Origin of the sequence: Roseicyclus sediminis, from assembly GCF_025515305.1 — a bacterium.
Lineage (GTDB): Bacteria > Pseudomonadota > Alphaproteobacteria > Rhodobacterales > Rhodobacteraceae > Roseibacterium > Roseibacterium sediminis.
In genome coordinates this window covers 1-53,786 of record NZ_JAOPHT010000016.1, presented here as the reverse complement: position 1 = coordinate 53,786, position 53,786 = coordinate 1, and the positions used below count along the sequence as shown (strand labels likewise).

The window sequence follows — 53,786 nt, the reverse complement described above, 5'->3', positions numbered from 1 at the left end:
ATATGACCGAAGGCCGCCGCCCGCTCGATCCGCGCGGATGGTTCGCCAAGGCCACGAAAGCGCTTGTCACCGCGCTGTCTGCGCCGACCGCGGCGGGCAAGCTCTACGACGTGGACATGCGGCTCAGACCCTCGGGGCGGCAGGGGCCGGTCGCGACCGCGCTCTCGTCCTTCGACCGGTATCAGCGCGAGGAGGCATGGACCTGGGAGCACATGGCGCTGACGCGCGCGCGGGTGCTGGCGGGGGCGTCCGATCTGGCGCAGGATATCGAGACGATCCGCCGCGAGGTGATCGAGGCGGTGCCCGAGCGCGACCGGATCGTGGCCGACGCCGCCGAGATGCGCGCGCGGCTGGCCGCTGCGGGGCGCGGCGGGGCGACATGGGCGGTGAAGGAGGGACCGGGGGGCATGCAGGATATCGAGCTTCTGTCGCAAGCCGGCGCGCTGATCGCCGGGGCTCCCGAGCGGCGTCCCGCCGCGCAGATCGAGGCGGCGCTTGCCTGTGGCTGGCTCGATGCCGAAGCGGCCGGGCGGCTCGCCGCGGCGCATGCGCTGTTTTCCGCGGTGAACCAGTCGGGGCGGCTTCTGGCCGACGGCGCGCTCGATGCCGACGAGGTCGGCGTGGGCGGGCGCGCCTTTCTGGCCGAACGCGCCGGCGCGCGCGATGCCGACGATCTTGCCGCGCAACTCGACGCCGCCCGGGCGGCCTCGGCCGAGATCATCGATTCCATGCTGCCGCCACCGGCGGCGAACCCGGAGCACAGAGATGCCTGACCCCCGCGACCCGAACGATCCAAAGGGCCTGATCCGCGAATCCTTCCGCATCGAGGGCATCACGCCCGAGGAATGCCGCTCGATCTTCGTCGACTGGGCCCTGAGCGTGGAGGCCGCCGATCACAGGCCGCTGATCGAGGCGCTGCTTCGGCGCCATGCCGATGCCCCGCCGGACCATCCCATGCGCGCCGTGCTGGCCGAGGGCCTCACCGCCTCCACGGGGCCGCGCCGCCGTGGCGGGCGCAACGCGCGCCTTCGCGATACCTGACCCCGTTCCCCGAAAGGAGCCGAAACCGATGCGTTCCATCCTGTTCTGCCTTGCCCTGATCCTTGCATCGCTCCTGCCGGGGGCGTCCCTCGCGCAGGAGGCCGAGGTGCCCCTGTTCGACAGCTACGAGGACATGCGCGCGACCCTCGACCAGCTGGTCAGCGAGCGGCGTGTCGGCGAACTTCTCAGCGCCTTCGGAGGCGGCGACGAGATGAGCCTTCAGGACATGTCGAGCCTCGAGATGCAGGTCCGGAACATCTATCCCGAGGATTTCGCCAACACCGCCGTGATGCTGCGCGCCGAAATGGCGGAGGGCTTCGGACAGGAACTGATCGCCTACTGGTCGGGCACGTCCTACATCTACGTTCGCGTGCTGTGGCACGAGTTGCCCGAGGGCGGCGTGCTCGCGCTGAACATGACGTTCAACAGCAATCCAGACGTGTTGATCGCGTTGTTCTGAGCGGGGCGCCCCGCGCTCAGTCCTTCACGCGCGCCGCATGGCTGCCGCGCTCGCGGTAGGGCGTCGTGTCGTAATGGGCGCGGTAGCATTTGGAGAAATGCGAGGGCGAGGCGAAGCCGCAGGCCAGCGCCACGTTGATCACGCTCATGTCGGTCTGCATCAGCAGGTTCCGCGCCTTCGCCAGCCGCAACTCCATGTAGTAGCGCTTGGGGCTGCGGTTGAGGTAGCGCCGGAACAGCCGCTCGAGCTGGCGCGTCGACATCGACACTTCCTTGGCCAGCTGCGCCGGGCTGATCGGGTCCTCGATGTTCTGTTCCATCATGCGGATGACCTGGCCCAGCTTCGGGTGGCGCACGCCGATCCGTGTCGGAATCGACAGCCGCTGCGTGTCCTGGTCGGTGCGGATGGAGGTATAGATAAGCTGATCGGCCACGAGGTTGGCGAGATCCTCGCCATGCTCGTCGGCGATGATCTTGAGCATCAGGTCGATCGAGGCCGTGCCGCCTGCCGTGGTGATCCTGTTGCCGTCGATCACGAAGACCGACTTGGTCAGCGTGACGTCCTCGAACTCCTCGGAAAAGCTGTCCTGGTTTTCCCAGTGGATCGTCGCGCGCTTGCCGTCGAGAAGACCGGCCTTGGCCAGCGTGTAGCCCGCGGTGCAAAGCCCGCCCATGATCGCGCCCTTGCGCGCCTCGCGCCGGAGCCAGCTGATGACCCGCCTCGTCGTGGCCGAGGCGACGTCGAGCCCGCCGCAGACCAGCACGGTGTCGTCCCGGCTCACTTCCTCGAGGTCGCCGTCGAGCTTGAACCCGATCCCCGCCGAGCACCAGGCCACTTCGCCGCCTTCGCCGATCAGTTGCCAGGAATAGAGCTGCTGGCCCGACATGCGGTTGGCGATCCGGAGCGCCTCCACCGCGCTTGCGAAACAGAGCATCGTGAACTGGTCGAGCAGGACGAAGACGAAACGTCTGGGGGGCTTTTCGCCGTCGGTTCGCCGCATGGGGTCGGCCATCGTGCCTCGTCCGTCTCTCTTCGTCCGCGCTTGCCGCAGGCGGCGGTGCTTGTTTCACTGGGGTTCAACCGAAAACATCATTTTCCCGCGAGGGCAATCCCCGAGGCGGCGCAATTGCGGGATTGGCCCCGCGAAGCGCCTCGCGTATAGACCGGCCCCGAGACGCATGAGGAGGCCGTCATGACCGCCGCGACCGTAAAAGGCTGGAGCAAGACCGACTGGCGCGCGAAGCCGCGCATCCAGATGCCGGATTATCCCGACGCCGAGGCGCTGGCCTCCGCAGAGACACAGCTGTCGAAGTATCCGCCGCTCGTCTTCGCGGGCGAGGCGCGGCGGCTGAAGTCCGAGCTGGCCGCCGCCAGCCGGGGCGAGGCGTTCCTGCTGCAGGGCGGGGACTGTGCCGAGAGCTTTGCCGAGTTTTCCGCGGATACGATCCGCGACACCTTCAAGGTGATGCTGCAGATGGCGATGGTGCTCACTTACGGCGCAAAGGTGCCGGTGGTGAAGGTGGGGCGCATGGCAGGCCAGTTCGCCAAGCCCCGCTCGGCCTCGACCGAAGTGATCGGCGGCATCGAGATGCCGTCCTACAAGGGCGACATCATCAACGACATCGCCGCGACGCCCGAGGCGCGCATCCCCGATCCGGCGCGGATGCTGCAGGCCTACACCCAGGCCGCGGCGTCGCTGAACCTGCTGCGCGCCTTCTCGACCGGCGGTTTCGCCGATATCCACCGGGTCCATTCCTGGACGCTCGGCTTCACCGATCATGACGATGCCGAGCGCTACCGCGGCATCGCCAACCGCATCCAGGACGCGCTCGACTTCATGACCGCCGCCGGCCTGACGAGCGAGACCAACCACGAGTTGTCGACCGTCGACTTCTACACCTCGCACGAGGCGCTGCTGCTGGAATACGAGGAGGCGCTCTGCCGGCTCGACTCGACCTCGGGCAAGTGGCTGGCCGGATCGGGGCACATGATCTGGATCGGCGACCGCACCCGCCAGCCCGACGGCGCGCACGTGGAGTTCTGCCGCGGTGTGCTGAACCCGATCGGGCTCAAGTGCGGTCCGAGCACGACCGAGGAGGACCTCAAGGTCCTGATGGCCAAGCTCAACCCCGAGAACGAGGCAGGACGCCTGACTCTCATCGCGCGCTTCGGCGCCGGCAAGGTCGGTGACAACCTGCCGCGCCTCATCCGCACGGTCGAGGCCGAAGGAGCCAAGGTGCTCTGGTCCTGTGACCCGATGCACGGCAACGTCATCAAGTCCTCCACCGGCTACAAGACCCGGCCCTTCGACGCGATCCTGCGCGAGGTGCAGGAGTTCTTCGCGATCCACCGCGCCGAAGGCACGGTGCCGGGCGGCGTGCATTTCGAGATGACCGGCAAGGACGTGACGGAATGCACCGGCGGCATGCGGGCCTTGACGGACGAGGACCTGTCCTCGCGCTATCACACGGCATGCGATCCGCGCCTCAACGCCTCGCAGTCGCTGGAACTGGCGTTCCTCGTCGCCGAGGAGCTGCAGAAAAGCCGCGAGGCGCTTCGGGCGGCGGGCTGAGCGCTCAGGCGCGCCCGCCCTCGATCACGCGGAACCGCGCGCGGGCCAGAGGTCCGTGTGCCTCGCTGGTTGCCTCGTCGGCCGCCTGGGCCGCCGCGGCGATCGGCGGACGCGAAATGGCCTCGGCGGTCAATACGGGCCTCCCGATGCCGAGTGGAACCGCCTCGATGCCGGTGATCGACCAGCGTTGCGGCGGCGTTCCCGTGCGAAGGGCGTCCACGCTTCCCATCACGTAGAGTGCGCGGTTCACCGTAAAATCGGCGTCGCTCATGGGCAGGATGGCGAGCCGAGCCGAGGTGGTCGCCTCCATCGGGTGACCGTAGCGCGGCGCGGGCGTCGCAACCTCGAACAGCAGAAGCGCGGGCTCGTCCATCGCGCGCTCGACCTCGGCGGTGATCCTGCCCCGGTCGGCCAGGTCGAAGAGCGCGCGCAACGGCAGGCCGCGCACCTCCATTCCCATCAGCGCGCTGATCCGCGCGCCGCCCAACCTGATCCGCAGGGTGCCGGGCCTCGGGCGCTCGAGGATCGCGCAGTTTTGCAGCACGGGCCGCATTTCGGCGGGGTCGAGCGCCATGCGCGGCGGAACCAGCCGCGTCCCGCGCAGGGCCTCCCAATAGGCGATCGCGTGGCGGAGCGTCGGGTCGGTCAGGCGCCGGTCGAGCGGGGCGCGCGCGCCCGAAGGCGTGTCATTTCTTTGCATGGCGGGGTCTCCGGTCTCTGGCGGGGGGATCGGTCCGTCGGGTCGGCTATCGGGCGCCTGGGTTGACCCGCTGCACCTTTTGCTTTCCCAATCCTTAATAGCCTCGTTTCAATTCGACGGGCAGAGGGAGAGTTTTCAATTGGTTAACGGAACCGCGGAACAGGGACGCATCGCGTCGATGACGGGGTTTGCCACGCTGGAAGGGGCGGCGCCGGGTTTGCGGTGGAGCTGGGAGATCCGTGGCGTGAACGGGCGCGGGCTGGATCTGCGCCTGCGCCTGCCCGATGGGCTCGGCGCCCTCGAGGCGCCGCTGCGCAAGCTGCTGTCGGACAAGATCGCCCGCGGATCGGTCACGCTGGGCCTTCGCCTGACCCGTTCCGAGGAGGCCGGGGCAGGCGGCGTCGACGCCGCGGCGCTGGAGACGGCGTTGAACGCGCTGGCCCAGGTGCGCGCGGCGGCCGAGGCGCGCGGCATGGAACTGTCCCGGCCGAGTGCGGCCGAGATCCTGGCGCTGCGCGGGATGGCCGAGACTGCCGGTGCCCCCGAGCCGCCGGAGGCCGCGCGTCTCCTGTCGGAGGCCGGGCGCCTGATCGAGGCCTTCCTCGCCATGCGCCTTTCGGAGGGACGGGCCGTGGCCGAGGTCCTCGGTGCGCAGATCGACCGGATCGCGGCCCTGACCGAAGCGGCGGAGACCGCCGCGGCGGCGCGCGCGGTCTCGCAGGCCGAGACGTTCCGGGCGAACGTCCGGAAGCTTCTCGACACGGCCGACCTCGACGAGGCGCGACTGGCGCAGGAACTGGCGCTTCTGGCGGTGAAGTCCGACGTGACCGAGGAAATCGACCGGCTGCGCGCGCACGTCGCCGCGGCGCGCGAGCTGCTTGCGACGGGCGGGCCGGTGGGGCGCAAGCTCGACTTCCTGATGCAGGAGTTCAATCGCGAGGCCAACACGCTGTGCTCGAAGTCCGGCGATGCGGCGCTCACGGCCATCGGTCTTGACCTCAAACTCGCCATCGACCAGACCCGCGAGCAGGTTCAGAACGTGGAATGACGATGCCGACGGACGCGAAAGTCAGCACTTCGGGAGGGCGGCGCGGCCTTCTCATCATCCTGTCCTCGCCCTCCGGGGCCGGGAAATCGACGCTTGCGCGACGCCTGATGGACTGGGACCCGACGCTGCGCTTCTCGGTTTCGGCCACGACCCGCGCGCCGAGGCCCGGCGAGGTCGACGGCCAAGATTACCGTTTCCTCACCGAGCCCGCCTTCAAGAAACTGGTCGCCGACGGCGCGATGCTGGAACACGCCCATGTCTTCGGCAACTTCTACGGCTCGCCCATGGCGCCGGTGCAGGAGGCGATCGAGGCCGGGCGCGACGTGTTGTTCGACATCGACTGGCAGGGCGCACAGCAGATCCGGAACTCGGTTCTGGGCCGGCACACGCTGTCGGTCTTCATCCTGCCGCCGTCGATCCCCGAGTTGCGCCGCAGGCTCGTCAGCCGGGGCCAGGACGGTCCCGAAGTCATCGCCAAGCGCATGCAGAAAAGCTGGGACGAGATCAGCCATTGGGATGGCTATGACTATGTTCTCGTGAACGACGACCTCGATGCGACGTTCGAGCGGCTGCGCACCATCGTCACCGCCGAGCGCCTCCGCCGTCCGCAGCAGCCGGGGCTGGCGGCCCATGTCCGCCGATTGCACGAGGAATTCGAGGAAGGGACGACGGCATGATCTACGCGCTCGACGGGATCGCCCCCGAGATCCACGCCGATACCTGGGTCGCTCCGGACGCGAACCTCATCGGCCGCGTGGTGCTGGAGGCGGGCGCTTCCGTCTGGTTCGGCGCGACGCTGCGCGGCGACAACGAGGAGATCCGTATCGGCGCGGGCTCGAACGTGCAGGAGAACTGCGTGTTCCATACCGACATGGGCTATCCGCTGACGGTCGGCGCGAACTGCACCATCGGGCACAAGGCGATGCTGCACGGCTGCACCATCGGCGACGGCTCTCTCGTCGGCATGGGCGCGACGGTGCTGAACGGTGCGCGGATCGGCAAAGGGTGCCTGATCGGCGCGGGCGCGCTCATCGCCGAGGGCAAGGAGATCCCCGATGGATCGCTCGTGATGGGGATGCCGGGCAAGGTGGTCCGAGACCTCGACGCGACGGCGAAGGCGGGCATCCTCGCCTCGGCGGCGCATTACCAGGAACGGATGCGGCGGTTTCGCGAAGGTCTCCGCGCGGTCTGAGACCCGCTCAGGCGGTCGAGAGCCGCAGCCATCCCTCCTCCCGCACGTAATTCACGCCGACGCCCATGCGGTCCGCCATGTCCTGCAGCGCCATGAACTGTGCCTCGGCGGGCCTGAGCGGACGCCCCGCCGCGCCGGCGCCGAAACGCAGGACGGACCACAGCGCTTCGTCAAGGGCGATGCGGTCGGCCTGCGCGTCCAGCGTCCAGTGGCCCGGCGCCTCCATCGACAGGGCCACGCTTCCGCCCATCGGCAACGCGGTTTCCGCGCAGAGCATCATCAGGAAGGCGAGCTTCACCTGCCGGCGGGGCAGGTCGTTTCGCGGCAGCCAGCGGGGCGAGAGGCGCGATTGCCTGTAAAGCCCCTCGAGCGCGGCGGCGGCCTCGCGCGCGCTTGTCATGTGATCGGGCCCGGCATGGCCGAATGCCAGGCGGAGAAAGCGCACCCGCGCCAGGGCGTCAGCCACCGCGTCGCGGATCAGGGCCAGTTCCGGCCCGTCTCCCGCGCCGGTCATCTGCAAAAGTTCCACCCCGTTGCCGATGGCGCCCAGCGGGTTACTTAGGTCGTGGCAAAGGCGCGATCCGATCAGGTCCGCAAGGGTCTGGGTCTCGGGCATCGTCAGGTCGTCCATCGCGAGTTCCGCCAAGGCAGGGGGCCCATGACCGAAGACGTCAACTCGATCCTCGAACCGGGGATGTTCGTGCGCCACCCGGACCAGCCGGACTGGGGCCTGGGGCAGGTGCAGTCGAATATAGGTGGCCGGATCACCGTCAATTTCGAGAACCAGGGCAAGGTCGTCATTGACGGAAGGCGCATCACGCTCCTCATGGAATTCCTGCCATGACGCGGGCGCCTGGCGGGTGCACCTTGTCACGAAGGCGGTTAACGCAGGTTTAACGCGCGCGCGGACTTCCGGGCAAGTCCGGGTCCCGCGCCTTGCATATGGCGCGGCGCCCCGATAACCCCGCGTGCAATCTCACCCGCGTCCGGTCTGCGGACGCAGCAGCGGCCGGCCGGATGCAGATCGACGATTCCCATTTCGAGCTTCGCCTGGCAGCGGACGAGGACGAGATCCGCGAGGCGCAGCGACTGCGCTATGCCGTCTTCGTCGAGGAACTGGGCGGTGACGGTCCGCTTGTCGACCACGCCGCAAGGATCGAGGCCGACCGCTTCGATCCCCATTTCGACCATCTCCTGTTGCGCGACATGCGCCGGGACGCGGGCGATCGCGTGGTCGGTGTCTACCGGCTCATGCGGGCCGAGCAGGCCAGGGCCGCGGGGCAGTTCTATTCCGAGGACGAGTACGACCTCGGGCCGCTCAAGGCTTCGGGGCGGCGGCTTCTCGAACTGGGACGGTCGTGCCTGCATCCCGAGTATCGCGGCGGCACGGCCATGGTGCATCTCTGGAACGGGCTGGCCGACTACATCGCCCGCCACGGGATCGAGGTCATGTTCGGGGTGGCGAGTTTCCACGGCACCGAGGCCGGTGCGATCGCGGGGCCTCTGTCGCTGCTGCATCACCGGCACCTCGCTCCGGCCGACGTGCGGCCTGTCGCCCGCGCCGGGGGCTTCCAGCGCATGGACCTGATCGCCGAGGCCGATCTCGACCGGCCGGCCGCGATCCGGGAGACGCCCGCGCTGATCAAGGCCTACCTCAGGCTCGGCGGTTTCGTGGGCGAGGGGGCCTACATCGACCGGCCGTTCAACTGTATCGACGTCTGCCTCGTCATGGACATCGCGCGCATGAGCGAGAAACACCGCGCCATCTACAGCCGCGACCGCGCGCTGGCGGGGACGGCCAACCCATGAGCCTGACATGGGAGGGCGCACCCCCGCCGCCGCCGCCCCGGCCCGGGCTCCTGGGCTGGCTCAGGGCGGTGCGGCGGGGCGCGCCGCTTCTGCTGATGCTTGCGGTGTGTTTCCCGCTCCTGTTGATCCTCCGGCCGCCGGAAAAGGCGATCTGGGGCTATGCCCGCCCCGTCACGCCCTGGATCACGCAGTTCGTCTGCATCTGGGCCTGCAGGTTTCTCGGACTGTCGCGCCAGGTGGAGGGGCGGCCCATGCGAGGCGTGGGTGCCTATGTTGCCAATCACGCCAGCTGGCTCGATATCTTCGTGCTGAACGCGTCCAAGCGGCTCTACTTCGTCTCGAAGGAGGAGGTCGCGGGCTGGGGCGGGATCGGCTGGCTCGCGCGGGGTACGGGAACCGTCTTCATCCGCCGCGACCGGGCCGAGGCCGCGCGGCAGGCGAAGCTGATGGAGGAACGCCTGCACGCGGGTCACAGGCTCCTGTTCTTCCCGGAGGGCACGTCGACCGACGGCCTGCGCGTCCTGCCGTTTCGCACGACGCTGTTCGCCGCCTTCTTCACGCCGCTGTTGCGAGAGGAATTGCAAATCCAGCCGGTCAGCGTGATCTACACCGCCCCCGAGGGCGAGCCTCCGTCCTTCTACGGCTGGTGGGGCAGCATGGAGTTCGGCGCGAGCCTTCTGTCGATCCTGTCGGTCCGGCGGCAGGGATCGGTGCGCGTGATCTACCACGACCCCCTGCGCGTCGCGGATTTTCCCGACCGCAAGGCACTGGCCGCCGCCGCCGAGGCAGCCGTGCGCGCCGGCTTCAACGGAGCGGCGCGGTAAGCGCGAGCAGGGCCGCGAGCGGATCCTCCGCGCGCCAGATCTCGGGGCCAATGGCGAAGAAATCCGTGACCGGCGCGAAAGCCTCGACGAGGGCAAGGTCGAGCCCGCCCTCGGCCACGACCGGAACCTCGATCATCTCGCTCCACCAGGCGAAGAGGTCGTGTTCGGCCAGCGCCGTCTCGCCAAGGCCGGTATCGCCGAGGGGGCCGAAGCTCACGTAGTCCGCGCCGCTTTCGCCCGCGGTCAACCCGTCATGCCGCGAGGTGCCGCAGGCCGCGCCGACGATGGCGTCCGCCCCGAGCGCCTTGCGCGTCGCCCGGACCGAGCGCGCGGCGTCCGTCAGGTGCACCCCGTCGAGGCCGAGACGCTCCACCAGGCCCGCATGCCGCTCGATCACCAGGGGCACGTCGCGGGCATGGGCGATCTCGCGGCAGGCATCGGCCGCGCGGGCCACCGCGTCGCCGTCGGGATCGGCCAGCGCGAGGCGCAGGCAGGCGATGTCCGTGGCGTCGAGGATGCGCGCCAGCACAGGCGCGAAGGCCTCCGTCTCGAAGGCGGTCGGCGTCACGAGGTAGATGCTCGGCGTGTCGGTCTCGGCCATCGGCCCGTCCCCTGCTAGGTTTTCGCGCGTGCCTACGCGCTCGCTTGCCGCCCTGCAAGGGTCTGACCCCTGGCAGGGCCTTGCCGTGCGGGCCGACAGGCGCTATCGCCCGCCGCCATGGACACAATACCCGAAAGACCCGGCCAGCCGGCCTTCGTTCTCGTGCGCCCGCAGATGGGCGAGAACATCGGCGCCGCCGCGCGCGCGATGTGGAACTTCGGCCTCGACCGGATGCGCGTGGTCGAGCCGCGCGACGGCTGGCCGAACGAACGCGCCGTGGCGCTGGCCAGCGGGGCGGGGCGGCTTCTCGACCACGCGGGGCTGTTCGGCGACGTGCCGTCCGCGATCGACGATTGCACCTATGTCTATGCCACGACGGCGCGGGAGAGGGGCCTGACCAAACCCGTCGTCACGCCCGAGCGCGCGATGATCGAGGCGCGCGAGATGATCGCCGCGGGCGGTCGGGTCGCCGTCCTGTTCGGGCCCGAGCGCGCGGGGCTGGAAAACCCCGACATCGCGCGGGCGAATGCCATCGTCTCGGTGCCGGTGAACCCGGATTTCCCCTCCCTGAACCTCGCGCAATGCGTGCTTCTGTGCGCCTACGAATGGCGGCGCACGACGGTCGAGATGCCCCAGGCCGTGATGGAGATGGCGCGCACCGATTTCGCGACCGGGGCCGAGATCAACGCTCTCGGCGACCATTTCGAAGACCGGCTGGAGGAGGCCGGTTTCTTCTTTCCGCCGGAAAAGGCCGCGGGGATGAAGACGAACCTGCGCAACCTCTGGGGCCGCCTGCCGCTTACCCGGGCGGATGTGCAATCGCTTCACGGGATGATGCGCCAGATGGTCCGCTGGGCGGAGCGGCGCGACCGGGACTGAACCCGCCTCAGCCGCCCTTCCGCACGCGGTAGGCCGGCACCGGGCCGTCCTCGGCCCCGAGATAGGCATGGCCCGCCTCGGCGCAGAAATGGGGCACGTCGATCGCCGCCATCGGATCGCTCGCCAGGAGCCTCACGACCCGGCCCGGAGCCACGCCTTCCAGCCGCTTGCGCAGCCGCAGGACGGGGAGGGGACACTTCAGCCCCGTCGCGTCGATCTCGATCTCGTCTTCCATGCCTGTGGCCTACCGCCCGGCCCGGCCTGCGTCCACGCGAATGTGACGCAAGGGCCGCGTGACGAGCCGGAAAAAAGTGTTTACCTCTGCGCCCATGTTCGGGATCGACCTCTTCGACGCATCGCTTCTGCCCGCGATGCTGGTGGCGCTGACGGCGGGCGCGCTGAGTTTTCTCAGCCCCTGCGTCCTGCCCATCGTGCCGCCCTACCTCGCCTACATGGGCGGCATCACCATCGAGGAGATGGACGCAAGCCCGAAGGCCGCGCGCAGGAAGGCGCTGCTGGCCGCGCTGTTCTTCGTGCTGGGCCTGTCCACCGTCTTCATTTTCCTGGGCTTCACCGCCTCGATCTTCGGGCAGTTCTTTTTGCAGAACCAGATCCTTCTGGGCCGGATCGCGGGCCTGGTCATCGTGATCTTCGGGCTGCATTTCCTTGGAATCATCAACATCCCGATCCTCAATCGCGAGGCGCGGCTCGACGCGGGCGACCGGGGCGGCTCGGCTCTGGGCGCCTACATCCTCGGGCTTGCCTTCGCCTTCGGCTGGACGCCCTGCATCGGCCCGCAACTCGGCGCGATCCTGTCGCTTGCCGCCACCGAGGCCAGCGTCGGGCGCGGCACGATGCTTCTGGGTGTCTACGCCATCGGTCTCGGCATCCCGTTCCTGCTCGCGGCGGCCTTCATCGACCGGGCGATGGCGGTGATGGCGCGGCTCAAGCGGCACATGAAGACGATCGAGCGCGCGATGGGCGTCCTCCTTGTCGGTGTGGGCGTGGCGCTGATGACCGGGGCCTTCTCGGCCTTCGCCTTCTGGCTTCTGGAAACATTCCCGGCGCTCGCGCTCCTGGGCTGATTTCCGCCCTGACGCCGCGCGCTTCCCCCTGTAGTCTCGCCCCATGAGCGGTGCGGAGACAGATGCGCGACCCGTCCGCCGGCGCGTCGTGCTCTACGTGCCGGGCTACGACCCCGTGCCGCCCCGAAAGTATCGCGAACGCTACCGGCGCCAGGCCGCGCGGCAGGCGGCGCTTTCGGGCCACGAGATCGCGCTTGGGGCGGCCGAGGGCGACGCGCGCTTCGGCTGGCATGTCTCGGCCCGGATCGAAGGGGAGGCGGTCGAGACCGAGGTCGAGGTGCTCTACTGGGCCGACATCGTGCGCGCCTCGATGGGACAGAGCATCGCCGCGACCTACGGGCAGCTTCTGCGGACGGCATGGGTCTATCTCCGCTCGGGTGCCCTGTTTCGCCTGATGCGGCTGAGGAAGGGACCGGTGATCGCGGCGCTCTTCCCGGTGGCGGTGCTGCTTGGGCAGCTTGCGCTGGCCCTGGGCCTCGCGGCTGTGGTCGCGGCGGTCGGGCAGGCGGTCCTGCCGGGGGCGGGCATCGTCGCGGGTCTGGGCATCGGCCTTCTTGCCGCCGGGACGCTCCTGCGCTGGTTCCGGCGGCGCGACCACCTGCTGGCCTGGTACCTGATGCACGACTACGCCTTTTCGGCCCAGTTCGAAGGAGCCTATCCCCCGGAACAGGAGGCGCGCATGGCCGAGTTTGCCGACCGGATCGCCGGGGCGCTCGGGGGCGGGGCGGACGAGATCCTCGTCGTCGGCCATTCCTCGGGCGCCTATCTCGCCGTCTCGATCCTGGCCGATCTCCTGCGCGGCGGGCGTGTGCCGGAGGCGGGGCCGGTCCTGTCGCTGCTGACGCTCGGGCAGGTTATCCCGATGGTAAGCTTCCTGCCGCGCGCGACCCGTCTTCGCGACGACCTCGCGCGTCTGGGCGAAAGCGACCGGTTGGCCTGGGTCGACGTGACCGCGCCCGGCGACGGCTGCGCCTTCGCGCTCTGCGATCCGGTGGCGGTCTCGGGCATGGCGGGGCCTGACAAACGCTGGCCGCTCGTGCTGTCGGCGGCCTTCAGCAAGACCCTGTCGCCAGAGGCATGGTCGGCACTCCGCTGGCGGTTCTTCGAGCGGCATTTCCAGTATCTCAACGCCTTCGACAACCTGCCGGGCGACCCGGGGGATTACGACTACTTCGCGGTCACGGCAGGCCCGCGCACGCTCGCGGCGCGGTTCGCAGGCCGCAAGCCCTCGTCCAGCCGGATCGAGCGGCCGGTCTGCGCCTACGGGGACCGCGCCGCGTGAGCCGCGACCTGCCGCCCAAGCCGCCATCCCGCGCCGACCGCGTGTCGCTCTGGCGCTACATGCGCCTGTTCCGGCAGGACATCCTCTCGGCCCAGCCCGAGCGGCTCTATCGCGCATGGATGGCGGAGTTCCGGACGCCCTTCTTCCGGTCCTGCCTCGTGAACCAGCCTGATCTTGTAGAAGAAGTTCTGAAGGTTCGCCCGATGGACTTTCCGAAGTCCGACCGCGTGGGCGAGGGGCTTCGTCCGCTGCTGGGCGCTTCGGTTTTCCTGACCAACGGCGCGACCTGGGCGCGACAACGGCGGATCATCGACCCGGCCTTCGAGGGCGGGCGCCTGCGCGAAACCTTCCCCGCGATGCTCGACGCCGGGCAGGCGGCGGTCGCGCGTCTGGACGAAGGGGTGCGGGACATCGAGGAGGCGATGAGCCACGCGGCGGCGGACGTGATCTTCCGCACGCTCTTCTCCCTGCCGATCGAGGACGCGGTGGCCGCCCGCGTCTACCGCGCCTTTCGCGCCTACCAGCGGACACAACCGATCCTGAACCTGCGCGCCTTCCTGCCCCTGCCGGCATGGATGCCGCGCGGGCACCGGGCCGAGACGCTGAGGGCCGCACGCGAAATCCGGGAGCTCATCACCGCGCTGACCGAGGCGCGGGCGGCGGAGGTCGCCGCCGGAACGGCGCCCGACGACCTCGCCACGAAGATCCTGACGGCCCGGGACCCCGAGACCGGCGAAGGTTTCACCGCCGGGGAGATGGTCGACCAGGTCGCGATCTTCTTTCTCGCGGGCCACGAGACGAGCGCCAGCGCGCTGAGCTGGACGCTCTATCTTCTCGCCCGCTACCCCGAATGGCAGGCGCGGGTCGCCGAGGAAGCCGCCGCCCTGGCGCCCGAGCCGGGTTTCGGCGATATCTCCCGGCTTCGCATCGCGCGGGACGTCTTCCGCGAGGCGCTCCGGCTCTATCCCCCGGTGCCGATGATGGTGCGCGAGACCACGAAGGCGGAGCGATTCCGCGACCGCGACATCCCCAAAGGCGCGCAGATCGTCATTTCGCCCTGGCATCTGCACCGGCAGGTCCGGCTCTGGGACGACCCCGACGGTTTCGATCCCGGGCGCTGGGGCACCGAGAACGGCAAGGCCTGCCTGCGCGAGGCTTTCATTCCCTTCTCGGCCGGGGCGCGCGTCTGTCCGGGGGCCGGCTTCGCGATGGTGGAAGGGCCGCTGCTTCTGGCTCTGCTTCTGCGCGCGTTCCGGTTCGAATGCGTGCCGGGCGACGCGCCGGTGCCGGTTGCCTACCTGACGGTGCGGGCCAGGGACGGGATCCGCCTGCGCGTGTCGCGGCGTTGAGCGGAGCTGTCGGCCTGTCCCGGGCGGTTTCGCCGTCGAACACGGGCGAGGCCGATATACCGATCGATATCCCGAAGCGAACGTCGGAGGATCCTGCCGTCGCGCATCGGCCTCGGGCGGACCGCGTGGGCCAGGAATGCCTCGGGCGGGATATGCGGCGGTCGCCCCTCCGTGGCGGCCACCCCTGTCATGCCGTGGTCAACGCGGCGTTACCGCCCGGCCTTGACCTCTTCCAGCACGAAGACCCGGATCGCCGAGGCGAGCCCGGATTTCAGGCCGCGCCCCGCGTCGATCTCGGCTGCAAGCGCGTTGACCGAGACGCCGCGATCCTCCGCGATCCGGCGGAACTCGTCCCAGAACGCATCCTCAAGCGAGACGCTGGTGCGGTGACCGCGCAGCGTGAGCGACCGTTTGCCCGGCCGCCCGCTCATTCCTCGTCCCGCCGGTGGTCGTCGAGCCTCCCGGCCTCCAGCCGCGCGCGCGCCGCCTCCGCCTCTCGTTCCGCCTTCGTCCGGCCGAACTTCGCGGCATTGGCATCCGCCTTCCGCTTCTTCTCGTCACGGGCCCGGGTCTTCCGCGCGCGGGAGAGGCTGACGACCTTGCCGCTCACTTCGGGCCGATCATGTCCTCCGGCCGCACGACGCGGTCGAAGGTCTCCTCGTCGACGAAGCCGAGGCGGATCGCCTCCTCCTTCAGCGTGGTCCCGTTCTTGTGAGCTGTCTTCGCCACCTTCGTCGCGTTGTCGTAGCCGATGGTGGGCGCCAGTGCCGTCACCAGCATGAGGCTTTCGCGCATCAGCTTGCCGATCCGCTCCACGTTGGCCTCCGTCCCCATCAGCATCCGCTCGGTGAAGCTGTCGGCGGCATTGCCCAGAAGCGTCATGGATTGCAGGAGGTTGTAGGCCATCATCGGGTTGTAGACGTTCAGCTCGAAATGCCCCTGGGACCCCGCGAAGGAGATCGCCGCGTCATTGCCGAGGATATGGGCGCAGACCTGCGTCATCGCCTCGGCCTGGGTCGGATTGACCTTGCCCGGCATGATCGAGGAGCCAGGCTCGTTCTCGGGCAGGATCAGCTCGCCAAGGCCCGAGCGCGGGCCCGAGCCGAGGAAGCGCATGTCGTTGGCGATCTTGTAGCAGGCCATGGCGGCCGTCTTGATCGCGCCCGACATGAAGACCATCGCGTCATGGGCCGCGAGCGCCTCGAACTTGTTCGGCGCCGTGACGAAGGGCAGGCCGGTGATGGCGGCGATGTTCGCGGCCACCGTCGTATCCCAGCCGATCTCGGTGTTCAGCCCCGTGCCCACGGCCGTCCCGCCCTGCGCCAGTTCGTAGATGCCGGGCAGCGCGAGCTTGATCCGCGCGATCCCGTTTCGGACCTGCATGGCGTAGCCCGAGAATTCCTGGCCGAGCGTGAGAGGCGTGGCATCCTGCGTGTGCGTGCGCCCGATCTTGATGATGTCGCGGAACTGCTCGGCCTTTGCTTCCAGCCCCTCGGCCAGCTTTTCGAGCCCCGGGATCAGCACTTCGTGCGCCGTCACGGCGGCGGCGATGTGCATGGCCGTGGGGAAGGTGTCGTTCGAGGACTGCCCCATGTTGCAATGGTCGTTGGGGTGGACCGGCGACTTCGAGCCGATCTCGCCGCCCAGCATCTCGATGGCGCGGTTCGCGATCACCTCGTTGGCGTTCATGTTCGACTGGGTGCCGGACCCCGTCTGCCAGACCACCAGCGGGAAGTTGTCATCGAGCTTGCCGTCGATCACCTCCTGCGCCGCGGCGATGATCGCGTCGGCCAGCTCCGGCGTCAGCTTGCCGCTGGCCTTGTTGGCCTCGGCGCAGGCGCGCTTGATGACGCCGAGGGCGCGGACGATGGCGACCGGCTGCTTCTCCCAGCCGATGGGGAAATTCATGATCGAGCGCTGGGTCTGCGCGCCCCAGTACTTGTCGGCGGGCACCTCGAGGGGGCCGAAACTGTCGGATTCGGTTCTGGTGGCGGTCATCTCTGGTCCCTCCGGTATGCGGTTGCATGCCGTCTAGCGCGAGGGCGGCAGCCCGCGCAACGGCACGAGTTGCCTCAGGCGCCCGTTTCGGGGCTTGCCCGGTAGAAGCGGTAGACGCGGGCGGGCGGCAGGTTCCACCAGATCTTGCCGCTCACCCGCCAGTCGAGGCCCAGTTCCTCTCGGACCGCGCGCGTCACGGGAGGCTTCGGGCCATAGGTGAACTGGACATAAGTCCCGCCGGGCGCGAGGCGGGCGAAGCTTCCGCTCAGGATGTCGCGCTGCAAGGCCACCGGCATCGACAGAAGCGGCAGGCCCGAGACCACGGCCTGGGCCTTCTCCACCGGCAGCTCGCCGACATCGCCCGCGCTCATCTTGTGGACGTTCAGGCCGGGGAAGCGGGCGCGCAGCCGGTCGCAGAAATCGGGGTTCATCTCGATGGAGTGAAGGTTTTCAGGGGCCACCCCACGGCCCAGTATCGCCTGCGTGATATTCCCCGTCCCGGCGCCCAGTTCGATCACGGGGCCGGCGCCCGGATCGATCTCGGCCACCATCTCGGCGCAGAGGAAACGCGACGAAGGGGCCAGCGCGACGACCTGGTGGGGGCGGCGCACAAGCTGACCGAGAAAGAGGGCGAGGTCGGAAGTGGCCATGGCCATGTCTCGGGGCAGGCGGCGCCTCGCGGGCGCGGCGTTTTCGGGAAGGGACCGTGCCGGGACGGTTCAGTGGTTGCGGCGGAAGGTTTCGAGGCTGACCACCTCGGCGTCGCGGGGGGCCGGCCGGTCCTCGTCGGTCCCGTCATCCTCGTCGCGTCCGCCGTTCGGCGGGTCGTCCCCGGGCCCCTCGGGCGCCGGCGCGGTTTCGAACCGAAGGCCGAATTCCACCGAGGGATCGACGAAGGTGAGGATCGCGTCGAAGGGAATGCGCAGGCGCTCGGGACTGTCACCGAAATTCAGCGTGATGGCGAAGCCGTCATCATCGACCTCGAGGCCGTCATACCAGTGCTGGATGACGATGGTCATTTCCTCGGGGTAGCGGTCCTGCAGCCATGGGGCGAGGTCCACCCCTTCGTGGCGGGTGTCGAAGGTGATGAAGAAATGGTGATCGCCGGGCAACCCGTCGCGCGCCACATCCGACAGCACCGTCTGGATAAGGCCGCGCATCGCGTGATGCATCAGGCGGCCATAGGCGATGGTCTCTGATTTGTCGGACATGAAAGACTGCTGTTCCGGCTTGGCTACGCCTTCACCATAGAAGATTCGCGGCGATATGAAAGTCGGCTGGTGCCTCGCGCCCGGGCCGCCCGCTTGGGGGGTGGCGACCCAGGGCTCGGTCAGGTATTGGCGAGGATCAGCCAGGCGGCGAGGGCGGCCTCCGAGCCGAAAAAGGTCCAGCTTTGCCGCGAGGCGGCATTGTCGCGGAAGATCGAGGTGATGCGCCCGACCGCCGCCCCGGCATAGGCAAGGCCCATCACCACCCATCCGAGCGGTTCGTTCAGGATCATCGCGCCGAGGCCGAGGCCGACGAAGAGGCATCCCGACACCGCCGATACCTCGGTATAGGCCATGTGCGTGGGCCCGGCGACCATGTCGAGCTGCTGCATCGTCCAGCGCGGCGCGAGCCAGCCCAGAAGACCGAGCCCGATGGTCAGCAGGGCAACACCCATGTTCACGATATCGACCAGGGTCAGTACACCCAGCATTCCTGTTCTCCGCTCCGTTCGTCTAACGTTAAACGGCACGCGAAGCGCTTTGGATCACTTGCAGCTGAAAAAAAACTCACGGAGGCGTGAGTTGCCGTGATCGCTTGCGGCCGGACGAGGAAACTGGAGGGGGAGAAAGTGCAGGCTTCTGTTGCCAGGTGCCTGCGAACCCCGCCTTACGCTGCTAGGCGCAAGGACTTAGATTTCGATTCCTCGAACTGCTTACGCAGCCAGAGCAACCGGAGCACGATTGTCGTTGGCAATTATGCTTTACGGACCGATAACGGTGGTACCTCACCGGGACAAAGCCACGTCTTTACACGTTCGTCGATCCTGTTTCGGCCCCGTCCTCCCCCCAACGAGGGGTCTGATGGTGGAGCCGCCGGGTACCGCCCCCGGGTCCGATCCGCTTATTCCACGCGCGTTTATGTCCATAGTCCCCGAGGGGACACCTGGAAGATACGCGCGCGGCTCGCGCGATTCAAGATGCGCCTAGTCCTCGCGCTCGCTGGTGAAGGTGAGGGGAAAGCCGGCCGAGACGCCCATCTCGTTGGCGCGTGCGCATTTCGTCTCGGCGATCTCGAATGTGTAGACGGCGACCACGCAGGCGCCCCGCTGATGGGCGGTCAGCATCACGGTATAGGCTTCGTCGAGCGACATGCCGAACACCGCCTTCAGCACCTTCACCACGAAATCGCGCGGCGTGAAGTCGTCGTTGAGCAAGATGACCTTGTAGAGCTTTGGCCGCTCCGTCCGGGTGCGGGTCCGCGGCTCGAGATGTGTCGTTGTCCCCGTCACGTCTGCCGTTCGCCTCCGGAGCCAATGGCCGGTCCGCCGCGGCGGACGCGCGCATCCGCGACGCACCGCGATCGGCATCAACTATAGCAGACGGGTTTCCCGATGTCCCCGGGGATGCGGGGGTGGCGCCCTGCGGCTTCGGCGCCGGGCATTGTCCGGGTGAGGCTGCACCGGGCGTGCCCTCCGGCGTCCGGACCGGGCCGAGGCCGCGCTTACGGCGCGCGACGAGCGATCAGGCGGGCAGGGGGGCCGGGACGAAAACGGGCGCCCGCAAGGGGCGCCCGGTTCCGTTCGTGGTGGAGGGCTCAGAAGCCCGCCTTGATCCGCTCGAAGGCTTCGGCCTGACGCTCGCGCTGCTCGTTCGAGATCGGCAGCTGCGCCAGGACAGGCACCGTCACCGTGCCAAGGCCCGCGGCTTCCAGTGCCTCCGCGCCAAGCGACTGCAGGGCGGCGTCGTTCGCCGTGCCGAAGCCGTTGTCGAGGAGCGGCCGGGCGGAGACCTCCGCATGCATCGCGTTGACGTAGTCATAGGCCTGGTCCTCGGAGCCTTCGCCCTCGGCCATGTTCACGTAGCCGCAGAGCCAGACGCTCGAACCTTCGGCCGTATTGCGCTGGAAGCCCACGGGGAAGCCCTCGTCGGCCAGCGCCACCGGAACCTCGTTCCAGACCCAGGCTGCCAGCACCTGGCCCGAGGCCATCAGCTGCTGGATCTCGGCGGGGTCGACCCAGTAGTTCAGGAGGTTCGGGTGAATGCCGCGCAGCCATTCGGTCGCCGCCTCGAACTGCGCGTCGGTGACGTCGGACCAGTCGGTCACGCCCGTGGCGAGGTAGGCCAGCGCATAGGCGTCATCGACGTTGTCGGGGATCGACAGGCGCCCGGCATAGGCGGGGTTGTTGAAGATCTCGAGGCTGGCCACGTCTTCGGCCGGGACCTCGTCGGAGTTGTAGGCGACCGCGGTCGAGCCGTAGTCGGTGGGCAGGAAGAACAGCTCCGCCGATCCGGCCAGCACGTCCTGGCCCACGAGGTCGGCGTTCAGCGTCTCGTAGGCCGCGATGCGGGTCCGGTCCCAGGGCTCGATGATGCCCGATTCCTGCCAGCGCGGCACGGAGCCCGCGCAGATATGCGTCACGTCCGAGCGGAAGCCCGCGAGCAGCCGCTGAAACGCCTCGTCCTCGTCGCCGAAGAAGACGAATTCCGGGCCGCTGCCATGGGTGTCGATGAAGGGCTGGTGATAGTCGGGGTTTTCGAAGCCCGAGTAGTCGAAGACGAGAAGGTCCTGAGCGAAGGCGGGGACGGCCAGAGTGAGCGAGATCGCGGTGCCGAGAGAGAAACGATGGATCATGATGCTGGGGGTTCCCTGTTGGTATCCTTGTAGTCCGATTGCGCGGGAAACTAGGGTTTGCACCCTTTTCCTGCAAGGGGCGCCGCTGCGGTGCCGCGAGGATTTATCGCTCCTGCCGGGCCTGCGCGCGCGCATCGAGAACGGCACGGGCGAGCTCTTTCGTATAGGTCTCGATCGCGTCGAGCTCGGCCAGCGCCCCGGGGGCATCCCCGGCCTCCACCGCGTCCGCCAGCGCAGTGTGCAGCGCACCGATCCGTTCCCGAGACCGGGCGGTGAAGGTGATCATGTTCATCAGCGGCTGCATCGCCTCGACCGCCCCCGCAAGCGCGTAGGACAGCACGGGATTGCCGGCCGCATCGACCAGCGCCCGGTGGAACGCGACGTCCGAGGCGCAGAACGCCTCGTCTGTCAGCCCAGGCTGGCCCTGCCGGAAGATCTCGGCCCGCATCGTGGCCAGCTGGTCGGGCGTGCGCCGTTCGACCGCGAGAGGCGCGCAGGCGCGCTCCAGGGCGAACCGCGCCTCGCAGGCGGTCTCGAAGGCGACGTCGTTCATCGACAGCAAGAGCGTCGCGGTGGTGATCGCCTGCGGATAGGCGTCCTGGTAGCTCAGTCGGTTGACGAAGGCCCCGCCCGTCGCGCCCCTCTGCGTCCGGATCAGCGACTGCGCCGCCAGCCGCTTCAGCGCCTCGCGCACGGTGGGACGAGAGACGTCGAACTGCTCGGCCAGCTCGGCCTCGGACGGCAGGCGCTCGTCCACGATCAGGCGACCGGACACGATGGCGTCGCGGATCGCATCGGCGATCTGAGCGGACAGGCCGGACGGGTGATCGGGATCGATTTTCATTTGTCAGACATTTAAAAGTCTGACAATTATCTGCGCAAGGGATTTTCGCGTTCGGGGAGGATCGCGGAGCATGGTTGCGGCACGCATTCGCGGCATGACGCGCCCGCACTGGCTGGCGCTTTACGGCGGTATCTTCGTTGCATGGGCCGCGCTCTACGTCATGGCTCTGCCGCAGGATCTGCGTGAGGCGGGGGCCATCTACGGGGCGGAATTCCTGCGCAGCCTGTGCATCGTGTCGCCGGATGCGGCGGGCTTCGCGGGCCTTGTCGCCATGTGGCTCCTGATGAGCGCCGCGATGATGGCGCCGACCGCACTTCCCGCCTTTGCCACCTATGACGAGCTTGGCGCGCGGACCCAGACGCGATTCGGCGCGCTGCTGGGCGGATACCTCCTGATCTGGGCGGGGTTCTCCGTCCTTGCGGCGGGCGCGCAGATGGCGCTGACGCAGGCAGGCCTGCTGACCGTCTTCGGCGACAGCCGCTCGGCGGCGCTGTCGGGCGGGCTTCTGGTCCTGGCCGGGCTTTACCAGTTCAGCGCCTTCAAGGAGGCCTGCCTCAGCCAGTGCCGCGCGCCGCTGGCCTTCTTCATGGAACACTGGGCGGAGGGGCCGTTCCGGAACGGCCTCCGCCTCGGCGCGGTCTGCCTCGGCTGCTGCTGGGCGCTGATGCTGCTCGCCTTCGCGGGTGGCGTGATGAACCTCGCCTTCATGGGGCTCGCCACCCTCGTGATGGCGCTCGAGAAACTCACCTGGATCGGCGCGGTGATCACCCGGCCGCTGGGTGGACTACTGATCGCGGGCGGGCTCGTGACGCTCGTTGCCGCCCTCATCTGACGGAGGAAAGACATGGCCGTGAAACGCAGAGCCGACGCCGACCGACTGCCGGTCAGCCAACGCATCGACAGCCGGGTGGAAAACCCCAAGCGCCGGCAGATGCGCCCGACCGACTGGGCGATCAAGGGGGAGCTGTTCCTCAACTGCTCCTGCACCGTGTTCTGCCCCTGCGTCGTCAGCCTCGGGAAACACCCGCCGACCGACGGCACCTGCAAGGCCTGGATGGCCATCGCCATCGACGAAGGCCACTACGAGGGCGAGAGCCTTGCGGGCCTGAACGTGGGTCTCATGGTCGAGATCCCCGGCAAGATGGCCGAGGGCGACTGGAAGGTGGCGGCCTATATCGACGAGCGCGCGAGCGGCAAGGCGTACAATGGCCTGCTGCAGATCCTGTCGGGGGCCGCGGGCGGCACCACCGGCCTTTTCACCCTCCTTGTCTCCGAGATCATCGGGGCCGAGCGCGAGAAGGTCGAGATCGTCCGCGAGGGGCGCAAGCGCGGTCTCTATGTCGGCCGCAAGATCCAGGGCGAGATCGAGATGATCGATGGCGCCTCGCCGGATCATCCGGTGGTGATCAGCAACACGAAATACTGGATGGGTCCCGACGTTATCGCCGCGCGCGGGCTGAAGTCCAAGGTGCGCGATTTCGGGCGGGTCTGGGACCTCTCGGGCAAGTCGGGCGAGATCTGCGCCATCGACTGGTCGGGTTCGGCCGGGAAATAGGCACATGATCACGCCCGCCTATTGCCAGACCATGGCACGCTACAACGCCTGGCAGAACCAGTCGCTCTACCATGCTGCGGCGGGCCTGTCCGAGGCGGCGCGGGAAGAAGACCGCGGCGCCTTCTTCGGCTCGATCCGGGCGACGCTCAGCCACCTCATGTGGGGCGACCTGATGTGGATGGCGCGCTTCGACGGCGGCGAGGGGCCGGGCGGCGCCATATCGGGTTCGGCCGACCGCTTCGACTGGCCGACGCTCTGGGCCGAACGCCCGAAGCTCGACGCGCGCGTCGCCGGCTGGGCCTGGATGGTGACGGACGAGGAGTTGTCGGGCGACCTGCGGTGGCATTCCTCCGTGCTCGGGCGCGACATGGCCAAGCCCTTCGCGCTCTGCGTCATGCACCTCTTCAATCATCAGACCCATCATCGCGGGCAGGTCCACGCGATGCTCACGGCGGCGGGCGCGCGTCCCGACGACACGGACCTTCCCTTCATGCCCGAGGAGGTGCCGGAATGGCGCTGATCTCCCCCTCGCGCCGTCTCCGGCGCACACCCTTCTCCGACGGTGTCGAGCGTGCGGGCGTCTCGGCCTACACGGTCTACAACCACATGCTCCTGCCCACGGTCTTCCGTTCGGTCGAGGAGGATTACCGCCACCTCAAGTCCGCCGTGCAGATCTGGGACGTGGCCTGCGAGCGGCAGGTGGAGGTGCGGGGGCCCGACGCGGGCCGCCTCGTGCAGATGCTGACGCCGCGCGACCTGCGGGGCATGTTGCCCGGCCAGTGCTACTACGTGCCGATGGTCGACGAGACGGGCGGCATGCTGAACGACCCCGTCGCCGTGAAGCTGGCCGAGGACCGCTGGTGGATCTCCATCGCCGACAGCGACCTTCTGCTGTGGATCAAGGCCATCGCCAACGGCTACCGCCTCGACGTGCTGATCGACGAGCCCGACGTCTCGCCGCTGGCCGTGCAGGGGCCGCTGTCGGACGACCTGATGGCGCGGGTCTTCGGCGATGGCGTGCGGCAGGTGCGCTTCTTCCGCTTCGGGCATTTCGACTTCAAGGGCCGCGACCTTGTCATCGCGCGGTCCGGCTATTCCAAGCAGGGCGGCTTCGAGATCTATGTCGAGGGCGAGGACATCGGAATGCCGCTCTGGGATGCGCTGATGGAGGCGGGCCGCGACCTCGACGTGCGCGCGGGCTGCCCCAACGGGATCGAGCGGGTGGAAGCGGGCCTGCTGAGCTACGGCAACGACATGACGCGCGAGAACACGCCGCATGAATGCGGGCTGGGGCGGTTCTGCAACACGGCGACGGCCATCGGCTGCATCGGGCGCGACGCGCTCCTGCGGGTGGCCAAGGAAGGCCCGGTCAAGCAGATCCGGCCGATCGGGATCGACGCCAAGAAGCTGCCGCGATGCGACCGGGGTTGGCCGCTTCTGGCCGGAGACAAGCGCGTGGGCAGCGTCACCTCGGCGGCGATATCGCCAGATTACGGGTGTGGGGTTGCAATAGGCATGGTTCGCATGACCCACTGGGACGCGGGCACCGAACTGACGGTTCAAACCCAGGACGGAAGCTTTCCCGCAATGGTTCAGGGAAGTTTCTGGGAAGAAAAACAGACGATTGCCGCGTGAAATTCACGCAACCGGAAAGACGAGGGAGACCGACATGACATTTCGTGCCTTGGTGGTGGAAGAGGAAGAACAGGGCCAGAAATCGGCCATGGTCCGGACGCTCGAGGACGACGCGCTGCCCGAGGGCGACGTGACCGTGGCGGTCGAATATTCGACGCTGAACTACAAGGACGGCCTTTGCCTGGGCTCGGGCGGCGGGCTCGTGCGGAAGTATCCCCATGTCCCGGGCATCGACTTCGCCGGCACCGTGGAGGCCAGCGACGACGCCCGTTACAAGCCCGGCGACAAGGTGGTGCTGACAGGCTGGCGCGTGGGCGAGGTGCATTGGGGCGGTTATGCCGAGAAGGCGCGGGTCAGGGCCGACTGGCTGGTCCCGCTGCCCGAGGGGCTGACGACGCGCTCTGCCATGGCGGTGGGGACCGCGGGCCTGACCGCGATGCTCGCGATCATGGCGCTTGAAGATCATGGTCTAACGCCCGGAAATGGTGAGGTTCTCGTGACTGGAGCTGCGGGCGGGGTGGGCTCGGTCGCCACTGCCGCGCTGGCGCATCTCGGTTACGAGGTCGCCGCCGTCACCGGGCGGCCCGAGCAGGCCGATTACCTCACGGACCTCGGCGCCAAGCGGATCGTGCCCCGCGAGGAGCTGGCCGAGACGGTGAAGCGGCCGCTGGAGGCCGAGACCTGGGCTGGGTGCGTCGATGCCGTGGGCGGCGCGATGCTGGCGCGCGTGCTCGGGCAGATGAAATACGGTGCGTCGGTCGCGGCGGTGGGTCTGGCGGGCGGCGCGCAACTGCCCGCGACGGTGGTGCCGTTCCTGTTGCGCGGCGTGAACCTTCTGGGGATCGACAGCGTGATGCAGCCCTACGGGAACCGGGTCAGGGCCTGGGAGCGCGTGGCCCGCGACGTGCCGATGGACAAGCTCGAGGCGATGGTGCAGCCGGCGGGCCTCGCCGATCTGCCCGATCTCGGTCGCGCGATCCTGAAGGGGGGCGTCCGGGGCCGCGTCGTGGTGGACGTTTCGGCCTGAGGCCGGCGGCGCAAGGGGGCGCTGCCCCCGCGCCTTGCGGCGCTCCCCCGGAGTTTTCTGCCAGGATGAAGCTGCGCGTGTTCCTTGACGGAGGGGGCCGCGGCCTTAACTCGCGCGGGACAGACGGGTGGGCGACGCGAGAATGACCAGAACACCGATCCTTTACTGGGCGCGGCGGGACTTCCGGCTGGGCGACAACCCCGCGCTCTGCGCGGCGGCGGCCTCGGGGTGCCCGGTGATCCCGGTCTTTGTCGTCGACGAGGTCATGGAAGGCCACGGCGCGGCGCCGAAATGGCGGCTCGGCCTCGGCGCGGAGGCGTTCGGCGCGGCCCTGGCCGGGGCGGGATCGAGGCTCATCGTGCGGCGGGGACGGGCGCTCGACGTTCTGCGCGCCCTGATCGCCGAGACCGGCGCGCGCGAGGTGCACTGGAACCGGCTCTACGATCCCGCCGCGCGCCGGCGGGACGAGGCGGTGAAGGCCGCGCTGAAGGCCGAGGGCGTCGAGGCGCGCAGCCACGGCGCGCATGTCCTTTTCGAGCCATGGACGGTCGCGACCGGTGTGGGCGGGTTCTACCGTGTCTACACGCCGTTCTGGAAGGCGGTGCGGGGCCGCGATCCGGGCGAACCCCTGGCGGTGCCGAAGCTTGCCGCGCCCGAGGTCTGGCCCGCGTCGGAGGATATCGCCGGCATGGGCCTCGGCGACGCGATGCGGCGCGGCGCGGAGATCGTGCGCCCCTATCTCGCCGTCGGCGAGGAGGCCGCGCGCGGGCGGCTCGGCGCATTCATCGCCGAGGGCATCGCGGACTATGCCGATCGTCGCGACGACCTCGCGCGGGACGGGACGTCGCACCTGTCGGAAAACCTCACTCATGGAGAGATCTCGGCGCGGACCTGCTGGTGGGCGGGGATGCGCGCGATGGAGCAGGGCAAGCCCGGGGCCGAGACCTTCCTCAAGGAGCTCGTCTGGCGCGACTTCGCCCATCACCTCGTCCATCACACGCCCCATATCGTGGAGACGAACTGGCGCGAGGACTGGGATGCCTTTCCGTGGAACGAGGATGCCGGGCGCGAGGACGTGCGCGCCTGGAGGCGGGGCCGCACGGGCATGCAGGTCGTCGACGCCGCGATGCGCGAGATGTACGTGACGGGGCGGATGCACAACCGCGCGCGGATGCTCGTCGCCTCCTATCTCTGCAAGCACCTTCTGACCCACTGGAAAATCGGGCTCGACTGGTTCGAGGATTGCCTCGTCGACTGGGATCCGGCCTCGAACGCGATGGGCTGGCAATGGTCGGCCGGATCGGGACCGGACGCGGCGCCCTATTTCCGGGTGTTCAACCCCGAGACGCAGGCCGAGAAGTTCGATCCCCACGGCCGCTACCGGCGCCGCTGGGTGGCCGAACTGTCCTCCGATCCGCCGCAGGCGGCGCGGAGCTACTTCGATGCCATTCCCGAAAGCTGGGGCATGTCGGCGGCCGACCGTTACCCGGCGCGGCCGGTGGTCGACACGGCGCTGGGACGGCAGCGGGCGCTCGACGCCTATTCCAACCGAAGCTTCTGAATGTCCCGGCCAGACCGGGGCTTGTCTAACGCGGCGGCATCGGGCCAAGATGCCGGAACGACATGGAAAACGACAATGATAAAGACCACGACATCGGGTGAAACCGGGCTTCCGCGATACTTCAACGCGGTCTTCGAACAGGCGGGACGGATGGAGCACGGGCGGCTCGACATGGTGCTGCCCGACGGCCGCGTCTTCCGCACCGAGGGGCCGAAGCCCGGCCCGGTTGCCGAGCTGCACATCCACAACACCGACATCTTCGGGCGGCTGATCCGCGAGGGCGACCTGGGCTTCTGCGAGGCCTATCTCGACGAGTGGTGGTCGACGCCGGACCTGCAGGCCTTCATGGATCTCGTCCATGCCGACAACGAGGAGGTCTACGACGGCTTTCTCGGCATGGGCCTGGTGCGCGCCTACGAGCGGCTGCGCTTCTGGTTGCAGTCGAATTCGAAGCGGCAGGCGAAGAAGAACATCTCCTACCACTACGATCTGGGCAACGAGTTCTACGGGCTCTGGCTGGACGACACGATGACCTATTCCTCGGCCAAGTTCGAAACCGGCCAGGAGAGCCTGGAAGCGGCGCAGATCGCCAAGTACGCCTCGATGGTCGACCAGATGGGCGCCCAGCCGGGCGAGCACGTGCTCGAGATCGGCTGCGGCTGGGGCGGCTTCGCGGAATACGCCGCGAAGGAGCGCGGGCTGCGGGTGACGGGCCTGACCATCTCGAAGGAACAGCATGACTACGCGGTCGAGCGGATCGCCCGTGCGGGCCTCTCGGACCGGGTCGAGATCAAGCTGCAGGACTACCGCGACGAGAAGGGTATCTACGACGGCATCGCCTCGATCGAGATGTTCGAGGCGGTGGGCGAACGCTACTGGCCGGTCTATTTCGACACCCTGCGCGAACGGCTGAAGCCCGGCCGGCAGGCGACGCTGCAGATCATCACCGTGCAGGACCGCCGCTGGGAGATCTACCGGCGCGGCGTGGACTTCATCCAGAAGTACATCTTCCCCGGCGGCATGCTGCCCGCGCCCAAGGTGTTGCGCGAAGAGGTGGGCCGTGCGGGACTGGAGATCGCGGGCTCGATCGAGTTCGGCGAGAGCTATTCTCAGACGCTGCGGCGCTGGCACGAGACGTTCAACGCCCGTTGGGACGAGGTCGCGGCACTGGGCTTCGACGAGCGGTTCCGGCGGATGTGGAATTTCTACCTGTGTTCCTGCGCGTCGACGTTCCATTTCGGGAACACCGACGTGACCCAGATCACCGTGCGGCGGCCAATCTGAACATTGATGCGCCGCTTTTGCGAAATCCGCTCGTTTTGCGCGGTTTGGCCACAAATGGGCCCCAATCGGAAGGTTTGATCCCGCGCATGTTCTTCGATCCGCAAACCCAGTCGGGCATGCCCAAGCGGCAGATGCCCACGGCGGCCAAACTGGTCGCGGCGATCCTGTTCTTCGTGGTGGGATGGCAGGCGGCGACCTTCACGCTGCTGACCTTTCCGCCGGAAATGGCCGCAACCTACTTTCCCCTGTCCATCGCGATGATCGGCCTCTGGCAGGGGTGGATGGTGTCGGGCAGCCGTGCGGGGCAGGGTGTCGGGGTCGCCTTGGGCAACGGGGTGCGCTGCGGGGTGCAGGTCGCCTTCTTCGGCATCCTTCTGTTCGCACTGCGCACTATGTTCATGCGTTCGGCCAACCTGCGCTACGACAGTCCGGGCGAGGCGGTGATCGCGACGCTCGACCTGTTCCTGCAGTACTTCCTCCAGACCCTTGAAATCCCGCATATCTGGGCGACGCTTCTGATCGGCGGCGCGATCGCGGGGCTCCTGACCGAGGCCGCGGGGCGTCTCTGGCGCTGATCCATGGCAACCACCACGGTTTTTCTTTTCGGCACGCTGCGCCACGCGCCGCTTCTGCGGCTGGTCGCCGGGCGCGAGGTCGCGACGCGGCCCGCTCAGTTGGAGGGTCAGCGCTGCCAACGGGCCGAGCATGGCGACTGGCCTGTCCTCGTCGACGCGCCGGACGGTCGGGCCGGCGGCCTTGTAGCCGAGCTTGACGAGGCGGCGCTGCGGCGGCTCGACTGGTATGAGGCGGTATTCGGCTACAGCCGCGCCCCCGTCACGGTGGAGGTCGCCGGAGAGAGGGTCGTGGCGGAGGTCTGGCGCCCGTCCCATGACGATCCCGGCAGCGGCGAGGACTGGAGCCTCGACGCCTGGATTGCGACCTGGGGCCCGGTCACGCTGGAGGCGGCGGCCGATATGGTCCGCCGCATCGGCCAGCAGGACCCCGGGGAAGTCGGCCGCATCGCACATATCATCCGCGCCCGCGCCGATGCAGTGCTGAGGACGCGCGCATGGCGGCGTCCCGGTCGCCTCGGGGGACAGCTTGGCGCCGGGGATGCGCATATCCTCGAACGGCACCATCCCTATGACGGCTTCTACGCCATGGAAGAGATCGTCGCCCGGCACACGCGCTTTGACGGCACGACACAGGCCGATGTGGTGCGGGCGGTTTTCCGCGTGGCGGATGCCGCCACCGTCCTGCCCTACGATCCGGTGCGCGACCGCATCCTGCTTGTCGAGCAGATTCGGTTCGGACCGCTGGCGCAGGGCGACCCCTCGCCCTGGTTGCTGGAACCCGTCGCGGGCCTGATCGACGCCGGCGAGGCGCCGGAGGATGCCGCGCGGCGCGAGGCCGCCGAGGAGGCGGGCCTGTATGTCGAGGACCTGCATTTCGTCGCCCGCTACTACCCGACGCCCGGCGGTGTGGCCCATGTGCTCTATTCCTACATCGGGATCGCCGATCTGCCGGACGAGGCCGGGCGGCTCGGCGGCCACGAGAACGAGGCGGAGGACATCCTCGGCCATGTGGTCGGCTTCGAGGAGGCGATGGCCCTCTTGCAGGGCGGCGACCTCGTGAACGCGCCCGCGATCCTGTCGCTGCAGTGGTTGGCACAGAACCGCGAGCGGCTGCGGAAGGCGGCGGCCGCGGGTTGAGTTTGCCCGCGTTGACCCCTATCCCTTGAGGCCCGCAACCCCCGCAAGAAGGGCGCAGGATGACCATTCACCAAGACCTTGCCGCCGCCGTCGGACACACGCCGCTGATCCGTCTCAACAAGGTCAGCGACATGACCGGGTGCGAGATCCTCGGCAAGGCGGAGTTCATGAATCCCGGCCAGTCGGTCAAGGACCGCGCCGCGCTGTTCATCATCCGCGATGCCGTGGCGAAGGGGCAGCTCCGCCCGGGCGGCACCATCGTCGAGGGGACGGCCGGCAATACCGGCATCGGCCTGTCGCTGGTGGGGGCCTCCATGGGCTATCGCACCGTGATCGTGATCCCCGAGACCCAGAGTCAGGAAAAGAAGGACATGCTGCGCCTCGCGGGCGCGGAGCTGGTCGAGGTTCCGGCGGTTCCCTATTCGAACCCCGACAACTACGTCCGCTATTCGGGTCGCCTCGCCGAGCGCCTGGCGCAGTCCGAGCCCAACGGCGCGATCTGGGCCAACCAGTTCGACAACGTGGCCAACAGGCAGGCCCATGTCGAGACGACCGGCCCCGAGATCTGGGACCAGACCGGCGGCGCCGTCCACGGCTTTACCTGTGCGGTGGGCTCGGGCGGGACGCTGGCCGGGGTGGCGCAGGTCCTGCAGCCCAGGGGCGTGAAGGTCGCGCTGTCCGATCCCGAGGGCTCGGGGCTCTACAAGCTCTATACGGGCCTCGATGCGGGCGGAAACTCGATCACCGAGGGGATCGGGCAGGGGCGGATCACCGCGAACCTCGAAGGGTTCACGCCCGATGCCTGCTACAAGATCCCCGACACCGAGGCGCTGCCGATCGTCTTCGATCTTCTTGCAGAAGAAGGCCTGTGTCTTGGCGGATCCTCGGGTGTGAACGTGGCCGGTGCCGTGCGCATGGCGCGCGAGATGGGGCCGGGCCACACCATCGTGACGATCCTGTGCGACTACGGCACGCGCTATCAGTCGAAGCTGTTCAATCCCGTCTTCCTGAAGGAGAAGGGTTTGCCGGTGCCGACATGGCTCAACCGTGCGCCGAGGGACCTGCCGGACGTCTTCGAGGCATGAAGCGCCGTCTCGCCGCCGTCCTGCTTCTCCTGGGGCTCGCGTTCGCGCTGGTCCCGGGCCTCGCGCCGCACGCCTTGGCCCAGGAGCCCTCCACCGCCCAGGCGACCGGACCCGAGGGCATCGACTACGACAGCTGGGAGACGGAGGCCACGCGGATCGAGAACCTGCTGGAGTCCGGCACGGCCTCGAGCGCGTTCTTCACCAACCTGCGGCAGACCCTCGTCGACTGGAGGGCGCGGTTCGTGTCGGCGGAAACCGCCAACGCCGCCCGGATCGACACGATCGAGGCGCAGATCGAGGCGCTCGGCCCGCTGCCGGCCGACGGGTCGCCAGAACCCGCCGCAATCGCGGACCGCCGGTCCAGTCTGGACGAACAGCTTGCCCGTGCGCGCACGCCCCAGGTCAACGCGACCGCGGCCCTGAACCGTGCCAACGGCCTCATCAACGAGATCGACCTCCTGCTCCGCGAGCGGCAGCAACAGCAACTTCTGCAGCTGGATCCGAGCCCCGCCAACCCGGTGAACTGGCCGGTCGCGCTTACGGCCCTGCGTGACGTGGCCGTGGCGGTGGAGCGCGAGACGCGGCTGCGCCTTGGCGATCCGACCCGGCAGGGGGCGCTGACCGACGGCGCGCCGGGAATTCTCGCGCTGGCGGCGCTGGGCCTTCTCGCCCTCCTGCGTGGCCGGCGCTGGACCAAGCGCCTGACCGAACGGCTCCAGCGGCGGAGCCACTCGCGGGGGCGCATCGCCCTCGCGTTCATGGTGTCGCTGCTCCAGGTGGCGGTGCCGCTGATCGGCGTGATCCTCCTGCTGACGGCGCTCCTGACGACGGGCATGGTCGGGCCGCTCGGCTCCGAGCTCCTGCAGGCCTTCGCCGGGTTCGCCGGCACGGTCTACATCACCCTCTGGCTTGCGCGGCGCCTGTTCCGGCAAAGCAGCGATCCCGTGTTCGCCGTTCTGGTCCGCGACGAGGACCGCGCCACCGCCGCCAAGCGGGTCACCAGTTTCATCGGGGCCGCCGTCGGCCTTGGTCTGGTGGCGCAAACCGTCGCGGCCTTCGACCAGGTTCCGCCGGCCGCCGCCGGGGTGATCCAGCTGCCCGCCTATATCCTGCTGGCCTACCTGTTCTGGCGCGCGGCACGGCTGTTGCGGGCCGACGCGGTCGCAGTCACCGAGGCCGATGGCGGGGCGTTCTCGGTCCGCGCCCTGAACGTCTCGGCCAATGCCCTGATCGTCGTTGCGATCCTCGGGCCGCTTCTCGCGTTGGTGGGATACGTCAACGCCACCGAGGCGCTGATGGTGCCCGTCGCGCAGAGCCTCGGACTCGCGGGGGTTCTGCTCGCGCTGCAGCCGGTGGTGCGGGACCTTTACGCCCTGGCGGCCCGCAGGACGCAAGAGGAGGCTGCCGCGGCGCTGATTCCCGTCCTCGTGAACTTCCTGCTCGGATTTCTCGCGCTGCCGCTCTTCGCGCTGATCTGGGGCATGCGACCCGAACAGCTGGGCGACATCTACAGCCGGTTCTGGGAGGGCATCGCACTTGGGGGCGCGCGGATCACGCCCGGCAACGTCTTCGCCGTGGCGATCGTCTTCGGCATCGGCCTTCTGGTAACGCGCCTGCTGCAGGGCGCCTTGAAGTCGACCGTGCTGCCGCGCACCCGCCTCGATGCCGGCGCGCGGACCGCCGTCACCTCCGGCGTGGGCTATGTCGGCATCGGACTTGCCGCCGTCATCGCCATCACCGCGGGAGGGATCGACCTGACCGCGCTGGGCGTCGTTCTCGGGGCGCTCTCGGTCGGGATCGGCTTCGGCCTTCAGAACGTCGTCAACAACTTCGTTTCGGGCATCATCCTGCTGATCGAGCGGCCGATTTCCGAGGGCGACTGGATCGAGGTCAACGGCACGATGGGGATCGTCAAGGACATCTCCGTGCGCTCGACCCGGATCGAGACCTTCGACCGGACGGACGTGATCGTGCCCAACGCCGATCTCATCTCGGGGACGGTGACCAACTGGACACGCGGCAACACGATCGGCCGCGCGGTCCTGACCGTCGGCGTGGCCTACGGCACCGATACCCGCCGCGTGCAGGATATCTTGCTGGAGATCGCGCGCGAGCATCCCGTTGTCGCCGCCTATCCGGAACCGGGCGTCGACTTCCTCGGCTTCGGCGCCGACAGCCTCGATTTCCGCATCCGCTGCATCTTGCGGGACGTGAACCAGATGCTGGCGGTCAAGACCGAGATCAATCACAGGATCGCCGAGCGCTTCGCCGAGGAGGGGATCGAGATCCCCTTTGCACAACGCGACGTGTGGCTGAGGAACCCAGAGACCCTGTTCGCCGGGCGCGGCCCGGCCGGCGGTCCCGGAAACGGCGCGAAGGCCGACACCGACAGCGAGGCGCCCGAGGCCCCATCGGGCGACACAGCGCCGGACATGCCCGGAGAGACACAGAGATGACCGAAGCCCTCTACATGCGCGAACCCTACCGCAAGTCCGCCTCCGGCCGCGTGCTGGCCCTGACCGACGAGGGCGGTATCGTGCTCGACCAGACGATCTTCTATGCCCGTGGTGGTGGCCAGCCCGGCGATTCCGGCACGCTCGACTGGTCGGGCGGGCGCATCGCCATCGCCACGGCCGTGAAATCCGACGATGGCGCCATCGTCCTGATCCCGGCGGAGGCCGGCGCCCTGCCGCCGGTCGGCGCAGCCGTGGATCAGCGCCTCGACTGGGACCGCAGATACGGGCACATGCGCATCCATACCGCGCTGCACCTGCTGTCGGTGGTCATCCCGCTCCCGGTGACGGGCGGTGCGGTCGGCGCGACCAAGGGGCGGCTCGACTTCGACATGCCCGAGGCGCCGAACGAGAAGGCGATCCTCGAGGGGCAATTGAACGCGCTCGTGACCCGCGATCTTCCGGTTTCGGAGACTTGGATCGACGAGGCCGAACTCGACGCCAACCCGGGTCTCGTCAAGACATTGTCCGTTCAGCCGCCGCGCGGGGCAGGGCGGGTCCGCCTCGTCAGGATCGGGTCCGAGGACGCGCCGGTCGACCTGCAGCCCTGCGGCGGCACGCACGTGGCGCGGACCGGCGAGATCGGCAAGCTGAAGATCGGGAAAATCGAGAAAAAGGGCCGTCAGAACCGCCGCGTGACGATCGAGTTCGCCTGAGCGCACCGGCCTGCCGCGGTTCACGCGGCACAGTCGTCGTTTCGCGGCAGACTTGCCCCTTGCGTCCGCGCCCCGCGCTGCGCTATCGGATCACTCGCCGGAGAGGTGGCCGAGTGGTCGAAGGCGCACGCCTGGAACGCGTGTAGGCGGGAAACCGTCTCCAGGGTTCGAATCCCTGTCTCTCCGCCACTTGCCCCCGCGAAAGCGTTCTCCCGATCCGGCTGCGGCCGGATTTTTCCGTTGTTTTCGAGGGTTATACGGGAGGGGCTGAGCACTGGCCCACGCGACGAGAGGCCCAGAAACCGTCTCTCAGAGCCGATGCTCTCCGGACCTGATGACTGCGCAGTTTTGGTGAATAGCTCGATAAGATGTTGGTAGGCGTAGATTTTCTTCTGCGACGACCTGAACACTTCGATTTGGGTCGCACGTGGCGAATGGAACCATGATCGAACGCACCGTTGCTGCGGCAGGGTATATGCCAACATTCGACAAGGAGGGCGGAGAGCCGACCTTCGCTGCGGCGTGGATGAACGGCAGCGATGAGCAGGAAGCTGACTTTGCAAAAACCAAATACCGGCCCGGTTCCGCCAGTTGCGAAAACTCTTGTGTATGTCTGTCGCCGATCCGAGAATGGCAACGTCTACAAGGTTGCGAGCGGGGCAGTTGGCTGTGATGCTTTGTGGAAGCATGAAAAAAAGCAGAGCAAACGTCCATGAGCTTCACAGACGCACTAGAGACCCGGCAATCTCTCATTGACAAGATTGGGTACGATGAGGCGTATCTTTGTCTTGCGGTCGCGCTCTTCATAGAAGAGCCTGACGTCGATTCGTTGGCGAGTGGAGGCCTTACCGAAGGCGGAAACGATAAGAAAATCGACTTCATTTATCACGATCCGAATTCAAAGCGTCTGGTTTTCGCCCAAGGCTATATGGCAAAGAAGCCGAAAGACGAGGCCCCGAGCAACAAAGCTTCAGACCTCAATACGGCTTGTGCGTGGCTCCTGTCTGGCGACCTGGCGTCGGTGCCGGAAAAACTGCGGGAAATCATTACAGGCTTCCGCACGGCGATGGATGCAGGCGAAATTGATTCCATTGACCTCCTGTACGTCCACAACCTACCGGAATCAGTGAACGTCACTCGCGAGCTTCAAACAGTTGAAAGCCACCTGCGCACAACACTCGCGGACGATAGGCTTACGGTTCGCTCACATGAGCTCGGAAAGGCCAAGATTGAGCATCTTTTTTCAGCCCAAGACTCTCACATCGAAGTGATTGATGACATCGATTTCCCTTGGACGATTGGGATCACACAAAAGGGAGATAACTGGAGCGCTGGTGTCGCCACGGTTGAAGCGAACTGGTTGCATAGTCTATACCAGAGATATGGCGACAAGCTGTACAGCGCGAATTACCGTGGATTTCTCGGTGCCGATGGTAGAAAAAGAGTTAACTCTGGAATCCGTGAAACTGCTGAAAATGAGCCTAAAGATTTTTGGGCTTACAACAACGGCATCACGGTGCTGACCATTTCCATAGGCGAAAAGAAGAAGGGCAAAAGGGATTTACGGGGCATTTCCATCATTAATGGAGCGCAGACTTCTGGAACCATTGGTTCAATCGATAAATCCAAAATATCGCTAGATGAGGTGAAGCTCCTTTGTCGCGTCATTGAATGCTCCGATCAAGCAACTATCGATAAAATCGTGCGCTTTAATAACACTCAAAATGTCATCACCACATGGGACCGTTTCAGCAATGATGCTGACCAGAAGCGACTGTCTGACGAGTTTGATGAGCTCGGGTACGCTTACAACCGCAAGCGTGGCTTCAATGCCCAGGGTGACCAGATTGGAATTGAGCAAGTTTTGCAGCCTCTGCTGGCATTTCACGGCCGCCCTACAGATGCGGTTCGAGGCAAGGCTCAGCTTTTTGTGCAAGACCACTTATACCGGAGCGCGTTCGAAAACAAGAAAGCCAGGCACATTTTACTCGTCTACTCTCTCGCTCGCGCAATCGACAACAAACGGTTAGAGTTAAAGGCGAAGTCAAATGAAGGCGCCCTAATCTCGGTCGAGGCCAAGCAATTGGCGCTTCTGAGGAATCTTAATTTTAAACCGTTCCTCGTTTCTGCCATAGTGAACAGTCTTGAAACCGTTGTCGGCACTTATTGTGATCCGCTGACTGTCAGCTTCAAACCTGCCGCCGCCAAGGGCACAGTATTGACCGATCTCTCAGCGAGATGGCTGCCAATAGTAGAAGCGGTGCTTCCCCTTCTTACAGCCATCGTTGAACCAGATACATTCTTCAAGAAGCTAAGTTCAGAAGACAACTTTCTGAGCCAAACAAAAGCACAGTTGGACGCTATGCTCGTTGCAACCGGGCAACCCGAAAAGTGTTCCGATTTTGCATCGGTGGTGGCTTCAACCTGAAATATATCGATTGCTGGCTTGTGTGACGCGTGTCCGAAACTGTCTTCGTCGGTTGCATCCCGGCAGTTGGCCACTTATCGATCAACTTTTGTATCCATCTTCCTCGCGGCGTATTGTGTCTGCTTGGGGCTGACACCGATCACCCGCTGCGCCTGACGCGAAGGTCCGGTTCGGGCCGTTCGCGTAGTTCGTCTCGACGCGCTGGAAGGCGGGAAGCTGAGTTCCGCTGGGCTTGCGGAATAACAACCAATGCAGACATCCGTTCGGACAGATGTCGATGGCGGCGTTGCGGACAAATCAGTCGTCGAACTACGTGCGTCCGCTGACGACTCACTACCGGAAAGCAGCCGTTCTAAGGAGGGGGCGCGAGCTGGCTTCAAAGTTCTCCGCCTCAAGCGCATGATATCACGTAATTTTTCATTGGCGCTTTGGTGGCTTCGCCGGCCGAATACCTGGCGTCAGGTCCTGAGATCGGCATACGTGATCCGTCGCAGGACCCATTCCATGGGTCCGAGCCTGAAATAGCGCCGCCAGATGAGCAGCAGCCCGATGAGCCCCCCCGTCACGGCGAGCGCGACGAGAACGGCGGTCAGCCGGTCCACCGCACTCCAGAGCCCCAGCCCGTAGCCCGAGAAGATCGTCGACAGGACGATCGACTGGCTGAGGTATATGCTCAGGCTCGACCCGCCGGCCGCCAGCGCCTGCGCCATGAGCGGTCCCGGCGGGCGTGAGACTGCCGCGATCAGGCCGAGATATCCGAGCGTCGCAACCGGTGCAGAGACGATGGTCAGGACGACCCCGGGCACCGGCGGCCCCGATTGCCAGATCGCGGCCCCCAGGAGTCCAAGCGCGACCCCCGGCCCGAGACACCAGCGCCGGGCGCGCCGCCAGAGCGGGTGCACCGCGTCGTCGATCATACCGGATTTCACCGCCGCAAGGCCGAGGCAGAACCAGCCGAGCGCCGAGATGCCCTGGATCACGAGGAAGGACGGCAGGACGAACGCGAAGCCGATGCTGCGGAACAGGACGGCCTCCAAGAACCCGCCCTCCGTCAGGATCGCGCGCTCCATCGCGACGATGTCTGGTGGCGTCTCCGGCGCGACGAGCAGAAGTGGCGGGGCGATTACGGCTTGCACGACCAGCAGCCCGGCGCCAAGTCGCACGAGGCGCCGCACCGGCCAGTCCCGGAACAGGTAGAGGATGGATCCTGTGACGGCGTAGATCGTCAGGATATCGCCGGGGAAGAACAGGCAGCCATGAGCGATACCGAGGATCAGGAGCCCGATCATCCGGTTGCGGTAGACGCGCCCGAACGGCAGCCCGCGCCGAGCCGTCGAGCGCATCAGGAACCCCAGCCCGACACCGAACATGAAGGAGAAGAGCCCGTAGGTCTTGAGCAGCGCCAGCCCGTTCACAAGCCAGAGGGTGATGGCGTCCAGTGCCGTCTCGCCACTTGGGTCGGCGAAGCTGCCGAGCGCCGAGAACGCGATGTACTGGACGTTGACGACGACGATACCTAACAGCGCGAAGAGGCGCAGGTAATCCGGCATGAGCGCACGGGGCGGCGCGGTCATGGTCGCGTGAACACAGACAACGCCAGCGTCAGCATTTCGCGGATGCGTGCGGGGTCTTCGCCCGACGCACGCTGGGTGATGGCAAGCGCGATCTGCTCGCCCAGATATTTCGCCCCGGCCTCGACCGACAACCCGTCGGGCCACTCCCCGGCATTGCGGGCAGCTTGCAGGAACGCCACATATGCCGCCTGCGCGGCTGCGTCGATCTCTTCGACCCGCGCCAGCGTATCCGGCCCCAGCCGGTGCTTGCCCGCGCGCATTTTGTAGAACAGGCACCCGGTTTCCATCCGGGGATCGCCGCTTGCAAAGTCGATGAGAGCGTCAAGCGTCCTGCGCAGCCCCTTTCCACCGTGCAGGATCAAGAACATCTCCGACAGCACCTGCTCGGCATAGCGGTCGAGCACCGCGCGCGACAGCCCGTCCTCGCTGCCGAACGCGCGGTAGAGCGAGGGCTTGGAGATACCTGCCATCTGGGTGATCGCGTTGACCGACACGTCCGCCGGGTCGGTCTGCCAATAGGCGGTCATGGCGATGTCCAACACCTTCTCCGTGTCCATCGTCCGCGGTCTGCCGCGAGTGGGTTTCGGGTCCTCAGCTGTCATTTTGTTACCATTTGGTACTTTAAGCCTTGACGACGCGTTACAGATATTTGTACCAACCGGTAACGCATCGCGCAAGCAGGAGAAGACACCATGCCCGACACCGCAAGAACAGTCGTCATCACAGGGGCCAGCAGTGGCTTCGGTGCCGCGGCCGTGCGCGCCTTTGCCGATCGCGGGGACCGCGTTTGGGGCACGATGCGCGACGCAGACGGGCGCAACGCGGCCAAGAAGGCCGACCTGGAAGCCTACGCCCCTGGCATTGCCATCGCGGAGATGGATGTGACTCGTGACGCATCCGTAGCCGATGGCTTTGCCGCCATCCTGGCCGACGGTCCGATCGACATTCTGATCAACAACGCCGGCATCATGTATATCGGCATGACCGAGGCCTACAGCGTCGCGCAGGCCCATGAGCAGATGGACACCAACTATTTCGGGGCCATCCGCGCGATGCAGGCGGTTCTGCCGTCGATGCGTGCGGCCGGTTCGGGCCTCATCATCAACACAAGCTCCCTCGCCGGGCGGGTCGCGGTGCCCTTCTTCGGCACCTATTGCGCGACCAAACACGCGCTGGAAGCCTACAGCCAAAGCCTGCGATACGAGGTGTCCCCTTTCGGCATCGACGTGGCGTTGGTCGAACCCGGCCCGTTCCCGTCGAACCTGCTGGCCGCCGGAAAGCCGCCCGCCCGCGCGGATGTGCTGGCGTCCTATGGCGATCTTGGACAGGTGCCCTCCGCCATGGTCGCGGGTTTTGCCCAGATGCTGGCCAGCGATGAAGCCCCCGACCCGCAACTGGTCGTCGATGCCTATCTGTCGCTGGCCGATGCCGCCCCCGGCAAGCGCCCCACGCGCACGGTCGTCGGCATCACCTGGGGCGTCGACGAGGTGAACGCCTTCACCCAGCCGCGGCAGGACGCGCTGCTCAAGGAAATGCAGCTCGACACCGTGCTCGGCGGTGCCGACGCCTGACCACCCCAATATCCCTCCCCTGGAAAAGGACCCAATCCAATGAAAAAGACCCTTACGGCTGCCGCCATCACGGTCGCTGTCGCTGCAACAGGCGCAATTGCCGAGACCCACGCGTCAGAACTCAAATCTGCCGCCCTCAGCGCGTTCCAGGCGCTATTCACGGACTACAGCGAAGAAGGCGTGCGCACGTACATTGCCGCGGATATCGTTCAACATAATCCTTTCGTGCCCACCGGCCGAGATGCGCTGATCGGGTTTCTGCCAAGTCTCGAAGCCTCGGCTATCACGTGGACCAACCATCGAATCTTGCAGGATGGAGACTTCGTTGTTCTGCACAATTCGTTTACCAATGCTGAGGCTTTCGGAGCGCCCGAGATCGTCACCATCGATATCTATCGGATGGAAGACGGACAGGCCGCTGAACACTGGGACGCTATCCAACCCTTCGTGACGGAAACAGCCAGCGGGCGCAGCATGGTTGACGGTCCAACCGAGGTCACGGATCTGGACCAGACCGAGGCGAACAAAGCTTTGGCCGTCGCACTGATCGAAGATGTGCTGATGGGCCGCGACCCGGCACGGATCACCGACTACATCAGCGCCGAGAGCTACGCCCAGCACAACCCCGGTATTGCGGATGGGCTTGAGGGCATCGTCGCGGCCGTCGAGGAACTCACTGCGCAAGGCAACATGTTCCAATACACCGAGATCCACGCTGTGTTGGGCGAGGGCAATTTTGTCCTGACCGTCAGCGAAGGCCAATGGAACGGCACGACCAACGCCTTCTATGACCTGTTCCGGATGGAAGACGGCATGATCGTCGAGCATTGGGACGTGATCCAGCCTGTCCCGACCGAGGGTCTGGCCAACACAAACGGCATGTTCACCGGGTTCGACGGCGTTGGCCCGGAGTCAATCGGGCAATAGACCTCATCACGACATAGCCCGGCCAACGAGCCGCGCCCAAGCAGGCGGGACACCTGTCTCGCCTGCAAAACTGCAACGAACGCCAGCCCGGTGGCCGGAGCTCCTCCAAGCATCGCCGTACTCGACAATCTCGCAACCGAAACGAGCCAGCCAAATGTCTTCAACTTTTGCCTCCACCCTCGGCCTTCTGCTCTGCCTTGCTCCGGCTGTCGTCCATGCCGTCGAAGTCGTCCGCCCCCTCTGGGCACGATGGGTAGTGAACTGGGTGCTTCCGTTCTTCGCCCCGGGTCTGCCGCGCCCGTCGAAGGCCCTGACCCATGATGACCAGATCGCTATGCTAGACGCAGCGCTCGACGCCGCACCGAAGGACAAGGCTCCCGCAGGAGCGGACTACATCTTTCTGATTCTTTTCGAGCAACGCCAGGGCTCGCTGGCCTTCATCGCGGTGGCGGTAGGTGTTCTGTATGGCCTTTCTCTTCCCATGGCCGACCGACATGCTCTGCATTTAGTCTTCGGTACGATGGCGGCCCTTTTCGCGCTGGTGAACGCCAATCATGCCGGTGTTCCCGGACTGGGTCACCACCCCAGAGTCAGCCACAACGGGCGCAATGTCGGTATCCTCTTTGCGCTGTTCTGGGCGGCAGCGGCGATTTTGAACTACATCGGCTTCAACACCTGACCGCTTTTCGTTCGGAGTACGGAACCGACCAAGCATTCCAGCGCGCACAGGCCGCGCCCAAGCAGGCGGAAGACCTGTCACGCCTGCGAAATCGCAACGAACGCCCGCGATGAGTGAACTGCGCACAAACGAACAGACACGCCCGCCCAAGAAGTCGATAGAAGGAGATGCGAATGCCTACCTCACAACTGACCCCTGAGCGGTTTCGCAGGCGCCCGGCTGTTATTCGGGCAGTTGAAAACCCGCGGTCCCCGCGCAGCGTACTCAACTACATGTGTGCATGTGATACGTCGGACCCCGACACCTGCAAGGCATTGAGCCTCGATGAGAATGTATCACCCTTGATGGCGATCTGGTTTCAGAGCGGAACCGCCCTCGACGACTTCTGCCAGCCGTTCGCCGGCGTTGTGCGTGAACTGAAGGCCGATCCGCCAAGCCTGATCGGCAACAACTGGGACAGCGTCGAGGGCAAGGTGGCGAAGGTGCTGCTGGCCGATCAATTGTCGCGCTCGTGTTTTCGTGGGACGGCGGAAGCCTTTTCCTATGATCCAGTTGCGCGTGTCCTTATGCGCGAACTGCTGAGTTCCGATCTGCGCGACGAAACCCTTAGGCTGCCAGCGGCGCTCCTGTATCTGCTGCCCTGGGCCTTGGCGCATTCGGAAGACCTCAAAGACCTCGAACGCGCGGTCGAATTGGTCGACCTGTCGATTCAGGCCTACCCGGATTTCAAACTCTTCGAGGAGCGCAACAAGCCAGCGATCGAGCAGCACCGACAGGTTCTAGAGAAATTCGGGCGCTACCCACAAAGGAACCCGGAGTTCGGGCGGGAAAACACCGCGGACGAACAAGCGTGGCTCGACGACGCGGAAAACCTACCGATCTGGGCGGGCGGCAAGGCATCGTTCAGCAAAGCGGTGGAGTAGCCGCTGATCGTAGTGTCGTTTAAGGGTCTCGCTTACGTGGCATCTACAGCGTGACAGCCCCTACCATGGACTGGGCGGTAGGCACGCTTGCGTGTCTCAAAGACAGTGAGATTTGCGAAAACACGCCCAAGCCTGCTCCCGCGTCACCGCGTACTCGCTGATCATCTCCTTGATTGCCCACCCTTCCGGCAGTTGGGCCAGCTTCACTGCCGCCCGCACCTGGAACTCCCTTCTGTACTCGACGAAAGGCGGACAGGCCCCGAAGTTCACAACGTCAGAAACGTCCGTCGCGCAGCCGCTTAGCCCGATCGTCGCAAGAACGAGGACGGCGCGCCGCCGCCTTTGGCATGGAGTCCTGCCGTCCGCAATCAAACGAAAACCGGACACAGGCGCCTTTGCGGGAACGGTCCGCAAAGGGCTCGATCCCGCCGTTCGCTGCACCCAGCACGAACGTCCGCTTCAGCCGAAGCGCGCGAAGTGATTTGGCTGCTCCGCCCATTCAGCTGGAAACGGTTCCAGCACCCGGGCTAGCGTCACTTCTGGCCCCTGCTTCCCGTCCAGGATCGCCTCGACGATGTCTGGCGCGAGCAACGTGAGCCGCAAGACGCGGGTCATGTAGGACGGCGCGATCCCCTCGCGCTCGGCCAGTTCGGCGATGTTAGCGTACTCGCCAGAGTCCAGCATGCGCTTCCAGCGGAACGCGCGCGCCAGCGCCTTGTTCAACGTGTTGTCGGTCCGCTGCGAGTGCGTGACGCCTTCCGGCAAATGCATTTCTTTCCGCCCGCCGCGCTTTACGACGCGAAACGGGACATATAGCGTCAAAGTCTCGGTGTTGGTTGTTCCTTTCATTTTGACGCTTTGCCTTGAAGATCAGCAGTTCTCAGGCAGTAACTCATCGTTGGTGTCGACACCTTTCGACAACGCGGAATCAAAGAAGGAACTCCTCGTCATCAACCTGAGAACGCCATCCTAGTTTCTTGAGAGTTTTACCGGGAACATGATCAATTAATACCTCGCCTACATCTGGCGAGTAAACAAAGGTCGCCCGATTGATGCTTTCAAACTCCGGAGGGGTATCATCCATGATTCCATATGGGTCCACTTCATTTACATACTTCTGAAAGATAAATGAGTTACTTGGGTTGATTAGTTTTCCAGCCTCAATTCGATCTTCGTAGCACTCGTTAACACTGATAGTTCTTTTCTTTCTCATTTGCGTTTTTCCTATTCTGCACACTGATTTGCTTGCGACTTCGATTTCGTGCGGTTTCTTGCGAACTTTCCCCACCCAGGAATGCGCTCCCAGCGGAAGGCGCTGACCGGCGCCTTGACCAGCGCGCTATCCAATCGGCGAATATGGCTGGCCCCATCCTGCAATTGCATCTCCTTCCGCCCGCCGCGCTTCACGACCCGGAACGGAACGTGGAGCGTCACAGCGTCGGGGATGGGAGCCCCGCGGGTCATGCGGCGGCCTCGATACCGCCGGCAAGCATCTCGCGCGCGAGGCCGCTCAGCCCATCGACGCGCAGCCAGACGGTCAAGCCGTCCGTGCCGATGTCGACGCGCTCGACCAGCAGCGCCACGATGCGCGCCTGTTCGGCAGGAAAAAGCTCGTCCCAGAGCGGGTCGAGCTGCTGGAGTGCTGCGCGGGCGTCGTTCTCGATGATGTCGTCGGCGTGGGCCCGCGCCGCCTTCCACGTCCCCGCCACGATCTCCGGCTGGCGGAACACGGCGCGAAGCTGGTCGAAGACGGCAGCCTCGATCTCGCCCGCAGGCACGCGGCCGACCGTGCACGATCCGGCACCGTGCTTCAGCACCGTCTGGCTGACATAGTAGCGGTAGAGTCTGTCGCCCTTGCGGGTATGGGTCGGCGAGAATGCCGCGCCGTCCGGTCCGAACAGCAGTCCCTTCAGCAGCGCGGGCGTGTCTGCCCGCGTCCGCGCTGCGCGCTTGCGGGGGCTCTCCTGCAGGATTGCGTGGACCCGGTCCCAAGTCTCGCGGTCGATGATGGCATCGTGCTCTCCGGGATAGCTCTCTCCCTTGTGGACCGCTTCGCCGACATAGGCGCGGTTGTTCAGCATCCGGTATAGGTACTTCTTGTCGATCCGGTTGCCGTTGGGTGTGCGGATGCCCATTGCATCGATGTCCCGCGCCAGCAGCGTGGCGGACCCGATCTCGAGGAACCGCGCAAAGATCCAGCGGACATGCTCGGCGCGCTCGTCGTCGACCACCAGCTTCCGGTTCTCGACGCGATAGCCGTAGGGCGGCACACCGCCCATCCACATCCCCTTCTTGCGGCTGGCGGCGACCTTGTCGCGGATGCGCTCGGCCGTGACCTCGCGCTCGAACTGGGCAAAGGACAGCAGAATGTTCAGGGTCAGCCGACCCATCGACGTGGTGGTGTTGAAGGACTGCGTCACCGAGACGAAGGTCACGCCGTTGCGGTCGAACACCTCCACCAGCTTGGCGAAGTCAGCCAGCGACCGGCTGAGGCGGTCGATCTTGTAGACCACCACCACATCGACCAACCCGTCCTCGATGTCCTCCAGCAGCCGCTGAAGGCCGGGGCGGTCCAGCGTCCCGCCGGAGATGCCGCCGTCGTCATACTGATCGCGGACCACCACCCAACCTTCGGATCGTTGGCTGGCGATGTACGCCTCGCAGGCCTCGCGTTGAGCGTGGAGCGAATTGAACTCCTGCTCCAGCCCTTCCTCTGAGGACTTCCGCGTGTAGATCGCACAGCGGCGCTTGATCTTCACGTCCGTCATGACCGCCCCCGCCTGTTCCTGAGGCCGAAGAACACCCAGCCATTCCAGCGCGTGGCAGTGATCGCGCGCGCGATGGCGGACAGCGACTTGTAGGGCCGCCCCTGCCAGTCGAAGCCGTCCGTGGTGACGGTGACGACGTGCTCGACTCCCTGCCATTCGCGGATGAGCCGGGTGCCTGCGATGGGCATGCCGTGATCCGCTCGGACGCGGCTTTTTTTGCGATCGCCACCGTCGAGGTCCTCGCCCAGCCGTTCGAGGCGACGCACTGTCTCGGGCTTCAGCCCGCCATAGGCCAGTTCCTGGATGCGATAGGCCAGCCGGCTCTCGAGGTAGCGCCGATTGAACGGCGGCGGCTCGCTGCCGAACAGGTCGCGCCACTGCGCCTTCAGTTCCGGCGTTGTCACGGTCTTGAGTGCGGCCAGGCGCGCGGGGATGGGATCGTGGGTCGTCATGCGGTTCTCCGATGCTTTGGGTTCGCATGACCGCTCCGGTCGCCTGAGTTGTGTAGCGGAATGTCTCCGGTCTCCCGCTCAACGGCGGCGGCTGTGCGCATGTGGAGACGGACGAGACCGAGTGCCAGCAGCCGGCACAACTCGCGGCGGCGTTCCATCGGGGTAAGGTGGCGGGGGTGCAGAGGGTTCATGGTCATTCGCCCCCGCGCTTCATGCGCTGCTCGTAGCTGAGAATATCCTCCAGCGCGTACCTGACCGAGCCCATGATCATGATCCACGGCGGTCCGCGGTGTTCCCTGCGCATTCGCTGCAGCGATCTACGCGACATCTTCCAACGGATCGCCAAGTCGCGCTCGCGCAGCATGAACGGGTTGTCCGTGCGCCGGTGTTCGTCATGTCGGGACATGATCTGCTCGCTCGTGTCGGTGCCTGTCGCAAAAGGACTGGCACAGCGAGCGGCGCGTGTATCAGAACAGCCGAACGCCGTTCCCGAGTAAATCTAAGATCTTGGCAAGGTGGGAAAAACCGTCCCACTATTCGTTAACCGAATAGCGCCGATCAGGGTTCCCAGTCGTCCGGGATGAACTCGCCGCCGATCCGCAGGTATTTTCGAATCGTGTCGTCCGAGATCTCCAGCCCCAAGTCAGCGGCGAGTGATGCGATGTCGCTGGTCGAGGTGTTTCGGGCAGCCCCGGGGCGATGCCCATAGCAAGCGATTGCCATGGCCGTGAACAGCTGCGCGATCTTGTCGATTTCGCGCTTGTCGGTCTTCTTAGGTGTCCCGGCGACGGCAAGGCCCACCTCCGCCGCAAGATGATATCGCTTGAGTAGGCCGAGAAACTCTTCCGGCATCTCGAAGTCCATCTGCATGGCCCAAGTGACAAGGTCCCACGCACTCACGCGTCGGTCTCGCAACCCGCGACCGAACCGCCGTTGAAGCAGTTCGTGGCGATCCCGCAAGAACGCCATCGCTTGCCACAGGTTTTCCGGATCCTTCGCGTTGCTGATCCGTTCTAGTCTGTCATGAGGGATGTGCCTTGGATCGACGCCAACCGAAAGGCATGTGACTTCTGAAACGGTGAAGTGGGGCATCCTGGCCCAGTAGGCGAAATCCGCCTGATAGTCTGGGTGGCCGAAGCCACCTGCGAACCATGGCGGTCTTTCTTTCTCGAGCTGTCTGATCTCGGCTCGCATGAACTGATCCCAATCCGCTCGCACGTCATTGGGATCCGCCTCGGTCTCGTTTGCCAGAACTTCGACAACGTCATCCGAGTAGCTGCGAAGGCGCTCGAAGCAGCGTTCGGCGACAGCGTTGATCTTCGCACGGAACTCCTGGAATGCCTCGGGGTCGCCTGGTCCAATTGACGGAACGAGGTCCGGCGGTTGCCAGTCGTGCAATTGGCCGAGCTTGGCTTTCAGAAGTTCTTGCCTCTGTTCGTCCGACTGCTCCATTGGAACTCCGCCCTGCTGCATGCGCTTTCATTCACGTCGCCACGCGAATCGCTCCGCCACAAACCATCATATCCCGATACGACCTGTCCGCAGATGTCGTCATTCGGCGCGCCGTGGCGGAAAATGTCATTCTTACAAAGTCTTAGGTGTCTGTGATATTCTGATTTCTGCAGGTGCATGCCTGCGGCGGTGCGAATTGCCCGCCGAATGAACCGGGCAATCGGGCAGGGCAATGAGCGGGCAAGAGACATTTGGTCATCGCGATCAGGGTGCATTCCTGACCCAGCGCGATCTTGAGGAACGCTGGAAGCTCAGCGGCCGGACGCTGGAGCGCTGGCGGGCAGAGCACTTCGGGCCAGCGTGGTTCTACATGGGCGGGTCGGTTCGCTATCGGTTCAGCGACGTCCTGGCCTTCGAGGAGCGGCATCGCAAAGGGCCGCGCGGGTAGCGGGTGGATCGGGCTCCATATATCGGAGCCGACCAACAGCGAGAGACGGACGACAGGGCGGTAGGCGACCGCCCCGTTCGTGCTGGCCATCCGACATATGGGGAATGGGCGCAAATCCTGCGGGAGAACGGTTACGGGCCGCTGCCGATCAAGCCAGGCGCCAAGAAACCCGCACCTGCGCGCTGGACGAGCGTCACACTCGACGAGGCGCAGATCGCGGCGTGGCAACGACAGTATCCTGACCACGGCATCGGCCTGAGGACCGGGCGCCTCGTCGGGATCGACATCGACATCCTCGATCCCGACCTCGCCCACAGGGTGGAGGCGTTGGCGAGACGGAGGTTCGGCGACACGCTCCGCCGCGTCGGCCTGTGGCCGAAGCGGGTGCTGCTCTACCGGACAGAGACGCCGTTCGGGAAGATGTCGGCCGGCAAGGTCGAGGTGCTGGGGCAGGGACAGCAGGTGCTGGCCTTCGGCATCCATCCGGACACGGGCCGGCAATACTACTGGCCGGATGGGGAGACGCCGCTCGATGTCCCGATCGGTGATTTGCCGCAGGTCGACGCCGACGCCGTCGGTGCGTTCGTGGCCGAGGCGCGCGCCCTCCAGCCAGATGCGCACGAGCACTCGAAGTCAGCGCCTCGCACGAAGCCTCCGTCCCCAGGCACGGGGCCCGTTCGGGATGACTTTGGGATCGTGGTCGAGGGCCGCGACGGCTGGCTCAGCAGCATCGCCTTCCATGTGGCCCACGACGCCATAGAGGCGGGCCTTCCGCTCGACGCGGAGATGCTCGGCGCACGGGTCTGGCATCGGTTCGTCGAGACCACCGATGTCGGTCGGCCGCGGAAGGACGGCGCCCAGCCCTACCGAGAGCCCCATGCCCGCGCGAAGGTCCGGGACAAGCTCAGGCTGTACCGCGAGGGCCGCCTCAAGAGCCGGGATCTGCCCGCACCGGAACCCGCGTATGACGTGCCGGCGCTCACGGTCGGGGAAGCTCGTGATAAGCTCGACAAGGTGCTGTCCACCTTCTGCGAGCGCGTGTTCGACTGGCATCGACAGAAGGACCTGCATGTGCCCGCCCTTGCCATCCGAGCCACCGTGGGGCTCGGCAAGTCCCATGCTTCGCGGAGGCACCTGATGACGCTGGCCGAGCGGCTGCGGCAAGCGGGGCTCCCCAGCCGGCTGCTCGTCTTCGTTGCAGGTCATGCCCTGGCCGAAGAGGCGGCAGGGGCGTGGCGGCGCGCGGGGGCGAACGTCGCTGTCCACCGCGGATACGATCGGGACGACCCGGTTACGGGCGAGCCGATGTGCCGGGACCGGGAGGCCGTCACTGCGGCTCACCAGACCGGGTTAAGCGCCCAGGAGATCATCTGTGCGCCGAAGTCGGGGGCGCGGTGTCGGTTCTTCTCCACGTGTCTCAAGCAGCGGAACCGAGATGACGTGGCCGCGGCCCAGATCGTGATCTCGCCTTACGACACGCTGTTCAGCGGGCTCCCGTTCAACACCGACGACATCGCGCTCATGGTCGTCGACGAGGCCTGCTGGCCGCGTGCGCTGGAGACGATCAAGGATATCCACGTCGAGGATCTCATGGGCGACCGCATCACCGACATGGGCGGGCCCACGGTCGGGCGCGGACCTGTTGGAGCGATGGCGGATCTCCATGCCTTGAGGCAGAGGGCGGTGAAGGCGTTGCAGGGGACTGGGCCGGGGCACGTGAACCGGGAGGCATTGAACAAAGCAGAGCTGACGGCTGAGGACTGCCGTCAGGCGGCCAGGCTGGAGGAGTGGCGGAAGACTGATCCCTTGCTCTCGCCGGCACTGACGCCGAGCGAGCGGAAGCGGGCCTTCGAGATCGCACGGCAAAACCAGCGGATAGACCACCGCATCGCCATCTGGCGGGAACTCGGCGCGCTTCTGGAGAGCAATGCCGCCTCGAGTGGCCGGCTCAAGGTCACAGGCGGTGAAGGTCGGGCGCGGATTGAGCTTCGCCGCGTAAGGCCGCTCCACGAGAGCCTCCGCAATCGACCTGTCCTGCACCTCGATGCCACGCTGCGCCCGGAGCTCGCCGGAACAATCCTGCGCGGGCTTGAGAAGGAGACCATAGAGGCGGAAGCACGCCATATGCACGTGCGCTTGGTAATCGGCAGCTTCGGCAAGTCGATGCTGTGCCCGCAGGAGGGGCTCAGGCCGGAAGAGGCCCGGCGCCGCGAGAACAGGCTCAGGGAGTGCGTCGACTACGTCCGCTGGCAGGCGCTGCGGCATGGCAAGGGCGGCACGCTGGTGATAACCTACAAGGCCATCGAGGAGGCCTTCGCGGGCATCCCGAACGTATCCACGCTGCACTTCAACAACCTCGCCGGTCTCGACGCCTACAAGGACGTGGCCTGCCTGATCGTCATCGGTCGTCCGCTGCCATCAAGCTTCGATCTGGAGGCGGATGCGGGCGGATACTTCCGGACGAGGCACGAGGGCGGCTACGCGACGGAAGTGGCGGGCATCCGGATGCGGGACAGGACAATCCGCGGTGTCCGGGTGATCCGCCACCGCGACGAGACGGCCGAGGATCTGCGGGCTGCGATCTGCGACGACGAGCTGATCCAGGCGATCGGGCGGGGCAGGGGCGTGAACCGGACTGCCGATAATCCGCTCGAGGTGCACGTGCTGGCCGACGTTGCCCTGCCGCTGGTCTACGACGTGCTGCAGTCATGGGACGCCGTGAAGCCGCACGTCATGCAGCAGATGCTTCTGGCGGGCGTGGCGGTGGACAGCCCGGCCGACGCAGCGGCTCTGTATCCGGGCATCTTTGCCAACGAGAACACGGCGAGGATGGCCTTCGAGCGGGCGGGATTTAAAGGTCAAAACCCTATGTATGATACTTATAGGGAAATGACCCTTAAATCGGCTGCCTACCGGCGGGACGGCCGTGGTCGCGGCTGGCAGCGTGCCTGGTGGTTTGAACGGGACGAGGCTGACGTGCGGGAGCAACTCGAGTTGTGTCTTGGCCGACTGTCTGGCTGGTCAACCGCAGACCGCTGATCCGCAAAATTCAACTCGAACCTGCAATTAGGCCAAGGCAACTTCATTTTTCCTGCCGCCATCGTACGGTGTCACCTGTTCCGGACTGCACGCGGCACTGGCGGTAGTTGTCGGCCTTCTTCGATTATTGTCAGGATTCTAATGCTTTAGGCCTCGTGCTATCCTGCGCCTCAGAGGCGGCGTTATTCCGGGGCGGGGTATGGCAGGCAAGAAATCAGCGGCAGAAGGCGCGCACGGGGCGCGGTCGATCGAGCACCGGTCGGTCGCCGATCTCGTGCCGTTCGCCAACAACGCGCGGACGCATTCCGAGGCACAGGTCGCGCAGATCGCGGCCTCGATCCGGGAGTTCGGGTTCAACAACCCGGTGCTGGTGGATGGTTCGAATGGCATCATCGCGGGCCATGGCCGGGTGATGGCAGCGCGGAAGCTGGGACTGGCGGAGGTCCCGGTCATCAAACTGGCGCACCTGAGCGAGACGCAGAAGCGGGCCTACATCCTGGCCGACAACCGGCTTGCAGAAATGGCAGGCTGGGACAGGGAACTGCTGTCGCTCGAACTGGCGGACCTCGATGAACTGGGCGTGGACCTCGGGGGTCTCGGCTTCGACGGTGCGGAACTGGATGCGCTGCTGGGCCACGGTGCGACCGACCCGCGGGAGGAAGCCACGCCCGAGTCGCCTGTCGATCCCGTCTCACGCACCGGCGATCTCTGGGTCCTCGGCTCGCACCGGCTGCTCTGCGGCGACGCAACGTCTCCGACGGACGTCTCGCGCCTGCTCGGTGATGTCCGCCCGCACCTGATGGTGACCGACCCGCCCTACGGCGTGGAGTACGATCCGGACTGGCGGAACAGGGCAGGGGCCTCGGAGACAAAGCGCATCGGCAAGGTCATGAACGACGACCGGGCCGACTGGCGCGAGGCCTGGGCGCTGTTTCCGGGCGAGGTGGCCTATGTCTGGCACGGGGCGCTCCACGCCACCACGGTCGCGGAGAGCCTCGTTGCCTGCGGCTTCGACATCCGCTCGCAGATCATCTGGGCCAAGGAGCGGCACGTGCTCTCGCGCGGGCACTACCACTGGCAGCACGAGCCCTGCTGGTACGCGGTGAAGGGCAGGGGACACTGGTCTGGCGACCGGACGCAATCGACGCTCTGGCAGATCCCGAGCCGGGACCAGGACGCGACCACGATCCACGGCACCCAGAAGCCGGTTGAATGCATGCGCCGACCGATGCTCAACAACTCCAGCCCCGGGCAGGCGGTTTACGAGCCGTTCTCGGGCTCGGGCAGCACGATCATCGCCGCCGAGACCACGGGACGGGCGGCCTACGCGATGGAACTCGATCCGGCCTACGTGGACGTGGCCGTGCAGCGCTGGCAGGCCTTTACTGGCAAGCAGGCGGTGCTTGACGGCGACGGTCGGACCTACAACGAGATCGCCGAAGAGCGCAGGGGGAGCGAGGGACAGGCGGCATGAGCCAGTCGCGCACCATGTCGCTCGTCGAGGCCCTGACCAACGTCGCCGTCGGCTACGGGCTCGCGGTCGCCACCCAGGCCACGGTATTCCCGCTCGTGGGCGTCGAGATCCGCACGCGGCAGATGCTGCTCGTGGGCCTCGCCTTCACGCTGGTCTCGATCCTGCGAAGCTATGTCTTGCGTCGTCTGTTCGGTCGGCTCACCCGGAAGGAGGCGCGCCATGCGGGGACGCAAGCCGAAGCCTGATAAGACCGGGGTGAAGGTGGTGGGCGCAGCGCTGCCACGCTGCCCGCCGCACCTCGGGGATGTGGCAAAGGCCGAGTGGCGGAGGCTCGCGAAGCCCATGCACGACGCGGGTGTGCTGACCATCGCGGACCGCGCGGCGTTCGCAGCCTACTGCCAGGCCTATGCCCGCTGGGTCGAGGCCGAGGAGAAGCTGAAGGAGACACCAATGCTCCTGAAGACACCATCTGGATACGTCCAGCAGTCGCCCTGGCTCTCGATCGCCAACAAGCAGCTCGAACTCATGGGGCGGTTCATGGCCGAGCTTGGTCTGACGCCATCCGCGCGCTCGCGGCTGAAGGAGAGCATCTTGAAGGACGAGGGGCCTCCGCGGATCACCAGCATCGAGCTGGTGCCGCTCAAGCCGAAGTTCGAGATCGACGGGAGTGACGACAGGCCCGGGAGCGATATCGGCCGCCCGGCCGTGCGCGTGATCTCCAGCTACGACGACTGAAACGCAGCAGGTCCTTATTCCCTACGAGGTGTTGGCCAACTCGATGTACAGAACTGCGCAACGAACGTTAGGCAGGTGTGTACATGATCAGGGATACTGCCCCAAATCCGAAGCTGGTGGCCTACGAGCGGGTCTCGACGGCGCGACAGGGCAAGTCGGGGCTGGGCCTCGAGGCACAGCGGATGGCGATTGACGACTACGCCGCGACCAAGAGCGGCACGATCCTGGCGCGGTTCACCGAGGTGGAGAGCGGGCGGAAGAACGACCGGCCGGAACTGGAGAAGGCGCTGCAGCTCGCACGGATCACCGGTGCGACGCTGGTCATCGCCAAACTCGACCGGCTCAGCCGGAACGCGGCCTTCCTGCTGACTCTCCGCGACGCTGGCGTCAGCTTCGTGGCCTGCGACATGCCGGAGGCGAACGATCTCACCGTGGGCATCATGGCACTGGTCGCGCAGCAGGAGCGGGAGGCGATCTCACGGCGGACTAGGGAGGCGCTGGCGGCGGCGAAGGCGCGGGGGGTGAAGTTGGGCAACCCGAACGGGGCCGCCGCGCTCAGGCGGGCAAGGAAAGGTGGGGCGGCTCTTCGTGAGACCGTGCGTTCGAACGCGGATGAGTATGCAGCCGCGCTGGCGCCGGTGGTGGATGCGCTGAAAGCCGAGGGCCACACGACGCTGCGTGCCATGGCAGATGCGCTAAACGCTCGGGGTATGATGACCCGTCGGGGAGGACGGTGGCACGTGTCGAACGTCAGGAACCTGCTG

The 53,786-nt window shown here is 66.4% G+C and carries 60 protein-coding genes, 1 tRNA gene and 1 other RNA gene (1 of these 62 running past the window's edge); 39 read left to right on the top strand and 23 right to left on the bottom strand.

Features of this window, described 5'->3' with window-relative positions:
- The 3 genes in view from N8I71_RS17030 to N8I71_RS17020 are tightly spaced (at most 28 nt apart) and all read left to right on the top strand, a layout consistent with a single transcriptional unit that may run on beyond the window.
- Positions 1 to 773 carry the end of a [protein-PII] uridylyltransferase family protein gene (locus N8I71_RS17030; protein WP_262879218.1) on the top strand. The gene continues 2,044 nt to the left of window position 1, outside the view, so 773 of the gene's 2,817 nt are visible here — the last part of the coding sequence; its start codon lies beyond the left edge, outside the window; it ends in the stop codon at positions 771 to 773.
- The gene (locus tag N8I71_RS17025; RefSeq protein ID WP_262879217.1) at positions 766 to 1,041 is read left to right on the top strand and encodes a hypothetical protein; all 276 of its coding nucleotides are present in this window, start codon (positions 766 to 768) and stop codon (positions 1,039 to 1,041) included. Before N8I71_RS17030 ends, N8I71_RS17025 begins: the two co-directional genes overlap by 8 nt.
- Before the next feature lie 28 nt (positions 1,042 to 1,069).
- The gene (locus N8I71_RS17020; RefSeq protein WP_262879216.1) at positions 1,070 to 1,501 is read left to right on the top strand and encodes a hypothetical protein; all 432 of its coding nucleotides are present in this window, start codon (positions 1,070 to 1,072) and stop codon (positions 1,499 to 1,501) included.
- Positions 1,502 to 1,517: 16 nt separating this feature from the next.
- Here the strand turns inward: N8I71_RS17020 and N8I71_RS17015 are convergent, their stop codons facing one another.
- Positions 1,518 to 2,513, bottom strand: a complete 996-nt coding sequence (locus N8I71_RS17015; protein ID WP_262879214.1) for a GlxA family transcriptional regulator — start codon at positions 2,511 to 2,513, stop codon at positions 1,518 to 1,520.
- A 180-nt stretch (positions 2,514 to 2,693) separates the two neighbouring features.
- Here N8I71_RS17015 and N8I71_RS17010 point away from each other — a divergent pair, with 180 nt between their 5' ends.
- Complete coding sequence (locus N8I71_RS17010; RefSeq protein ID WP_262879212.1) at positions 2,694 to 4,073, top strand: class II 3-deoxy-7-phosphoheptulonate synthase; 1,380 nt, start codon at positions 2,694 to 2,696, stop codon at positions 4,071 to 4,073.
- Between the two features lie 4 nt (positions 4,074 to 4,077).
- Here N8I71_RS17010 and N8I71_RS17005 read toward each other — a convergent pair whose 3' ends face one another.
- Positions 4,078 to 4,773 carry a PAS domain-containing protein gene (locus N8I71_RS17005; RefSeq protein ID WP_262879211.1) on the bottom strand — a complete coding sequence of 232 codons (696 nt, stop codon included), beginning with the start codon at positions 4,771 to 4,773 and terminating at the stop codon, positions 4,078 to 4,080.
- Positions 4,774 to 4,912: 139 nt separating this feature from the next.
- Here N8I71_RS17005 and N8I71_RS17000 point away from each other — a divergent pair, with 139 nt between their 5' ends.
- The 3 genes from N8I71_RS17000 to N8I71_RS16990 are packed head-to-tail and all read left to right on the top strand — an operon-like array spanning position 4,913 to position 7,013.
- A complete protein-coding gene (locus tag N8I71_RS17000) occupies positions 4,913 to 5,821 on the top strand; it encodes a YicC/YloC family endoribonuclease (RefSeq protein WP_316249262.1) in 909 nt (302 codons plus the stop codon).
- Positions 5,818 to 6,498 (top strand): guanylate kinase, encoded by a 681-nt coding sequence (gene gmk / locus N8I71_RS16995; protein WP_262879210.1) that lies wholly within the window; start codon positions 5,818 to 5,820, stop codon positions 6,496 to 6,498. Before N8I71_RS17000 ends, gmk begins: the two co-directional genes overlap by 4 nt.
- Complete coding sequence (locus tag N8I71_RS16990) at positions 6,495 to 7,013, top strand: gamma carbonic anhydrase family protein (protein ID WP_262879209.1); 519 nt, start codon at positions 6,495 to 6,497, stop codon at positions 7,011 to 7,013. The genes gmk and N8I71_RS16990 overlap by 4 nt, the downstream gene beginning before the upstream one ends.
- Before the next feature lie 7 nt (positions 7,014 to 7,020).
- Here N8I71_RS16990 and N8I71_RS16985 read toward each other — a convergent pair whose 3' ends face one another.
- The gene (locus N8I71_RS16985) at positions 7,021 to 7,644 is read right to left on the bottom strand and encodes a histidine phosphotransferase family protein (RefSeq protein ID WP_262879208.1); all 624 of its coding nucleotides are present in this window, start codon (positions 7,642 to 7,644) and stop codon (positions 7,021 to 7,023) included.
- A 27-nt stretch (positions 7,645 to 7,671) separates the two neighbouring features.
- Here N8I71_RS16985 and N8I71_RS16980 point away from each other — a divergent pair, with 27 nt between their 5' ends.
- From N8I71_RS16980 to N8I71_RS16970, 3 genes are all read left to right on the top strand, one after another.
- Positions 7,672 to 7,857 (top strand): DUF3553 domain-containing protein, encoded by a 186-nt coding sequence (locus N8I71_RS16980; protein ID WP_262879207.1) that lies wholly within the window; start codon positions 7,672 to 7,674, stop codon positions 7,855 to 7,857.
- Positions 7,858 to 8,030: 173 nt separating this feature from the next.
- Entirely contained in the window at positions 8,031 to 8,822 is a 792-nt protein-coding gene (locus N8I71_RS16975; RefSeq protein WP_262879206.1) for a GNAT family N-acetyltransferase, read from the top strand.
- On the top strand, positions 8,819 to 9,646 hold the full coding sequence (locus N8I71_RS16970) for a lysophospholipid acyltransferase family protein (protein ID WP_262879205.1): 828 nt from the start codon (positions 8,819 to 8,821) through the stop codon (positions 9,644 to 9,646). Before N8I71_RS16975 ends, N8I71_RS16970 begins: the two co-directional genes overlap by 4 nt.
- Here the strand turns inward: N8I71_RS16970 and N8I71_RS16965 are convergent.
- Positions 9,627 to 10,247, bottom strand: a complete 621-nt coding sequence (locus N8I71_RS16965; protein WP_262879204.1) for a thiamine phosphate synthase — start codon at positions 10,245 to 10,247, stop codon at positions 9,627 to 9,629. The genes N8I71_RS16970 and N8I71_RS16965 overlap by 20 nt on opposite strands.
- 117 nt (positions 10,248 to 10,364) lie before the next feature.
- On the opposite strand from N8I71_RS16965, the gene N8I71_RS16960 reads away from it, so the two are divergent.
- Positions 10,365 to 11,126 carry an RNA methyltransferase gene (locus N8I71_RS16960; RefSeq protein ID WP_262879203.1) on the top strand — a complete coding sequence of 254 codons (762 nt, stop codon included), beginning with the start codon at positions 10,365 to 10,367 and terminating at the stop codon, positions 11,124 to 11,126.
- A 7-nt stretch (positions 11,127 to 11,133) separates the two neighbouring features.
- Here N8I71_RS16960 and N8I71_RS16955 read toward each other — a convergent pair whose 3' ends face one another.
- Positions 11,134 to 11,361 carry a sulfurtransferase TusA family protein gene (locus tag N8I71_RS16955; RefSeq protein WP_262879202.1) on the bottom strand — a complete coding sequence of 76 codons (228 nt, stop codon included), beginning with the start codon at positions 11,359 to 11,361 and terminating at the stop codon, positions 11,134 to 11,136.
- A gap of 94 nt (positions 11,362 to 11,455) precedes the next feature.
- Here N8I71_RS16955 and N8I71_RS16950 point away from each other — a divergent pair, with 94 nt between their 5' ends.
- From N8I71_RS16950 to N8I71_RS16940, 3 genes are read left to right on the top strand one after another with little or no spacing between them, the layout of a single operon-like run.
- Positions 11,456 to 12,211: a cytochrome c biogenesis CcdA family protein gene (locus tag N8I71_RS16950; RefSeq protein ID WP_262879201.1), complete on the top strand. Its 756-nt coding sequence runs from the start codon at positions 11,456 to 11,458 to the stop codon at positions 12,209 to 12,211.
- A gap of 43 nt (positions 12,212 to 12,254) precedes the next feature.
- Positions 12,255 to 13,493, top strand: a complete 1,239-nt coding sequence (locus N8I71_RS16945; protein ID WP_262879200.1) for a hypothetical protein — start codon at positions 12,255 to 12,257, stop codon at positions 13,491 to 13,493.
- A 59-nt stretch (positions 13,494 to 13,552) separates the two neighbouring features.
- Entirely contained in the window at positions 13,553 to 14,842 is a 1,290-nt protein-coding gene (locus N8I71_RS16940; RefSeq protein ID WP_262879245.1) for a cytochrome P450, read from the top strand.
- Between the two features lie 209 nt (positions 14,843 to 15,051).
- On the opposite strand, the gene N8I71_RS16935 is transcribed toward N8I71_RS16940, so the two are convergent.
- The 10 genes from N8I71_RS16935 to N8I71_RS16890 all read right to left on the bottom strand — a co-directional run bounded on the left by N8I71_RS16935 (position 15,052) and on the right by N8I71_RS16890 (position 21,524).
- Entirely contained in the window at positions 15,052 to 15,273 is a 222-nt protein-coding gene (locus N8I71_RS16935; RefSeq protein WP_262879199.1) for a ribbon-helix-helix domain-containing protein, read from the bottom strand.
- A complete protein-coding gene (locus N8I71_RS16930) occupies positions 15,270 to 15,452 on the bottom strand; it encodes a DUF4169 family protein (protein WP_262879198.1) in 183 nt (60 codons plus the stop codon). Before N8I71_RS16930 ends, N8I71_RS16935 begins: the two co-directional genes overlap by 4 nt.
- Complete coding sequence (fumC, locus tag N8I71_RS16925) at positions 15,449 to 16,840, bottom strand: class II fumarate hydratase (RefSeq protein WP_262879197.1); 1,392 nt, start codon at positions 16,838 to 16,840, stop codon at positions 15,449 to 15,451. The genes N8I71_RS16930 and fumC overlap by 4 nt, the downstream gene beginning before the upstream one ends.
- A gap of 74 nt (positions 16,841 to 16,914) precedes the next feature.
- Positions 16,915 to 17,496 carry a class I SAM-dependent methyltransferase gene (locus tag N8I71_RS16920; protein ID WP_262879196.1) on the bottom strand — a complete coding sequence of 194 codons (582 nt, stop codon included), beginning with the start codon at positions 17,494 to 17,496 and terminating at the stop codon, positions 16,915 to 16,917.
- A gap of 63 nt (positions 17,497 to 17,559) precedes the next feature.
- A complete protein-coding gene (locus tag N8I71_RS16915) occupies positions 17,560 to 18,051 on the bottom strand; it encodes an SspB family protein (protein ID WP_262879195.1) in 492 nt (163 codons plus the stop codon).
- Positions 18,052 to 18,170: 119 nt separating this feature from the next.
- On the bottom strand, positions 18,171 to 18,539 hold the full coding sequence (locus N8I71_RS16910; RefSeq protein ID WP_262879194.1) for a DUF4345 family protein: 369 nt from the start codon (positions 18,537 to 18,539) through the stop codon (positions 18,171 to 18,173).
- 137 nt (positions 18,540 to 18,676) lie between these two features.
- Positions 18,677 to 19,028, bottom strand: a transfer-messenger RNA (tmRNA) gene (gene ssrA, locus N8I71_RS16905).
- Between the two features lie 3 nt (positions 19,029 to 19,031).
- Positions 19,032 to 19,337 carry an ATP-dependent Clp protease adaptor ClpS gene (locus tag N8I71_RS16900; RefSeq protein WP_262879193.1) on the bottom strand — a complete coding sequence of 102 codons (306 nt, stop codon included), beginning with the start codon at positions 19,335 to 19,337 and terminating at the stop codon, positions 19,032 to 19,034.
- Between the two features lie 305 nt (positions 19,338 to 19,642).
- Positions 19,643 to 20,680 carry a type 2 periplasmic-binding domain-containing protein gene (locus tag N8I71_RS16895; RefSeq protein WP_262879192.1) on the bottom strand — a complete coding sequence of 346 codons (1,038 nt, stop codon included), beginning with the start codon at positions 20,678 to 20,680 and terminating at the stop codon, positions 19,643 to 19,645.
- A 103-nt stretch (positions 20,681 to 20,783) separates the two neighbouring features.
- A complete protein-coding gene (locus N8I71_RS16890) occupies positions 20,784 to 21,524 on the bottom strand; it encodes a FadR/GntR family transcriptional regulator (RefSeq protein WP_262879191.1) in 741 nt (246 codons plus the stop codon).
- A 70-nt stretch (positions 21,525 to 21,594) separates the two neighbouring features.
- Between N8I71_RS16890 and N8I71_RS16885 the strand changes: the two genes are divergently transcribed.
- From N8I71_RS16885 to N8I71_RS16815, 15 genes are all read left to right on the top strand, one after another.
- Positions 21,595 to 22,356 carry a DUF2182 domain-containing protein gene (locus N8I71_RS16885; protein ID WP_262879190.1) on the top strand — a complete coding sequence of 254 codons (762 nt, stop codon included), beginning with the start codon at positions 21,595 to 21,597 and terminating at the stop codon, positions 22,354 to 22,356.
- Between the two features lie 12 nt (positions 22,357 to 22,368).
- On the top strand, positions 22,369 to 23,079 hold the full coding sequence (locus N8I71_RS16880) for a DUF1326 domain-containing protein (RefSeq protein ID WP_262879189.1): 711 nt from the start codon (positions 22,369 to 22,371) through the stop codon (positions 23,077 to 23,079).
- A 4-nt stretch (positions 23,080 to 23,083) separates the two neighbouring features.
- A complete protein-coding gene (locus tag N8I71_RS16875) occupies positions 23,084 to 23,599 on the top strand; it encodes a DinB family protein (protein WP_262879188.1) in 516 nt (171 codons plus the stop codon).
- Complete coding sequence (locus N8I71_RS16870) at positions 23,590 to 24,714, top strand: dimethylsulfoniopropionate demethylase (protein WP_262879187.1); 1,125 nt, start codon at positions 23,590 to 23,592, stop codon at positions 24,712 to 24,714. The genes N8I71_RS16875 and N8I71_RS16870 overlap by 10 nt, the downstream gene beginning before the upstream one ends.
- Before the next feature lie 34 nt (positions 24,715 to 24,748).
- Positions 24,749 to 25,741, top strand: a complete 993-nt coding sequence (gene acuI, locus N8I71_RS16865; RefSeq protein WP_262879186.1) for an acryloyl-CoA reductase — start codon at positions 24,749 to 24,751, stop codon at positions 25,739 to 25,741.
- A gap of 142 nt (positions 25,742 to 25,883) precedes the next feature.
- Positions 25,884 to 27,302 carry a cryptochrome/photolyase family protein gene (locus N8I71_RS16860; protein WP_262879185.1) on the top strand — a complete coding sequence of 473 codons (1,419 nt, stop codon included), beginning with the start codon at positions 25,884 to 25,886 and terminating at the stop codon, positions 27,300 to 27,302.
- A 75-nt stretch (positions 27,303 to 27,377) separates the two neighbouring features.
- Complete coding sequence (locus N8I71_RS16855) at positions 27,378 to 28,586, top strand: SAM-dependent methyltransferase (protein ID WP_262879184.1); 1,209 nt, start codon at positions 27,378 to 27,380, stop codon at positions 28,584 to 28,586.
- A gap of 86 nt (positions 28,587 to 28,672) precedes the next feature.
- Complete coding sequence (locus tag N8I71_RS16850) at positions 28,673 to 29,161, top strand: TrgA family protein (RefSeq protein WP_262879183.1); 489 nt, start codon at positions 28,673 to 28,675, stop codon at positions 29,159 to 29,161.
- A 3-nt stretch (positions 29,162 to 29,164) separates the two neighbouring features.
- Positions 29,165 to 30,298 carry an NUDIX domain-containing protein gene (locus tag N8I71_RS16845; RefSeq protein WP_262879182.1) on the top strand — a complete coding sequence of 378 codons (1,134 nt, stop codon included), beginning with the start codon at positions 29,165 to 29,167 and terminating at the stop codon, positions 30,296 to 30,298.
- Between the two features lie 59 nt (positions 30,299 to 30,357).
- Positions 30,358 to 31,383, top strand: coding sequence for a cysteine synthase A (locus N8I71_RS16840; RefSeq protein WP_262879181.1), 1,026 nt, complete (start codon positions 30,358 to 30,360; stop codon positions 31,381 to 31,383).
- Positions 31,380 to 33,839 (top strand): mechanosensitive ion channel family protein, encoded by a 2,460-nt coding sequence (locus N8I71_RS16835; RefSeq protein ID WP_262879180.1) that lies wholly within the window; start codon positions 31,380 to 31,382, stop codon positions 33,837 to 33,839. Before N8I71_RS16840 ends, N8I71_RS16835 begins: the two co-directional genes overlap by 4 nt.
- Positions 33,836 to 34,552: an alanyl-tRNA editing protein gene (locus N8I71_RS16830; protein ID WP_262879179.1), complete on the top strand. Its 717-nt coding sequence runs from the start codon at positions 33,836 to 33,838 to the stop codon at positions 34,550 to 34,552. Before N8I71_RS16835 ends, N8I71_RS16830 begins: the two co-directional genes overlap by 4 nt.
- A 99-nt stretch (positions 34,553 to 34,651) precedes the next feature.
- Positions 34,652 to 34,741, top strand: a tRNA-Ser gene (locus N8I71_RS16825).
- A gap of 253 nt (positions 34,742 to 34,994) precedes the next feature.
- The gene (locus tag N8I71_RS16820) at positions 34,995 to 35,225 is read left to right on the top strand and encodes a hypothetical protein (RefSeq protein ID WP_262879178.1); all 231 of its coding nucleotides are present in this window, start codon (positions 34,995 to 34,997) and stop codon (positions 35,223 to 35,225) included.
- A gap of 39 nt (positions 35,226 to 35,264) precedes the next feature.
- A complete protein-coding gene (locus N8I71_RS16815; RefSeq protein ID WP_262879177.1) occupies positions 35,265 to 36,980 on the top strand; it encodes an AIPR family protein in 1,716 nt (571 codons plus the stop codon).
- Positions 36,981 to 37,438: 458 nt separating this feature from the next.
- On the opposite strand, the gene N8I71_RS16810 is transcribed toward N8I71_RS16815, so the two are convergent.
- Positions 37,439 to 38,554, bottom strand: coding sequence for a DUF418 domain-containing protein (locus tag N8I71_RS16810; RefSeq protein WP_262879176.1), 1,116 nt, complete (start codon positions 38,552 to 38,554; stop codon positions 37,439 to 37,441).
- On the bottom strand, positions 38,551 to 39,111 hold the full coding sequence (locus N8I71_RS16805; RefSeq protein WP_262879175.1) for a TetR/AcrR family transcriptional regulator: 561 nt from the start codon (positions 39,109 to 39,111) through the stop codon (positions 38,551 to 38,553). The genes N8I71_RS16810 and N8I71_RS16805 overlap by 4 nt, the downstream gene beginning before the upstream one ends.
- Positions 39,112 to 39,246: 135 nt before the next feature.
- Between N8I71_RS16805 and N8I71_RS16800 the strand changes: the two genes are divergently transcribed.
- From N8I71_RS16800 to N8I71_RS16785, 4 genes are all read left to right on the top strand, one after another.
- A complete protein-coding gene (locus tag N8I71_RS16800; RefSeq protein WP_262879174.1) occupies positions 39,247 to 40,125 on the top strand; it encodes an SDR family oxidoreductase in 879 nt (292 codons plus the stop codon).
- 39 nt (positions 40,126 to 40,164) lie between these two features.
- Entirely contained in the window at positions 40,165 to 41,052 is an 888-nt protein-coding gene (locus N8I71_RS16795) for a nuclear transport factor 2 family protein (RefSeq protein ID WP_262879173.1), read from the top strand.
- 256 nt (positions 41,053 to 41,308) lie between these two features.
- The gene (locus tag N8I71_RS16790) at positions 41,309 to 41,731 is read left to right on the top strand and encodes a hypothetical protein (RefSeq protein WP_262879172.1); all 423 of its coding nucleotides are present in this window, start codon (positions 41,309 to 41,311) and stop codon (positions 41,729 to 41,731) included.
- Between the two features lie 344 nt (positions 41,732 to 42,075).
- A complete protein-coding gene (locus N8I71_RS16785) occupies positions 42,076 to 42,654 on the top strand; it encodes a DUF924 domain-containing protein (protein ID WP_262879171.1) in 579 nt (192 codons plus the stop codon).
- A gap of 459 nt (positions 42,655 to 43,113) precedes the next feature.
- Here N8I71_RS16785 and N8I71_RS16780 read toward each other — a convergent pair whose 3' ends face one another.
- The 6 genes from N8I71_RS16780 to N8I71_RS16755 all read right to left on the bottom strand — a co-directional run bounded on the left by N8I71_RS16780 (position 43,114) and on the right by N8I71_RS16755 (position 47,326).
- Complete coding sequence (locus N8I71_RS16780) at positions 43,114 to 43,503, bottom strand: hypothetical protein (RefSeq protein WP_262879170.1); 390 nt, start codon at positions 43,501 to 43,503, stop codon at positions 43,114 to 43,116.
- 79 nt (positions 43,504 to 43,582) lie between these two features.
- Complete coding sequence (locus N8I71_RS16775) at positions 43,583 to 43,867, bottom strand: hypothetical protein (protein ID WP_262879169.1); 285 nt, start codon at positions 43,865 to 43,867, stop codon at positions 43,583 to 43,585.
- Between the two features lie 247 nt (positions 43,868 to 44,114).
- Positions 44,115 to 45,422 (bottom strand): recombinase family protein, encoded by a 1,308-nt coding sequence (locus N8I71_RS16770; RefSeq protein ID WP_262879168.1) that lies wholly within the window; start codon positions 45,420 to 45,422, stop codon positions 44,115 to 44,117.
- Positions 45,419 to 45,874, bottom strand: a complete 456-nt coding sequence (locus tag N8I71_RS16765; protein WP_262879167.1) for a DUF2924 domain-containing protein — start codon at positions 45,872 to 45,874, stop codon at positions 45,419 to 45,421. Before N8I71_RS16765 ends, N8I71_RS16770 begins: the two co-directional genes overlap by 4 nt.
- Before the next feature lie 193 nt (positions 45,875 to 46,067).
- A complete protein-coding gene (locus N8I71_RS16760) occupies positions 46,068 to 46,280 on the bottom strand; it encodes a hypothetical protein (RefSeq protein ID WP_262879166.1) in 213 nt (70 codons plus the stop codon).
- Positions 46,281 to 46,432: 152 nt separating this feature from the next.
- A complete protein-coding gene (locus tag N8I71_RS16755; RefSeq protein WP_262879165.1) occupies positions 46,433 to 47,326 on the bottom strand; it encodes a hypothetical protein in 894 nt (297 codons plus the stop codon).
- 232 nt (positions 47,327 to 47,558) lie between these two features.
- Between N8I71_RS16755 and N8I71_RS16750 the strand changes: the two genes are divergently transcribed.
- From N8I71_RS16750 to N8I71_RS16725, 6 genes are all read left to right on the top strand, one after another.
- A complete protein-coding gene (locus N8I71_RS16750; protein WP_262879164.1) occupies positions 47,559 to 47,774 on the top strand; it encodes a helix-turn-helix transcriptional regulator in 216 nt (71 codons plus the stop codon).
- Positions 47,775 to 47,777: 3 nt separating this feature from the next.
- Positions 47,778 to 50,813 (top strand): bifunctional DNA primase/polymerase, encoded by a 3,036-nt coding sequence (locus tag N8I71_RS16745; RefSeq protein ID WP_262879163.1) that lies wholly within the window; start codon positions 47,778 to 47,780, stop codon positions 50,811 to 50,813.
- 199 nt (positions 50,814 to 51,012) lie between these two features.
- On the top strand, positions 51,013 to 52,287 hold the full coding sequence (locus N8I71_RS16740; RefSeq protein ID WP_262879162.1) for a site-specific DNA-methyltransferase: 1,275 nt from the start codon (positions 51,013 to 51,015) through the stop codon (positions 52,285 to 52,287).
- Positions 52,284 to 52,532, top strand: coding sequence for a DUF7220 family protein (locus N8I71_RS16735; protein WP_262879161.1), 249 nt, complete (start codon positions 52,284 to 52,286; stop codon positions 52,530 to 52,532). Before N8I71_RS16740 ends, N8I71_RS16735 begins: the two co-directional genes overlap by 4 nt.
- Positions 52,507 to 53,022, top strand: coding sequence for a phage terminase small subunit P27 family (locus tag N8I71_RS16730; RefSeq protein WP_262879160.1), 516 nt, complete (start codon positions 52,507 to 52,509; stop codon positions 53,020 to 53,022). Before N8I71_RS16735 ends, N8I71_RS16730 begins: the two co-directional genes overlap by 26 nt.
- A gap of 83 nt (positions 53,023 to 53,105) precedes the next feature.
- Positions 53,106 to 53,786 (top strand): recombinase family protein (locus N8I71_RS16725; RefSeq protein ID WP_262879159.1); only part of this gene is annotated, 681 nt, incomplete at its 3' end.

Bases quoted from the DNA above. Each gene is read 5' to 3' on its own strand.
- N8I71_RS17025 (WP_262879217.1), top strand. From the start codon at position 766: ATGCCTGACCCCCGCGACCCGAACGATCCAAAGGGCCTGATCCGCGAA.
- N8I71_RS17020 (WP_262879216.1), top strand. From the start codon at position 1,070: ATGCGTTCCATCCTGTTCTGCCTTGCCCTGATCCTTGCATCGCTCCTG.
- N8I71_RS17015 (WP_262879214.1), bottom strand. From the start codon at position 2,513: ATGGCCGACCCCATGCGGCGAACCGACGGCGAAAAGCCCCCCAGACGT.
- N8I71_RS17010 (WP_262879212.1), top strand. From the start codon at position 2,694: ATGACCGCCGCGACCGTAAAAGGCTGGAGCAAGACCGACTGGCGCGCG.
- N8I71_RS17005 (WP_262879211.1), bottom strand. From the start codon at position 4,773: ATGCAAAGAAATGACACGCCTTCGGGCGCGCGCGCCCCGCTCGACCGG.
- gmk (WP_262879210.1), top strand. From the start codon at position 5,818: ATGACGATGCCGACGGACGCGAAAGTCAGCACTTCGGGAGGGCGGCGC.
- N8I71_RS16990 (WP_262879209.1), top strand. From the start codon at position 6,495: ATGATCTACGCGCTCGACGGGATCGCCCCCGAGATCCACGCCGATACC.
- N8I71_RS16985 (WP_262879208.1), bottom strand. From the start codon at position 7,644: ATGGACGACCTGACGATGCCCGAGACCCAGACCCTTGCGGACCTGATC.
- N8I71_RS16980 (WP_262879207.1), top strand. From the start codon at position 7,672: ATGACCGAAGACGTCAACTCGATCCTCGAACCGGGGATGTTCGTGCGC.
- N8I71_RS16975 (WP_262879206.1), top strand. From the start codon at position 8,031: ATGCAGATCGACGATTCCCATTTCGAGCTTCGCCTGGCAGCGGACGAG.
- N8I71_RS16970 (WP_262879205.1), top strand. From the start codon at position 8,819: ATGAGCCTGACATGGGAGGGCGCACCCCCGCCGCCGCCGCCCCGGCCC.
- N8I71_RS16965 (WP_262879204.1), bottom strand. From the start codon at position 10,247: ATGGCCGAGACCGACACGCCGAGCATCTACCTCGTGACGCCGACCGCC.
- N8I71_RS16960 (WP_262879203.1), top strand. From the start codon at position 10,365: ATGGACACAATACCCGAAAGACCCGGCCAGCCGGCCTTCGTTCTCGTG.
- N8I71_RS16955 (WP_262879202.1), bottom strand. From the start codon at position 11,361: ATGGAAGACGAGATCGAGATCGACGCGACGGGGCTGAAGTGTCCCCTC.
- N8I71_RS16950 (WP_262879201.1), top strand. From the start codon at position 11,456: ATGTTCGGGATCGACCTCTTCGACGCATCGCTTCTGCCCGCGATGCTG.
- N8I71_RS16945 (WP_262879200.1), top strand. From the start codon at position 12,255: ATGAGCGGTGCGGAGACAGATGCGCGACCCGTCCGCCGGCGCGTCGTG.
- N8I71_RS16940 (WP_262879245.1), top strand. From the start codon at position 13,553: ATGCGCCTGTTCCGGCAGGACATCCTCTCGGCCCAGCCCGAGCGGCTC.
- N8I71_RS16935 (WP_262879199.1), bottom strand. From the start codon at position 15,273: ATGAGCGGGCGGCCGGGCAAACGGTCGCTCACGCTGCGCGGTCACCGC.
- fumC (WP_262879197.1), bottom strand. From the start codon at position 16,840: ATGACCGCCACCAGAACCGAATCCGACAGTTTCGGCCCCCTCGAGGTG.
- N8I71_RS16920 (WP_262879196.1), bottom strand. From the start codon at position 17,496: ATGGCCATGGCCACTTCCGACCTCGCCCTCTTTCTCGGTCAGCTTGTG.
- N8I71_RS16915 (WP_262879195.1), bottom strand. From the start codon at position 18,051: ATGTCCGACAAATCAGAGACCATCGCCTATGGCCGCCTGATGCATCAC.
- N8I71_RS16910 (WP_262879194.1), bottom strand. From the start codon at position 18,539: ATGCTGGGTGTACTGACCCTGGTCGATATCGTGAACATGGGTGTTGCC.
- N8I71_RS16895 (WP_262879192.1), bottom strand. From the start codon at position 20,680: ATGATCCATCGTTTCTCTCTCGGCACCGCGATCTCGCTCACTCTGGCC.
- N8I71_RS16890 (WP_262879191.1), bottom strand. From the start codon at position 21,524: ATGAAAATCGATCCCGATCACCCGTCCGGCCTGTCCGCTCAGATCGCC.
- N8I71_RS16885 (WP_262879190.1), top strand. From the start codon at position 21,595: ATGGTTGCGGCACGCATTCGCGGCATGACGCGCCCGCACTGGCTGGCG.
- N8I71_RS16880 (WP_262879189.1), top strand. From the start codon at position 22,369: ATGGCCGTGAAACGCAGAGCCGACGCCGACCGACTGCCGGTCAGCCAA.
- N8I71_RS16875 (WP_262879188.1), top strand. From the start codon at position 23,084: ATGATCACGCCCGCCTATTGCCAGACCATGGCACGCTACAACGCCTGG.
- N8I71_RS16870 (WP_262879187.1), top strand. From the start codon at position 23,590: ATGGCGCTGATCTCCCCCTCGCGCCGTCTCCGGCGCACACCCTTCTCC.
- acuI (WP_262879186.1), top strand. From the start codon at position 24,749: ATGACATTTCGTGCCTTGGTGGTGGAAGAGGAAGAACAGGGCCAGAAA.
- N8I71_RS16860 (WP_262879185.1), top strand. From the start codon at position 25,884: ATGACCAGAACACCGATCCTTTACTGGGCGCGGCGGGACTTCCGGCTG.
- N8I71_RS16855 (WP_262879184.1), top strand. From the start codon at position 27,378: ATGATAAAGACCACGACATCGGGTGAAACCGGGCTTCCGCGATACTTC.
- N8I71_RS16850 (WP_262879183.1), top strand. From the start codon at position 28,673: ATGTTCTTCGATCCGCAAACCCAGTCGGGCATGCCCAAGCGGCAGATG.
- N8I71_RS16845 (WP_262879182.1), top strand. From the start codon at position 29,165: ATGGCAACCACCACGGTTTTTCTTTTCGGCACGCTGCGCCACGCGCCG.
- N8I71_RS16840 (WP_262879181.1), top strand. From the start codon at position 30,358: ATGACCATTCACCAAGACCTTGCCGCCGCCGTCGGACACACGCCGCTG.
- N8I71_RS16835 (WP_262879180.1), top strand. From the start codon at position 31,380: ATGAAGCGCCGTCTCGCCGCCGTCCTGCTTCTCCTGGGGCTCGCGTTC.
- N8I71_RS16830 (WP_262879179.1), top strand. From the start codon at position 33,836: ATGACCGAAGCCCTCTACATGCGCGAACCCTACCGCAAGTCCGCCTCC.
- N8I71_RS16820 (WP_262879178.1), top strand. From the start codon at position 34,995: ATGATCGAACGCACCGTTGCTGCGGCAGGGTATATGCCAACATTCGAC.
- N8I71_RS16815 (WP_262879177.1), top strand. From the start codon at position 35,265: ATGAGCTTCACAGACGCACTAGAGACCCGGCAATCTCTCATTGACAAG.
- N8I71_RS16810 (WP_262879176.1), bottom strand. From the start codon at position 38,554: ATGACCGCGCCGCCCCGTGCGCTCATGCCGGATTACCTGCGCCTCTTC.
- N8I71_RS16805 (WP_262879175.1), bottom strand. From the start codon at position 39,111: ATGGACACGGAGAAGGTGTTGGACATCGCCATGACCGCCTATTGGCAG.
- N8I71_RS16800 (WP_262879174.1), top strand. From the start codon at position 39,247: ATGCCCGACACCGCAAGAACAGTCGTCATCACAGGGGCCAGCAGTGGC.
- N8I71_RS16795 (WP_262879173.1), top strand. From the start codon at position 40,165: ATGAAAAAGACCCTTACGGCTGCCGCCATCACGGTCGCTGTCGCTGCA.
- N8I71_RS16785 (WP_262879171.1), top strand. From the start codon at position 42,076: ATGGCGATCTGGTTTCAGAGCGGAACCGCCCTCGACGACTTCTGCCAG.
- N8I71_RS16780 (WP_262879170.1), bottom strand. From the start codon at position 43,503: ATGAAAGGAACAACCAACACCGAGACTTTGACGCTATATGTCCCGTTT.
- N8I71_RS16775 (WP_262879169.1), bottom strand. From the start codon at position 43,867: ATGAGAAAGAAAAGAACTATCAGTGTTAACGAGTGCTACGAAGATCGA.
- N8I71_RS16770 (WP_262879168.1), bottom strand. From the start codon at position 45,422: ATGACGGACGTGAAGATCAAGCGCCGCTGTGCGATCTACACGCGGAAG.
- N8I71_RS16765 (WP_262879167.1), bottom strand. From the start codon at position 45,874: ATGACGACCCACGATCCCATCCCCGCGCGCCTGGCCGCACTCAAGACC.
- N8I71_RS16760 (WP_262879166.1), bottom strand. From the start codon at position 46,280: ATGTCCCGACATGACGAACACCGGCGCACGGACAACCCGTTCATGCTG.
- N8I71_RS16755 (WP_262879165.1), bottom strand. From the start codon at position 47,326: ATGGAGCAGTCGGACGAACAGAGGCAAGAACTTCTGAAAGCCAAGCTC.
- N8I71_RS16750 (WP_262879164.1), top strand. From the start codon at position 47,559: ATGAGCGGGCAAGAGACATTTGGTCATCGCGATCAGGGTGCATTCCTG.
- N8I71_RS16740 (WP_262879162.1), top strand. From the start codon at position 51,013: ATGGCAGGCAAGAAATCAGCGGCAGAAGGCGCGCACGGGGCGCGGTCG.
- N8I71_RS16735 (WP_262879161.1), top strand. From the start codon at position 52,284: ATGAGCCAGTCGCGCACCATGTCGCTCGTCGAGGCCCTGACCAACGTC.
- N8I71_RS16730 (WP_262879160.1), top strand. From the start codon at position 52,507: ATGCGGGGACGCAAGCCGAAGCCTGATAAGACCGGGGTGAAGGTGGTG.